Annotated in this window: 63 protein-coding genes (2 of these 63 only partly in view); 26 read left to right on the top strand and 37 right to left on the bottom strand. The window is 65.1% G+C overall.

Annotated elements, in window-relative coordinates:
- From FZI91_RS19465 to sthA, 4 genes are all read right to left on the bottom strand, one after another.
- Positions 1 to 49: the beginning of a PhzF family phenazine biosynthesis protein gene (locus tag FZI91_RS19465; protein ID WP_155940699.1), read on the bottom strand. Its footprint begins 635 nt before the window's first position; 49 of the gene's 684 nt are visible here — the first part of the coding sequence; it begins with the start codon at positions 47 to 49; the stop codon falls past the left edge of the window.
- Between the two features lie 93 nt (positions 50 to 142).
- Positions 143 to 1,234, bottom strand: a complete 1,092-nt coding sequence (locus tag FZI91_RS19460; protein ID WP_155940698.1) for an alpha/beta fold hydrolase — start codon at positions 1,232 to 1,234, stop codon at positions 143 to 145.
- A gap of 54 nt (positions 1,235 to 1,288) precedes the next feature.
- The gene (locus tag FZI91_RS19455; RefSeq protein ID WP_155940697.1) at positions 1,289 to 2,290 is read right to left on the bottom strand and encodes a proteasome assembly chaperone family protein; all 1,002 of its coding nucleotides are present in this window, start codon (positions 2,288 to 2,290) and stop codon (positions 1,289 to 1,291) included.
- Between the two features lie 150 nt (positions 2,291 to 2,440).
- Positions 2,441 to 3,862, bottom strand: a complete 1,422-nt coding sequence (gene sthA / locus FZI91_RS19450) for a Si-specific NAD(P)(+) transhydrogenase (protein WP_239001742.1) — start codon at positions 3,860 to 3,862, stop codon at positions 2,441 to 2,443.
- A 124-nt stretch (positions 3,863 to 3,986) separates the two neighbouring features.
- On the opposite strand from sthA, the gene FZI91_RS19445 reads away from it, so the two are divergent.
- Positions 3,987 to 4,718, top strand: coding sequence for a hypothetical protein (locus FZI91_RS19445; RefSeq protein WP_162526013.1), 732 nt, complete (start codon positions 3,987 to 3,989; stop codon positions 4,716 to 4,718).
- A 120-nt stretch (positions 4,719 to 4,838) separates the two neighbouring features.
- A complete protein-coding gene (locus FZI91_RS19440) occupies positions 4,839 to 5,888 on the top strand; it encodes a DUF4192 domain-containing protein (protein ID WP_155940695.1) in 1,050 nt (349 codons plus the stop codon).
- Positions 5,889 to 5,901: 13 nt separating this feature from the next.
- On the opposite strand, the gene FZI91_RS19435 is transcribed toward FZI91_RS19440, so the two are convergent.
- The 3 genes from FZI91_RS19435 to FZI91_RS19425 form a co-directional block, all read right to left on the bottom strand.
- Positions 5,902 to 6,588, bottom strand: a complete 687-nt coding sequence (locus tag FZI91_RS19435) for a metal-dependent transcriptional regulator (RefSeq protein WP_162525999.1) — start codon at positions 6,586 to 6,588, stop codon at positions 5,902 to 5,904.
- Between the two features lie 133 nt (positions 6,589 to 6,721).
- A complete protein-coding gene (locus FZI91_RS19430) occupies positions 6,722 to 7,693 on the bottom strand; it encodes a sigma-70 family RNA polymerase sigma factor (RefSeq protein ID WP_155940694.1) in 972 nt (323 codons plus the stop codon).
- A gap of 147 nt (positions 7,694 to 7,840) precedes the next feature.
- Positions 7,841 to 8,266 (bottom strand): DUF3099 domain-containing protein, encoded by a 426-nt coding sequence (locus FZI91_RS19425; protein ID WP_155940692.1) that lies wholly within the window; start codon positions 8,264 to 8,266, stop codon positions 7,841 to 7,843.
- A 25-nt stretch (positions 8,267 to 8,291) separates the two neighbouring features.
- Here FZI91_RS19425 and FZI91_RS19420 point away from each other — a divergent pair, with 25 nt between their 5' ends.
- Positions 8,292 to 8,525, top strand: a complete 234-nt coding sequence (locus tag FZI91_RS19420; protein ID WP_155940691.1) for a DUF3039 domain-containing protein — start codon at positions 8,292 to 8,294, stop codon at positions 8,523 to 8,525.
- A 33-nt stretch (positions 8,526 to 8,558) separates the two neighbouring features.
- Here the strand turns inward: FZI91_RS19420 and FZI91_RS19415 are convergent, their stop codons facing one another.
- Both FZI91_RS19415 and FZI91_RS19410 read right to left on the bottom strand, forming a co-directional pair.
- Entirely contained in the window at positions 8,559 to 9,512 is a 954-nt protein-coding gene (locus FZI91_RS19415; RefSeq protein WP_155940690.1) for a YihY/virulence factor BrkB family protein, read from the bottom strand.
- Between the two features lie 62 nt (positions 9,513 to 9,574).
- A complete protein-coding gene (locus FZI91_RS19410) occupies positions 9,575 to 9,769 on the bottom strand; it encodes a hypothetical protein (RefSeq protein WP_155940689.1) in 195 nt (64 codons plus the stop codon).
- 170 nt (positions 9,770 to 9,939) lie between these two features.
- Between FZI91_RS19410 and FZI91_RS19405 the strand changes: the two genes are divergently transcribed.
- The 3 genes from FZI91_RS19405 to FZI91_RS19395 all read left to right on the top strand — a co-directional run bounded on the left by FZI91_RS19405 (position 9,940) and on the right by FZI91_RS19395 (position 11,688).
- Entirely contained in the window at positions 9,940 to 10,308 is a 369-nt protein-coding gene (locus tag FZI91_RS19405; protein ID WP_162526014.1) for a DUF952 domain-containing protein, read from the top strand.
- A gap of 62 nt (positions 10,309 to 10,370) precedes the next feature.
- On the top strand, positions 10,371 to 11,267 hold the full coding sequence (locus FZI91_RS19400) for a DUF692 family multinuclear iron-containing protein (RefSeq protein WP_162526000.1): 897 nt from the start codon (positions 10,371 to 10,373) through the stop codon (positions 11,265 to 11,267).
- Positions 11,260 to 11,688, top strand: coding sequence for a hypothetical protein (locus tag FZI91_RS19395; protein ID WP_155940686.1), 429 nt, complete (start codon positions 11,260 to 11,262; stop codon positions 11,686 to 11,688). The genes FZI91_RS19400 and FZI91_RS19395 overlap by 8 nt, the downstream gene beginning before the upstream one ends.
- A gap of 256 nt (positions 11,689 to 11,944) precedes the next feature.
- Here the strand turns inward: FZI91_RS19395 and FZI91_RS19390 are convergent, their stop codons facing one another.
- The 3 genes from FZI91_RS19390 to FZI91_RS19380 are packed head-to-tail and all read right to left on the bottom strand — an operon-like array spanning position 11,945 to position 13,784.
- Entirely contained in the window at positions 11,945 to 12,607 is a 663-nt protein-coding gene (locus tag FZI91_RS19390) for a sterol desaturase family protein (protein WP_155940684.1), read from the bottom strand.
- Complete coding sequence (locus tag FZI91_RS19385) at positions 12,604 to 13,332, bottom strand: FadR/GntR family transcriptional regulator (RefSeq protein WP_155940682.1); 729 nt, start codon at positions 13,330 to 13,332, stop codon at positions 12,604 to 12,606. Before FZI91_RS19385 ends, FZI91_RS19390 begins: the two co-directional genes overlap by 4 nt.
- 50 nt (positions 13,333 to 13,382) lie before the next feature.
- Positions 13,383 to 13,784: a RidA family protein gene (locus tag FZI91_RS19380; RefSeq protein WP_239001743.1), complete on the bottom strand. Its 402-nt coding sequence runs from the start codon at positions 13,782 to 13,784 to the stop codon at positions 13,383 to 13,385.
- 56 nt (positions 13,785 to 13,840) lie between these two features.
- Between FZI91_RS19380 and FZI91_RS19375 the strand changes: the two genes are divergently transcribed.
- A complete protein-coding gene (locus tag FZI91_RS19375; RefSeq protein WP_162526001.1) occupies positions 13,841 to 14,671 on the top strand; it encodes an LLM class F420-dependent oxidoreductase in 831 nt (276 codons plus the stop codon).
- Here FZI91_RS19375 and FZI91_RS19370 read toward each other — a convergent pair.
- From FZI91_RS19370 to ppgK, 9 genes are all read right to left on the bottom strand, one after another.
- Positions 14,660 to 15,118, bottom strand: coding sequence for a DUF5946 family protein (locus tag FZI91_RS19370; protein ID WP_155940680.1), 459 nt, complete (start codon positions 15,116 to 15,118; stop codon positions 14,660 to 14,662). The genes FZI91_RS19375 and FZI91_RS19370 overlap by 12 nt on opposite strands.
- A 17-nt stretch (positions 15,119 to 15,135) precedes the next feature.
- Positions 15,136 to 15,804, bottom strand: coding sequence for a VOC family protein (locus FZI91_RS19365; RefSeq protein ID WP_155940679.1), 669 nt, complete (start codon positions 15,802 to 15,804; stop codon positions 15,136 to 15,138).
- A 33-nt stretch (positions 15,805 to 15,837) separates the two neighbouring features.
- Positions 15,838 to 17,214, bottom strand: a complete 1,377-nt coding sequence (locus tag FZI91_RS19360; RefSeq protein ID WP_155940678.1) for an FAD-containing oxidoreductase — start codon at positions 17,212 to 17,214, stop codon at positions 15,838 to 15,840.
- Positions 17,211 to 17,693, bottom strand: coding sequence for a DUF4126 domain-containing protein (locus tag FZI91_RS19355; RefSeq protein WP_155940677.1), 483 nt, complete (start codon positions 17,691 to 17,693; stop codon positions 17,211 to 17,213). The genes FZI91_RS19360 and FZI91_RS19355 overlap by 4 nt, the downstream gene beginning before the upstream one ends.
- Before the next feature lie 75 nt (positions 17,694 to 17,768).
- Positions 17,769 to 18,326, bottom strand: a complete 558-nt coding sequence (locus FZI91_RS19350) for a methylated-DNA--[protein]-cysteine S-methyltransferase (protein ID WP_162526002.1) — start codon at positions 18,324 to 18,326, stop codon at positions 17,769 to 17,771.
- 49 nt (positions 18,327 to 18,375) lie between these two features.
- Positions 18,376 to 18,585: a hypothetical protein gene (locus FZI91_RS19345; protein WP_155940676.1), complete on the bottom strand. Its 210-nt coding sequence runs from the start codon at positions 18,583 to 18,585 to the stop codon at positions 18,376 to 18,378.
- A 19-nt stretch (positions 18,586 to 18,604) separates the two neighbouring features.
- A complete protein-coding gene (locus tag FZI91_RS19340) occupies positions 18,605 to 19,543 on the bottom strand; it encodes a hypothetical protein (RefSeq protein WP_155940675.1) in 939 nt (312 codons plus the stop codon).
- Positions 19,544 to 19,746: 203 nt separating this feature from the next.
- The gene (locus FZI91_RS19335) at positions 19,747 to 21,144 is read right to left on the bottom strand and encodes an RNA polymerase sigma factor (RefSeq protein ID WP_162526003.1); all 1,398 of its coding nucleotides are present in this window, start codon (positions 21,142 to 21,144) and stop codon (positions 19,747 to 19,749) included.
- Positions 21,145 to 21,295: 151 nt separating this feature from the next.
- Complete coding sequence (gene ppgK, locus FZI91_RS19330) at positions 21,296 to 22,099, bottom strand: polyphosphate--glucose phosphotransferase (RefSeq protein ID WP_155940674.1); 804 nt, start codon at positions 22,097 to 22,099, stop codon at positions 21,296 to 21,298.
- Positions 22,100 to 22,234: 135 nt separating this feature from the next.
- Here ppgK and FZI91_RS19325 point away from each other — a divergent pair, with 135 nt between their 5' ends.
- Entirely contained in the window at positions 22,235 to 23,077 is an 843-nt protein-coding gene (locus FZI91_RS19325; protein WP_155940856.1) for an inositol monophosphatase family protein, read from the top strand.
- On the opposite strand, the gene cei is transcribed toward FZI91_RS19325, so the two are convergent.
- Complete coding sequence (cei, locus tag FZI91_RS19320) at positions 23,074 to 23,721, bottom strand: envelope integrity protein Cei (protein WP_162526004.1); 648 nt, start codon at positions 23,719 to 23,721, stop codon at positions 23,074 to 23,076. The two genes, FZI91_RS19325 and cei, sit on opposite strands and share 4 nt — an antisense overlap.
- A gap of 201 nt (positions 23,722 to 23,922) precedes the next feature.
- On the opposite strand from cei, the gene FZI91_RS19315 reads away from it, so the two are divergent.
- A complete protein-coding gene (locus FZI91_RS19315; protein WP_043077966.1) occupies positions 23,923 to 24,225 on the top strand; it encodes a DUF4193 domain-containing protein in 303 nt (100 codons plus the stop codon).
- 33 nt (positions 24,226 to 24,258) lie between these two features.
- Here FZI91_RS19315 and FZI91_RS19310 read toward each other — a convergent pair whose 3' ends face one another.
- Positions 24,259 to 24,771: a DUF3093 domain-containing protein gene (locus tag FZI91_RS19310; RefSeq protein ID WP_309224120.1), complete on the bottom strand. Its 513-nt coding sequence runs from the start codon at positions 24,769 to 24,771 to the stop codon at positions 24,259 to 24,261.
- Here FZI91_RS19310 and dut point away from each other — a divergent pair.
- The gene (gene dut, locus FZI91_RS19305; protein WP_166548264.1) at positions 24,764 to 25,246 is read left to right on the top strand and encodes a dUTP diphosphatase; all 483 of its coding nucleotides are present in this window, start codon (positions 24,764 to 24,766) and stop codon (positions 25,244 to 25,246) included. The two genes, FZI91_RS19310 and dut, sit on opposite strands and share 8 nt — an antisense overlap.
- A complete protein-coding gene (locus tag FZI91_RS19300) occupies positions 25,246 to 25,992 on the top strand; it encodes a DUF3710 domain-containing protein (RefSeq protein WP_155940673.1) in 747 nt (248 codons plus the stop codon). Before dut ends, FZI91_RS19300 begins: the two co-directional genes overlap by 1 nt.
- Before the next feature lie 35 nt (positions 25,993 to 26,027).
- On the opposite strand, the gene FZI91_RS19295 is transcribed toward FZI91_RS19300, so the two are convergent.
- Together FZI91_RS19295 and FZI91_RS19290 are read right to left on the bottom strand one after the other, a co-directional pair.
- Positions 26,028 to 26,432 carry a nitroreductase family deazaflavin-dependent oxidoreductase gene (locus tag FZI91_RS19295; protein WP_155940853.1) on the bottom strand — a complete coding sequence of 135 codons (405 nt, stop codon included), beginning with the start codon at positions 26,430 to 26,432 and terminating at the stop codon, positions 26,028 to 26,030.
- Between the two features lie 74 nt (positions 26,433 to 26,506).
- Positions 26,507 to 27,367 carry an NAD(P)H-binding protein gene (locus tag FZI91_RS19290; protein ID WP_155940672.1) on the bottom strand — a complete coding sequence of 287 codons (861 nt, stop codon included), beginning with the start codon at positions 27,365 to 27,367 and terminating at the stop codon, positions 26,507 to 26,509.
- 139 nt (positions 27,368 to 27,506) lie between these two features.
- Between FZI91_RS19290 and sigI the strand changes: the two genes are divergently transcribed.
- Positions 27,507 to 28,388, top strand: a complete 882-nt coding sequence (gene sigI, locus FZI91_RS19285) for an RNA polymerase sigma factor SigI (protein ID WP_155940671.1) — start codon at positions 27,507 to 27,509, stop codon at positions 28,386 to 28,388.
- 1 nt (position 28,389) lies between these two features.
- Here sigI and FZI91_RS19280 read toward each other — a convergent pair whose 3' ends face one another.
- The gene (locus tag FZI91_RS19280) at positions 28,390 to 29,052 is read right to left on the bottom strand and encodes an alpha/beta fold hydrolase (protein ID WP_155940851.1); all 663 of its coding nucleotides are present in this window, start codon (positions 29,050 to 29,052) and stop codon (positions 28,390 to 28,392) included.
- A 159-nt stretch (positions 29,053 to 29,211) separates the two neighbouring features.
- Between FZI91_RS19280 and FZI91_RS19275 the strand changes: the two genes are divergently transcribed.
- Both FZI91_RS19275 and FZI91_RS19270 read left to right on the top strand, forming a co-directional pair.
- On the top strand, positions 29,212 to 29,583 hold the full coding sequence (locus FZI91_RS19275; RefSeq protein WP_030093774.1) for an OB-fold nucleic acid binding domain-containing protein: 372 nt from the start codon (positions 29,212 to 29,214) through the stop codon (positions 29,581 to 29,583).
- A complete protein-coding gene (locus FZI91_RS19270) occupies positions 29,584 to 30,330 on the top strand; it encodes a DUF3159 domain-containing protein (protein ID WP_162526005.1) in 747 nt (248 codons plus the stop codon).
- 19 nt (positions 30,331 to 30,349) lie between these two features.
- Here the strand turns inward: FZI91_RS19270 and FZI91_RS19265 are convergent, their stop codons facing one another.
- Together FZI91_RS19265 and FZI91_RS19260 are read right to left on the bottom strand one after the other, a co-directional pair.
- Entirely contained in the window at positions 30,350 to 31,009 is a 660-nt protein-coding gene (locus FZI91_RS19265) for a TrkA family potassium uptake protein (protein WP_162526006.1), read from the bottom strand.
- 28 nt (positions 31,010 to 31,037) lie between these two features.
- A complete protein-coding gene (locus FZI91_RS19260) occupies positions 31,038 to 31,730 on the bottom strand; it encodes a TrkA family potassium uptake protein (RefSeq protein WP_309224121.1) in 693 nt (230 codons plus the stop codon).
- A 120-nt stretch (positions 31,731 to 31,850) separates the two neighbouring features.
- On the opposite strand from FZI91_RS19260, the gene FZI91_RS19255 reads away from it, so the two are divergent.
- The 4 genes from FZI91_RS19255 to dxs all read left to right on the top strand — a co-directional run bounded on the left by FZI91_RS19255 (position 31,851) and on the right by dxs (position 38,368).
- Positions 31,851 to 33,845 carry an APC family permease gene (locus tag FZI91_RS19255; protein ID WP_162526007.1) on the top strand — a complete coding sequence of 665 codons (1,995 nt, stop codon included), beginning with the start codon at positions 31,851 to 31,853 and terminating at the stop codon, positions 33,843 to 33,845.
- Positions 33,846 to 33,856: 11 nt separating this feature from the next.
- On the top strand, positions 33,857 to 35,023 hold the full coding sequence (locus FZI91_RS19250) for a class I SAM-dependent RNA methyltransferase (RefSeq protein ID WP_155940669.1): 1,167 nt from the start codon (positions 33,857 to 33,859) through the stop codon (positions 35,021 to 35,023).
- A 108-nt stretch (positions 35,024 to 35,131) separates the two neighbouring features.
- A complete protein-coding gene (gene nhaA, locus FZI91_RS19245) occupies positions 35,132 to 36,430 on the top strand; it encodes a Na+/H+ antiporter NhaA (protein WP_155940668.1) in 1,299 nt (432 codons plus the stop codon).
- A gap of 21 nt (positions 36,431 to 36,451) precedes the next feature.
- The gene (gene dxs, locus FZI91_RS19240; protein WP_155940667.1) at positions 36,452 to 38,368 is read left to right on the top strand and encodes a 1-deoxy-D-xylulose-5-phosphate synthase; all 1,917 of its coding nucleotides are present in this window, start codon (positions 36,452 to 36,454) and stop codon (positions 38,366 to 38,368) included.
- Here dxs and FZI91_RS19235 read toward each other — a convergent pair.
- From FZI91_RS19235 to FZI91_RS19225, 3 genes are read right to left on the bottom strand one after another with little or no spacing between them, the layout of a single operon-like run.
- Complete coding sequence (locus FZI91_RS19235; RefSeq protein WP_155940666.1) at positions 38,349 to 39,056, bottom strand: hypothetical protein; 708 nt, start codon at positions 39,054 to 39,056, stop codon at positions 38,349 to 38,351. The genes dxs and FZI91_RS19235 overlap by 20 nt on opposite strands.
- A gap of 9 nt (positions 39,057 to 39,065) precedes the next feature.
- Positions 39,066 to 40,277 (bottom strand): ribonuclease D, encoded by a 1,212-nt coding sequence (locus tag FZI91_RS19230; protein ID WP_155940665.1) that lies wholly within the window; start codon positions 40,275 to 40,277, stop codon positions 39,066 to 39,068.
- A 22-nt stretch (positions 40,278 to 40,299) separates the two neighbouring features.
- The gene (locus tag FZI91_RS19225) at positions 40,300 to 40,881 is read right to left on the bottom strand and encodes a DUF3000 domain-containing protein (RefSeq protein WP_162525976.1); all 582 of its coding nucleotides are present in this window, start codon (positions 40,879 to 40,881) and stop codon (positions 40,300 to 40,302) included.
- A gap of 130 nt (positions 40,882 to 41,011) precedes the next feature.
- Here FZI91_RS19225 and hemE point away from each other — a divergent pair, with 130 nt between their 5' ends.
- From hemE to hemQ, 3 genes are read left to right on the top strand one after another with little or no spacing between them, the layout of a single operon-like run.
- Positions 41,012 to 42,055, top strand: coding sequence for a uroporphyrinogen decarboxylase (gene hemE / locus FZI91_RS19220; RefSeq protein ID WP_309224114.1), 1,044 nt, complete (start codon positions 41,012 to 41,014; stop codon positions 42,053 to 42,055).
- Positions 42,052 to 43,404 carry a protoporphyrinogen oxidase gene (locus FZI91_RS19215; RefSeq protein WP_155940663.1) on the top strand — a complete coding sequence of 451 codons (1,353 nt, stop codon included), beginning with the start codon at positions 42,052 to 42,054 and terminating at the stop codon, positions 43,402 to 43,404. Before hemE ends, FZI91_RS19215 begins: the two co-directional genes overlap by 4 nt.
- Positions 43,397 to 44,092, top strand: coding sequence for a hydrogen peroxide-dependent heme synthase (gene hemQ / locus FZI91_RS19210; RefSeq protein ID WP_155940662.1), 696 nt, complete (start codon positions 43,397 to 43,399; stop codon positions 44,090 to 44,092). The genes FZI91_RS19215 and hemQ overlap by 8 nt, the downstream gene beginning before the upstream one ends.
- Positions 44,093 to 44,149: 57 nt before the next feature.
- On the opposite strand, the gene msrB is transcribed toward hemQ, so the two are convergent.
- From msrB to FZI91_RS19190, 4 genes are read right to left on the bottom strand one after another with little or no spacing between them, the layout of a single operon-like run.
- Positions 44,150 to 44,545 (bottom strand): peptide-methionine (R)-S-oxide reductase MsrB, encoded by a 396-nt coding sequence (msrB, locus tag FZI91_RS19205; RefSeq protein WP_309224113.1) that lies wholly within the window; start codon positions 44,543 to 44,545, stop codon positions 44,150 to 44,152.
- Positions 44,502 to 45,902, bottom strand: a complete 1,401-nt coding sequence (locus FZI91_RS19200) for a glycosyltransferase family 87 protein (protein WP_162525974.1) — start codon at positions 45,900 to 45,902, stop codon at positions 44,502 to 44,504. The genes msrB and FZI91_RS19200 overlap by 44 nt, the downstream gene beginning before the upstream one ends.
- Positions 45,903 to 45,948: 46 nt before the next feature.
- Entirely contained in the window at positions 45,949 to 47,490 is a 1,542-nt protein-coding gene (locus FZI91_RS19195; protein WP_155940660.1) for an alpha/beta hydrolase, read from the bottom strand.
- Positions 47,491 to 47,518: 28 nt separating this feature from the next.
- Positions 47,519 to 48,301, bottom strand: a complete 783-nt coding sequence (locus FZI91_RS19190; protein ID WP_162525973.1) for a pyrimidine reductase family protein — start codon at positions 48,299 to 48,301, stop codon at positions 47,519 to 47,521.
- 33 nt (positions 48,302 to 48,334) lie between these two features.
- On the opposite strand from FZI91_RS19190, the gene zapE reads away from it, so the two are divergent.
- Positions 48,335 to 49,417, top strand: coding sequence for a cell division protein ZapE (gene zapE / locus FZI91_RS19185; protein ID WP_375234357.1), 1,083 nt, complete (start codon positions 48,335 to 48,337; stop codon positions 49,415 to 49,417).
- Here the strand turns inward: zapE and FZI91_RS19180 are convergent.
- The gene (locus FZI91_RS19180) at positions 49,392 to 49,940 is read right to left on the bottom strand and encodes a GNAT family N-acetyltransferase (RefSeq protein WP_155940659.1); all 549 of its coding nucleotides are present in this window, start codon (positions 49,938 to 49,940) and stop codon (positions 49,392 to 49,394) included. The two genes, zapE and FZI91_RS19180, sit on opposite strands and share 26 nt — an antisense overlap.
- Before the next feature lie 65 nt (positions 49,941 to 50,005).
- Between FZI91_RS19180 and FZI91_RS19175 the strand changes: the two genes are divergently transcribed.
- Positions 50,006 to 50,761, top strand: a complete 756-nt coding sequence (locus FZI91_RS19175; protein WP_155940658.1) for an FkbM family methyltransferase — start codon at positions 50,006 to 50,008, stop codon at positions 50,759 to 50,761.
- A 22-nt stretch (positions 50,762 to 50,783) separates the two neighbouring features.
- Here FZI91_RS19175 and FZI91_RS19170 read toward each other — a convergent pair whose 3' ends face one another.
- Positions 50,784 to 51,299: a DUF1942 domain-containing protein gene (locus tag FZI91_RS19170; protein WP_155940657.1), complete on the bottom strand. Its 516-nt coding sequence runs from the start codon at positions 51,297 to 51,299 to the stop codon at positions 50,784 to 50,786.
- A 116-nt stretch (positions 51,300 to 51,415) separates the two neighbouring features.
- Between FZI91_RS19170 and FZI91_RS19165 the strand changes: the two genes are divergently transcribed.
- The 3 genes in view from FZI91_RS19165 to FZI91_RS19155 are tightly spaced (at most 58 nt apart) and all read left to right on the top strand, a layout consistent with a single transcriptional unit that may run on beyond the window.
- Positions 51,416 to 52,435, top strand: coding sequence for an SDR family NAD(P)-dependent oxidoreductase (locus FZI91_RS19165; RefSeq protein ID WP_155940656.1), 1,020 nt, complete (start codon positions 51,416 to 51,418; stop codon positions 52,433 to 52,435).
- Positions 52,420 to 52,854: an SRPBCC family protein gene (locus tag FZI91_RS19160; RefSeq protein WP_155940655.1), complete on the top strand. Its 435-nt coding sequence runs from the start codon at positions 52,420 to 52,422 to the stop codon at positions 52,852 to 52,854. Before FZI91_RS19165 ends, FZI91_RS19160 begins: the two co-directional genes overlap by 16 nt.
- Positions 52,855 to 52,912: 58 nt before the next feature.
- Positions 52,913 to 53,996, top strand: partial view of an amidohydrolase family protein gene (locus FZI91_RS19155; RefSeq protein WP_155940654.1) — the 5' portion only. Its footprint extends 659 nt past the window's final position; the window shows 1,084 of its 1,743 coding nt (coding positions 1-1,084); it begins with the start codon at positions 52,913 to 52,915; the stop codon falls past the right edge of the window.

The raw sequence follows: 53,996 nt of genomic DNA, 5'->3' as shown, positions 1-53,996 counted from the left end.
CGCCTGTCTCGTCGGTGAATACGCGAACAACCGCGACATCAACGCTCATCCTGTGACTCTACGTCGGCAGCGCGCTTCGCATTTGGGTACCTATGAACTGCGAAACTCCGATAACGCTTCGCCGCTGGCATCACTTGAGCGGCTAGGTGGCGCTGCGTTCGTCTGTGCCCATGGCGTCGAGCACCGCCATGCGCGTGCTGGCGGCTCCGCTGATCGCCCGCTCGGTGACTCCGATACGCAACATTCGACGCAGTTCGGCTTCGTCGTACTCGGCGGGCTCGGTGGAGTCGATGAACTGGCGCACGATCCTGATGAATCGCTCGGGGTCATCGTGAAACGGGAAATGGCCGGATTTCTCGAAGATCTCCAGGGACGAGCCGGGCATGGCTGAGTGGGCAAGGTGTCCGTGGCTGACCGGGATGACCAAATCGTCGCTGCCCCAAACTAGCTGCACGGGAACCGATTCGGTCAAATAACATCGATCCAGCATGGTCACCACCTGGCCGCGCCAATCCACCACCGCACGCAGTGTTCGGGTGAATGCGGCCGAGGCCCGGGGTTCTGGCAGGTCGGCCAGCACCCGCAGTACGTCGGGGATATCCCGGGCCATTCCCGCCCGTCCCAGCGTTGCGCGCGCGACCGCGCCGCCGAGGCGGACCAGCGGCATCGCCATGGGCAACCTCAAAAGCCCCAGTGCGTCACCGATGAAAGGCAATGATGCACACCGCAATACGATATTGACATCCTTGGTGACCCCGCCCGGTGAGACGAGGATGAGCCGCTCGACCAGATGGGGAAACTGGTAGGTGAACTGCATCGCGACTCCACCGCCGAGCGAATGTCCGACCACCGTGACCTTCTCGATGTCGAGTACGGCCAGCAGGTCTCGCATGCCGTTGGCGTATGCCGACACCGAATAGTCGGCACGCGGCTTGTCCGACTGGCCGTGGCCCAGCAGGTCCGGGGCGACCACGGTGAAGTGCTCAGCAAGCTGCGCGTGCACGCTGTCCCAGGTCGCCGAGTTATCGCCAATCCCATGGATGAGCAACACCACAGGTCCCGAACCCGCGATCCGAAAGGCACGGCGGTAACCGTGGATGGTGCGGAACGCCAGCCGTGGCCGCGCGGACGCGTCAGGGGCGGATGCCGTGCTCCGGCCGCTTTCGACGTCCTCGCCATCGTTCACATGCTCGGTATCCGGCACCGGACGCAAGAGCCGCGGTGGTGGATTCATGTGAAGTATTTTCACCCGTCGCCGCAAATTTGGCGCGGCGAGCGCATAAACCGGCTAGAGAATCGGGCCGTCCGGGAGCGGACTCGTCGGCGCGGAGGGCGGATCGTCACCGAACTTGGCCTGCTCGGCTAGGAATCTCTCGAATTCTCCGGCCAATTCGTCGCCGCTGGGAAGGTCCTCTTCTCGCGCCAGCAAGGACCGGTTCTCCTGGGCTGCAACGAAGGCGTCGTACTGCCGTTCCAGGGCCTGGACCACCTGGGCCACCTCGTCGCTACCGTCCACCTGCTCGTTGATCTGGTTGCGCACCTTGGCGGCCGCCTCGGTGAGCTCTTGCAATGGCAGATCCAGGTCACCGGCTCGGGCCACTTCCTCCAGCAGGCGTTGGGAGGCCTCGGGGTAGTCGGTTTGCGCCAAGTAGTGCGGGACGTGGACGGCGAAGCCGATGACGTCGTGACCGTGCTGGGCGAGCCGGAACTCCAAGAGGTTGGATGCGCTGCCCGGCACCTGAACCTCCTCGATCCAGCCCGGATGTTCCTCGAGCGTCTTGCGATCGTTGCCGTGCGCGGTCAGCGAGATGGGCCGGGTGTGCGGAACCGCCATTGGGATTGCGCCGAGCCCAATGGTCTTGCGGACACCAAGCTGATCGGCCAGTAGCCGGATGGCGTTGACGAACCGCTCCCACTTCAGGTCCGGCTCCAGGCCGGCAAGCAGCAGAAATGGTGTGCCCTTGGTGTCCTTGAGGGCGTACAGATTGAGCTCGGGGGTGGCGTACTCGGTGAAGTGATCGCTCTTGAAGGTCATCACCGGCCGGCGCGACCGGTAGTCGAGCAGGTCATCGATGGCGAACGACGCCACCAGCTCACTCTCCAGCGTGCTGCGCAGGTGCGCTGCGGCCAGTTTCACGGCGTGACCTGAATCGGAGAAGCCCTGCAGTGCGTGCACCAACACCGGGCCGCGGCCGTCTGAAGAGGCCAGCTGCGGACCGGGGAACTCCAGTTCATACATACCGCTTTGATCCGGCCGGTACGGCTGCGGATCTCCGTCGTTGCTCGTCATCGCTTTCGCCTCCCTTCGCGCTCTCGTCCCACCAGTGTCCCTTACCGGCAGACAAACGGCGAATGTATCTACGGGGCTCAACGGCCCGGGCGGGATGCGAATTCCTGTTTCTTCTGGAATACGTGCGCCATTCGCCGAGCGCGAAATCCTTCAGGCCTTGAACCGGTTGAGTGCGCGAATCTTGTTCATCACGTCGAGCGCGGCCACCTTGTATGCCTCCGAGAACGTCGGATAGTTGAAGACGGCGTCGACGAGGTATTCCACAGTTCCCCCGCAGCCCATCACCGCCTGCCCGATATGGACCAGATCGGTGGCATCGGAGCCGAAGATGTGCACCCCGAGCAGCTTCAGGTCCTCCGTGGACACCAGCAGCTTGAGCATCCCGTAGGAATCGCCGGCGATCTGCCCGCGCGCCAGCTCGCGGTAACGCGAGACGCCCACCTCGTAGGGAATCGCATTCTTGGTGAGTTCAACCTCGGTGGCGCCCACGTAGGACACCTCGGGGATCGAGTAGATACCGATCGGCTGCAGATCGGTCATGCCCTTGGAAGGCTCGCCGAATGCGTGGTACGCGGCCAGACGGCCCTGGTCCATTGAGGTGGCCGCCAGCGCCGGGAACCCGATCACATCGCCCACCGCGTAGATGTGGTCGACCTTGGTCTGAAAGTTCGCGTCGACCCAGATCCGGCCGCGATTATCGGCCTCCAGACCCGCGTTGGGGAGTTCGAGCTGATCTGTCTGGCCCTGCCGCCCCGCCGAGTACATGACGGTGTCGGCAGGGATCTGCTTTCCGCTGGCCAAGGTGGTCATGGTTCCGGAGTCGTTGACGGCGACCGTGGTCACCTCCTCGCCGAAGCGGAACGTAACCGCCAGATCGCGCAGGTGAAAGCGAAGGGCCTCAACGACTTCCGGGTCGCAGAAATCGAGCATGGTGTCCCGCCGCTCCACTACGGTCACCTTGGTGCCCAGCGCGGCGAACATGGAGGCGTACTCGATCCCGATGACGCCCGCCCCCACCACGACCATCGTCCCGGGGATGAAACGCAGATTCAGGATGCCGTCCGAATCCAGGACGCGCTTCTCGTCGAATGCGATGCCGGCGGGCCGGGCGGGATTGGTTCCGGTGGCGATGACGACGTACTCGGCATGCAGCGTTGTCCGCTCGCCGCGGGACGGCTCCTCCACTACGACGGTGTGCTCATCGACGAAGCGGCCGATGCCGTTGACCAGGTCGATCCGGTTGCGCAGCAGCTGGGCGCGCACCACCTCGATCTCCTTGCGGATGACGTGTTGAGTGCGGGCCAACAGATCATCCGGGGTGATGTTGGCCTTGACTCGGTAGCTCGCGCCGTACAGCTCGCGCTGGTTCATGCCGGTCAGGTACATCACGGCTTCGCGCAGCGTCTTCGACGGGATGGTTCCGGTGTTGGTGCAGACGCCGCCGAGCATGTTGTCGCGTTCGACCACCGCCACCGTCTTACCTAGTTTTGCCGCGGCGATGGCGGCCTTCTGGCCACCGGGGCCGGAGCCGATGACGACGAGATCGTAGGCGGGAGTATCTGCAACTGGCATGGGTGTACTCATACGCCGATTCGCGGAATCATGCATGCCGTCCGCGCCACGGCGGCATGAACAGTTGTCCCCGGGTGATTCTCGCGCGCGCCTCCTCGGGCTCGCGGTATGCCGATGGCAGCATGTGACCGTGACGGCATCGCGGCTGGTAGCGACGATAGTTGTGGCTGGTTGCTGCGCTGGGATGGCGCCCGCGTGCACGCGGGCGGTGGACGGATCGGCCACTGCGGGATCCAGTGGTGCGTCCGTACCGGTGACTACTTCGACGACATTGCGGGCGCCGACGGGACCGGTGGGCCCACTGCTGTTGTCGCCGACGGAATTTCCGCCCCAATACTCAGCCACCACGTTGAGCCCGGATGCTGCCCGAATGGCCCTGCGGGATATCCGGGGTGTGCCCGAGGCTGCGACGGTGACCCCCGCCGCGTGTGCGCCGGCACCGCTTCCGGCGACGCTGCAGGACGTGGCGGTGGCGGTCGGCGCCAACGAATCCGATGAATCGACCATCACGGTAGCGGTACTGCGAGTACCGCAGCCGCTCGCCGCGTACAAGACGCAGGTGGAGCGTTGTGCCTCATTCACCTTCACGGGCGCAGATCAGATTCAGGGCGCTGTGACGGCGTCGCAGGCGGTGGCACCGCCCATCAATGCCGACGATTCGGTGGCGGTCAATCAGACGGTTTCCCCGGCGGGTGCAGGTAGCGGCACACAGACCACCCTCTCGCTTATCGCGCAGATCGGTGATATCCGAATCCTGGCCACATACATGACTTTTCAGGGCACCGAGCCCGACGCGGTGCTCCTCGATCAAGCCTTCACGGCCGCCGTACTGAAGGTGCACGACAGCTTCCGCTGAATCGCGGTCGGATCGTGCGCGCCATCCACAATTCGCGCAGTATCCACAGACCGTCGGCGGGATCGCAAAGCGTGAGGTCGCCGACGGGAACATGACGGTCGTCGATGTCAACGTGCGGACATGACATCGCTGATACCCGGGACTCCCGGTTGCCCCGACTTTCGCTTGAACCGGCCTTCCGCCCTCATCGCCGCCCTGCCGGCGATGCTGGGCTTCGTCCCAGAAGACTCCCTCGTGGTGGTCACGCTCGCCGATGGCCTTGTCGAGTCGATCATGCGCAGGGACCTGTTCGACCTGCATGGTCCTGAAGATCAAGCCTTCGCGGTGCTGGCGGAGGTGGTCAGCTCGGGTCCGGCCGATGGGGTCATCGCGGTGGTCATCAGCGCCGATCTCGATGAATTGGATGCCGGCGACATCATCCGCCGGCTGTCCAAACACATGGAACACCATCGCATTTCGTTGATCGCCGGTCACACGGTGGACCGGATCTCCCCGGATGGGTGGTGGCGCTGCTACGACGGGTGCGGTGCCGGTGGGCCCGTCGACGATCCGTCATGCTCACCGCTGACCGCTGCCGCAGTACTGGCGGGCAGAACCGTGCATCGACGCCGAGAGGACCTCGTGGCGATGATCGCGCCCATTGACCCGCGTCGTACCGCTGTCCTTGCTGCCTCACTGCGACGACCGCTCCCGGAGCAGGGTGCCGATGCCGTGCAGGACCGGCGCGCGGTGAATCGGGTGATGCGGGCCGCCTGCCGGACGGCGGAAGGCCGCCCGATGTCCAACCGTGAGCTCCTTGCTATCGCACGCTCGCTAGGTGTCCTGCGCGTGCGAGACACGGTGTGCGCGCTGGCAGTCGGTGTGCTTGCGGTCGATGTGGAACGGCTCTGGCTGGAACTGAGCCGGCTGCTGCCGGTGCCGTGGCGCGCGGAAGCGTTGGTACTACTGGGCTTCAGCGCCTACGTGCGTGGCGATGGTCCGCTGGCGGGCGTTGTCTTGGACGCAGCCCTCGCAGCTCAGCCGGATCATCGCCTGGGGCAGTTGCTGATGTCGGCGCTGTACGCGGCTATGCGTCCCGACGAGATTCGCGCCCTGGCCGACACTGGTTTTCGGCTTGCGCAGGAATTGAGAATTAGCCTGCCCCCCAGGGAGAAACAGGAGAACCAGTGATTCGACGGACTGGTCAGACCTTCTCGACCATCACGGCGTGGGCCATCTCATGTGGCAGCTCGACACTCTCGTGACCGGGAATGACGATGATGACGCCGTCGGGGGAGGACTCCACTGTGACGCGGGCGTTCGGCACGATGCCGGCGTCCTTGAGGCGCGTCAGCAGATCGGTATCGGCCTGTACGTGCTCGGCTAGGCGGCGCACCACCACGGCAACCTGTGCGCCTGCGGCAATTTCGGTGAGTCGCACCGCGCTGGCATTGTCAGACCGGTCGTTGGGAACACCCAGCTCGGACAGGCCTGGGATGGGGTTACCGAACGGTGAGGTGGTCGGGTTGTTGAGCACCGTGAGCAGTCGCCGCTCAACGTCCTCGCTCATCACATGCTCCCAGCGGCATGCCTCGGCATGCACGTCTTCCCAAGGCAGTCCGATGACATCGACCAGTAGGCACTCGGCGAGCCGGTGCTTGCGCATGACCGAGACCGCGAGTGCGCGGCCCTTATCGGTGAGTTCGAGATGGCGGTCGCCGGCGACGTTCAGCAGGCCGTCTCGCTCCATGCGCGCCACCGTCTGGCTGACTGTCGGACCGCTCTGCTCCAGCCGCTCGGCGATGCGGGCACGCAGCGGAACGACGCCCTCTTCTTCAAGGTCGTAGATCGTGCGCAGATACATCTCTGTCGTATCGACAAGATCGTTCACTACTCGCCCCTTACGGTCGTGCTCAGTCTACCGATCCACAACGCAATTCGGGGCGCTGCGCTTCCTGACACAGCGCCCCGAGGGCAGGGTAGTGGGTGGATGAGTCGCTTGCGCGACGACCGGCCGGTCTTGGCTAGCTTGCGTACGAACGCAACCGCTCGGCGCGGTCGCCGTGGCGCAGCTTGTTCATGACCTCACGCTCGATCTGGCGCACGCGTTCGCGGGACAGACCGAACAGCTTGCCGATCTGATCTAGCGTGCGTGCCTGGCCGTCATCGAGTCCGTACCGGAGTCGAATGACCTGCTGCTCGCGCTCGTCGAGAGTGGACAGCACGCTGCGCACATCGGAGTGCAGCAGTTCGGCAATGACCGCGTTCTCAGCCGACATGGCCTCGGTGTCTTCGATGAAGTCGCCGAGTGGCGCTTCTTCGTCGGTCCCGACCGGCATGTCCAGGCTCACCGGATCCCGGCTGTGGTCCAGCAGATCCCCGATCTTCTCCACCGGAATGCCGGACTCCTCGGACAGTTCCTCATCGGTGGCCTCGCGACCGAGGCGCTGGTGCAGCTCGCGCTTGATGCGTGCCAGCTTGTTGACCTGCTCCACCAGGTGGACGGGCAGGCGGATGGTGCGGCTCTGGTCGGCCATGCCGCGGGTGATGGCCTGACGGATCCACCAGGTGGCGTAGGTCGAGAACTTGAACCCCTTGGCGTAGTCGAACTTCTCCATCGCCCGGATCAAGCCCAGGTTGCCTTCCTGGATGAGGTCGAGCAGCGGCATGCCGCGGCCGGTGTAGCGCTTGGCGAGTGACACAACCAGACGCAGGTTCGCCTCCAGGAGGTGACTGCGCGCGGCGCTGCCCTCGCGCACGATGACCGCCAGGTCCCGCTTGCGTGCCTCGCCGAGGCGCTTCTTGGTGTCCAGAAGGTGCTGGGCGTAGAGCCCCGCCTCGATCCGTTTGGCCAGCTCGACTTCGTCCTCCGCCGTGAGCAGCGCGGTCTTGCCGATGCCGTTCAAATACACCCGCACGAGATCGGCGGCCGGACTTTGTGCGTCCAGATCCGCGGACTCCATGGTGCGGGCCGGACGGGTGGTGGCGTTTGCCATCGCTGCCTCCTAGTTGATCCGTAAGTCTCTTGTGTTGCAACGCCTGGTCGGCTCAGAAAGTTCCTGAGGTTCCCAAATGGTGCTGTCACTGACCTGCGGATTCGCCGTCGGCGGCTGAGAATGTCCTGAGAATTGACATAGCTGTCCCTAAGACGGGTCGGCGGAGCCCTCCGGGTCGATCTGCGGTTGCGGCGGGGGAGCCGGATCAATCGCTCTGCGCTCCGCGGTGGGGAACAACCCATGGTGCTGCGTCTGCGGGCCGTAGCGGCGCGGTTCTTCGGCTTTCCGGGCGGGACGGTCATTGGCGATGAGCACCGCCATCCAGGGCAGCGGTATTGAGGCCGCCAGGATCGCCAGTGAGATCCACCCGTTGTGCCACGCGCTGTAGGCCCAGGCGGCGCCCAGCAGAGCCGGGATTCGGAACGCCATGAGCGTCACATAGCGGCGTACCCGGGCGCGATGCTGGTCCTCGACCGAGACCGCGGCCGCTGTGATGAGTACGGGATGGCCGTCGTCATCGAACGACAGCTCTCGGCGCTCTGTTCTTCGCCCGAGCGGCTCATCACCTCTCATACGTCCAGAATGTCACAATGTAGAGATGGACACGCAGACGATCGAGCGTCCGGACACCACCGTCGACGAGAGCACAGACAGCGATACCCCCAAGGTCTTTCACTATGTGAAGAAGGACAAGATCGTGGAGAGCGCGGTCATGGGAAACCATGTGGTCGCGTTGTGCGGTGAGGTCTTCCCTGTCACCCGGTCGGCGAAGCCCGGTTCACCGGTGTGCCCCGACTGCAAGCGCATCTACGAAATGATGCGCACCGATTAATCAGGGCCGTCGGCCCAGGCGAACGAGCGCTGACTAACAGCCTTCGGGGGAGTCCTCCGGCGACGCATTCGCGGAGCCGTTGGTTGGGCTCAGCCATTCGCGCAGCTGCCGGGCGTGGGTCGCGCCGGCCGGCCAGCGTTCCTCAATCGCGGCATTGAGTTCCGCGCCGAGCACGATCGCGAATCCGAGCATGAACGCGAACAGCAGAAATGCGATCGGGGTGGCCAGCGCGCCGTAGGTGTATCCCGTTCGGGTGATCCAGTTCAGATAAAATCGCAGGCCGAGGCTGGCGATCACGAAGAACGTCACCGCCAGCAGCGCGCCGATCAAGAGTCGGTGCGACGGAAGTGGCCTGGGTAGGGATACCCGATACAGCAGTGCCACCAGGGCCACCAGCGCGATGCCCAGGAGTGGGAAGTAGCCGTATCTCAGCAGCCCATTCCATGAGTCTGGGACCACCCCGGCGATCCGCTTGGGTCCGAGCGCGATGACGGGCAACGTCACCACAGCCATGGCCAATGCGGCGACGTACAACCCGAGTGCAAAGAACCGTTGACGAACGGGATGACGCAGCGGAGTCTGATCGTGCGCCTCAACGACGGAGTCCACGAAGCTCGATATCGCCGACGATCCGGCCCACAGCGAGATGACGAACCCGATCGACACCACCTCGCCGCGCCCGTCGCGCATGATGTCGATGATGGTCGGCTCGATGATCTCGGCGACGACGCTCTTGCTGAACACGCTATTGGCCACCCGCAGGAGCCGCTCTTGGATCTCCGGCAGCGTGTCCGGACCGAACAGCGGCCCCACGAACGTCAGGCTTCCCAGGATGCCGAGTAGCAGTGGCGGGAGCGATAGCACCTGCCAAAAGGCAGCCTGGGCAGACTGCGCGAAAATCGAGTCGTCCCAACTCTTTACGGCCGTCCGGCGGATCACGTGTAGGACGTCTCGACCCGTCGAGACATGGTGTGGCTTCTCACTCATGGCCACACCAGCATTCCTGATGGGATGGTCGCTGGTGATTACCGGGGGTGAAACCTCGACGACTAGGCCTCTACGGAGCCGCTGATGTACAGCACCGCCGATAGGGCACTCAGCTTCTCGGAGTGCTCATTGGCGTGATGCTGGCAAAAGAGCAGCTCGGCTCCGGAAGGGAGCGTGGCGCGGACCCGGGCAGCCGCTCCGCAACGATCGCAGCGGTCAGCCTTCGTCAGTTCTGGAGTGGTCAGAGTTGCAGTCATGGCTCCTCCGTATCTTTCCTGAGCTTTGCGATCGTGTGAACCGCTCGGCGCCTATGTATGTACTTTGTCAGACGTTTGGGGGGTTTCGGTTGTTCCCCATGTGTCTCCGGTGTGTCGCGGCTCACGTTCGATGTGTTACCGGCCTCAGGCAGGCTGGTGTGATGCATTCGATGTCACCGAGCGAACCCGAACTCGTTCACATCTGTTCCGTCGACGACTGGGCATTGGCCCGTGAACGGGGAGAGCATCGGCCCACGTCACTGGCTGAAATAGGATTCGTTCACTTGTCCGCGACACACCAAGTTCACCTTCCGGCCAATCGCTTGTATCGCGGGAGGTGTGATCTGGTCGTACTATCACTCGCCTCGAATCTGCTTGAGTCTCCGGTACGTTGGGAACCAGGTGTGCCCAGCGATCCTGAATCGATGCTGTTTCCTCACCTGTACGGCCCGTTGCCGATCGCCGCAGTTACTGCTGTGGCTAATTTCCGGCCTGGATCGGACGGCTTTTTCAAGTCGTTGGCACCTAGCACTTCCTAAGCTATCAACGTGGTAGCTAGACTGGCCTATGTCGTCGGTCTTGAGATAAGGGGGTAAACGCGGTGGCCTCTTCAAATCACCCGCTTACGACCGTGCTGGCCGATGAGCCCGCGGTCGGTGCCTCGTGGCGTCCCGAGCTTGCTGGCATGTTCAATCAAGGCGCCATTACGGACGACGTCCTTAGCATCTCGTTTACCGAGATCGTCGCCGAGAATTTCATCCCCGGACAGCTACCTGCTGAGCTGATGCGTCTTCGTGAGGCCGGCACAGTTGTCGTGCCTCATGGCGTGTCGTTGGGGCTCGCCGGCGCCGATATGCCAGACGCCAAGCGCGTCAAGCACCTGGCCGCTCTCGCCGCCGAGCTGAACGCCCCACTGGTCAGCGAGCATGTGGCCTTTGTGCGGGCAGGCTACGAGGGCGGCGCGCACGCCAACATGCTGGAGGCTGGCCACTTGGTGGCTCCGCCGCGCACCACATTGGCGCTGGACGTGCTGGTCGACAATGTGTCCCGGGTTCAAGATGACCTCGGAGTGCCGCTGGCACTGGAAAATGTGGCCACCACGTTGCAGTGGCCCGAGAACGAGCTCAGCGAGCCCGATTACCTGCGTGAACTTTCCCGGCGCACTGGCTGCTGGCTGGTGCTCGATGTCGCCAACCTGTACGCGACCGCGGTGGCCGCGGGTGTTGAGCCCGCCGCGATGTTGCGCCGATTCCCTGTCGAGCGCGTCGCGTATGTGCACATCGCGGGTGGCCGGTTCGAAGGGGACCTGTACTGGGATACCCATTCCGACACCATCATCGATCCGGTCGCAGATCTGCTCACCGAGCTTGTGGTGCTCACCTCGGGCCGCAGCCTGGGTGTGCTCATCGAACGCGACGGGTCGATCGACGAAGCGAGCGTCAGCGCCGACCTGTCGGTGGTCCGGCAGGCGATCAAGGCAGGTGTCGTTCATGCTTGACAACCGCGAGGTGTTGCGACGCCGTCAATTTTCGGTGTTGTCGGATCTGCTTGCCGGGAATGCCCCGTCGGGGTTCGACGAGCACACCGCGTTGGCCGCGGGTGCGCAGCTGCGCGTCAAGCGTCGTTTCGATACCGCCAAGGCTGTGCCGTGGCTTGCGGAAATGCCCGACTGGGAGCATGAATTCGAGCTGTACACACGGATGCACTCCATGCAGTGCTGCGTGCTTTGCGATGCCAAGGATTTCCGCCAGTACACCTACGAGTTGCCGCATTTGCGCGACTGGATGATGGATCGGGAGGTCACTGAGGGGCTTCGTCATTTCGCCCTGGTGCGCCGCGGTGGTCGTCGAGAAATTCAGATCGCGTTCGGAAAGAAATTGCGCTACTTCGCCTTACGTCCGGAGCGGGCCGAGGCGTGATGACCGCCATCATCGTCCTTGGGGCGGTGATACTTCTGCTGGTCGTGGTGGGAGCGTTGGTCGTTTCGTCCAATTCGGGGAGCCGTCCACGCAACAGCGGTGATTCGTCTTCGAGTAGCGGATACACCGGATACTCCGGTAGCAGCTGTGGGGGTAGCAGCAACGACTCCGGAAGCGGCTCAAGTGGTTGCGGCAGCGGATCGAGCGGTTGCGGTGGGGGTAGTAGTTGTGGCGGCGGGAGCTGCGGCGGCGGAAGCTAGCCAGTTATGCTGGGCGCGTGCAGATTTCGTACTGTTGGTGACGACTGCACCTGCTGAGGATCCGGATAGGTTCCCAATAGGCGGTCGGCCGTTCCCGAGCTGGTGACGGTGAACCAATAGTTCTCATTCTTGAAGTGGTGATACCGGTGGTTTCGCCATACTGCGCGATAGATGGCGTGACGCGGTTTGTAGTCGGTGTGGATGAGGTAGTGCGTCCATTCGTAGAACACCAGGAACAGCCCCACGGTAAGCGCGAAGGTGAGCCCAAGCCCGGTGCGCGGGAAGGCGAATAGTGCGATCGCGGTCAACCCGGCAATCACCACGACCAGGCTCGGCCACGGGATGAACACCAGCGGGATGTCCCGCGGATCCTGGTGATGGAGGCGATGGTCACGGGCAAGCCGGGAGTCCACCTTTACCGGCCCGACCGAACGCGGGCGCCAATGCAGGATGGCGACATGAATCAGCCACTCGGCGACGGGTGAAATGGCCACCAGTGCAATGGGTGTGATGGTATCGGCGATCGTCCAGCCGCCCGCTTCGATTCGAGCTCCCAGTAGGATTCCGCACCACGCGATCAGCATCCAGGGGCTGGGGTGCTTGACGAACTCGACAAGGGCGTTACGCAGGGTCATCGACTTGCGGACGGTGCGGGTCATTTCTGGTTCTCCATTTCGTGCAGGAGTGTGTCAAAGGCTTTGGTGCCCAAGGCAAGCATTGCCGCGGCGGACTCCTGTGCGGCATCGGGAGCCTCTTCGGCGATGGCGTCGGCGAGCTCCCGGTAGTGGCCGATATCGCTGACCTCGGCGGCCATGACATTCACGAGCACGTCGAGAGCCCGCACGTATGAGTCGCGCATGGTGTTGAACACCAGCCGGAAGGCAATCGAATCGGCGGTGTCGATGACCAGCTCCCAGAAGGCGAGGGCCTGCCACATTCGTTGCAGCGGATCGGTTTCCGATTCCAAATCGGCCGTCATGGCGTGCAAACGGTCGGCGACACCGGGGTTTTGGCTTGCCCGCTGTGCGGCCAACCGTGCCACCTGAGGGCCGATGATCGCGCGCGCTTCGATGATGCTGGCCAGCGTGCGGCGATCTACATCTCCGCCATATGCAAGCAATAACGGCAGCACATCGAAGCCGGCCTCGCTGCGGTAATCCCGGACGACCGTCGACCCGCCTTGCCTGATGTGAATCAGCCCCGCGCGCTCCAGGCGGCCCAATGCTTCACGGACCGCGGTGCGCGATACCCCTAAGGCTTCGGCAAGGGCGCGTTCGCTGGGCAGGGTCTCGCCCGGGGTGCGGTCACCGGTAAAGACCTGCCCCGCGAGCTGGCTGAATATCTCGTCGGGTATCGACTGACGGGCGATCGGCTGCAGTGCCATGCCCGCCACCGTAACACCACGATTGGTAAGAGGTCTAGTGGTCTGACCAATTATCCGACGATTGCGTCGGCCTCGATCTCCACCAGCAGCGCGGGGTCAATCAGCGCCGACACCTCGACCATGGTGGCGGCCGGCCGAATATCACCGAAAAACTCGCCATGGGCCAAACCAGCCTCACGCCACCGCTCGATGTCGGTGACGAAGATGCGCGTGCGCACCACGTCGGCTAACGACGCCCCCGTCTGGGTGAGCGCCGACTCGATACGGCGAAGGGCTTCGCGGGTCTGTTCGGCGAGGTCGTCGCCACCAACGGGAGGTAGTCCCTGGCGCGCGGCAGTGGTTCCGGCCACCGCGATATGGCTGCCAGTCCGCACCGCCCTCGAGTACCCGACCGCAGCCTCCCACTCGCCACCCGAACCGATCGTCATGCGTGTGCCTGTGGGTCTAGTCATGGCCGCAGCGTAGGCACTGGGGAATACCGGCGGCAATCAATTAATTGGACTGCGATGTGACCCGACCCATCCGCATTGGCATTCAGCTTCGTCCGGCCCAGACCCAGAGCTACCGGCAATGGCGGGACGCTGTCCTTCGGGCGGAGGACAAGGGGGTGGACGTTGTCTTCGGCTACGACCATTTCCATTGGCCGGCAGGCAGCTTGAGCAACGACGGCGTGGTGCTCGATCCGGTGCAACCCGATGTCAACAACTTCGAGGGGTGGACTGCCCTGGGATCGTGGGCCGAGATCACGTCGCGTGTGGAGATTGGGCTCCTGGTCACCGGGGTCGGATATCGCAACCCCGACCTGCTTGCCGATATGGCACGCACTGTCGACCACATCAGCGATGGGCGACTGATTCTCGGCGTTGGAGCCGGTTGGTACGAAAGGGACTACGCCACCTACGGATACGACTTCGGTACGGTCGGGTCGCGATTCGACCTGTTCGAGCAGAGCCTGGAGCGCGTCGAGAAGCGGTTGGGTCAATTGGTGCCACCGCCGGTGCGGCAGATTCCGATCCTCATCGGCGGGGCAGGGGAGAAGCGCACCATCCCGCTGGTGGCGCGCTACGCGCACATCTGGCATGCCTTCGCCGATATCGACACCTACCGGCGAAAGAACAACCTTCTGATCGCCGCCGCGGACCGAATTGGCAGAGACCACAGCGAGATCGAACGCTCGACCAGTTGGGGTCTCGATCCGAAGAAGGGCCTCACGACAGCCGAGGCTGATGCCTACGCGGACGCGGGAGTCACCCTGTTCACCATCGGGATCAACCCTGACCCCGACTATGACCTGTCGGTCCTGGACGCGCCACTGGCCTGGCGGGATTCACGCTCCTAGCGCAGCGTTGAGCGTCTCGCGGGTGGCATCGGCCCAATCACGCACCGCGACCATATATTCGGTAGGCGGGCGCGCCACCACATCGGCGGCCGTGATCATCCATCTGCGCGGCCAGCGCGAATCGACGTGACTGATGTCCGTGGGCGCAGGATTGGTGACCTTGAGGCCGCGAACGTTGCGCCGAACGTCTTCACGTAACTCGGCAATGGGGACCTCGGCGGTGAGCATGCGGGCGAGCTGAACGCGCAACTCCGCGACGGCCGGCGCGGTCAACCGTGAGGGATGCTGCAGCTGGTAGGTCGCGATCGCGTAGAAATGCGCGCGCCTGCCGTCCGTGCTGTCCTGGAGCGCCTGGGCTTCGACCTCCAGTAGCTGATGCACGCGGTCCCAGCAACGCCCGGAATCCGGAAGGGTGGCACCGCATTCCGGGCAGCAGCCATCAGTCATGCTGGACAACGTACGCCTCACGCGGCGGGTTGAATGCGGTAATACTCGCCGATCTCCAGCACGGCGGGGACATCCGCCGTGACGACGGTGGGTGCCGCAGGTGGGGGCACTCGGTGTTCGGGACGCCAGGTGACATCAGACGGCACCAGAATGAACAGGCCGTCATGGTCGCCTACCGGGCCAAAGCCCGCGCCGGGCGTACCGAAGGGGAGCAGGCCCAGTGTGTCGTGGATGAGCGCCTGGGTCTCCAGCACATCGGATACTCCGAAGCCGACCTCGCTGAGGCAGCGGATATCGCCGACGCCGAACGGGTGGTCGATACGGTTGTCCAGGATGTTGCGCTCGATGAGCTCCAGCACCGCGTCGTCGGGCCCGGTGAAGTAGATGCTGCGCGCCTGCCAGTTGGGTGCACAACCGAACTCGTCATGCCATTGACCGTCGGTCTGCAGAGTCACCCGCGTCGATAGCCACTCCTTGGCCGCGGCCAAGCTTCCCGCGGGAATGGTGAAGGCGATGTGATGAGCACCGTGATACGTAGGACCGGGAATCATCGTCAGCGTGCTTTCCCCAATGCGGACCCTGGCCTGGTCGCCGTCGAATTGTACTGGCAGTTCTAGGGTTTCGGCGTAGAAGCGGGCAGCGGCGGGCACGTCGGTGGCGGTGATCTGCACATCGTGAATCTTCATGCCCCGACATTAGGGCCTCAAGCGTCCTTGAGATCAAGCCAGCGGCTGGAGATCACCTAAGACTGTCGGCAGAAATTCGGCAACGGTGGGATGGATATGTACAGTGCGCTGTAGTTGTCGCGCCGGGACGCCATACTGCATGGTGTCGAGCAGGCAGTGCACCACCTCGTCGCCGCCGACCCCCAGGATCGTCGCGCCCAAAATGAGGTCGGTGTCGGCATCCACCAAAACTTGCATGTAACCGTCGGTTTCGCCCTTTTCGAGAGCGCGGCCCACCTGACTCATAGGCTTGCGTCCAACGAGCACGGCGCGACCGGAGGTGCGCGCCTGCGTCTCCGTCATCCCGACGCGGCCCAGCGGCGGGTCCGTGTACAGGGCATAGCAGGGCAGCCGATCGCTCACCCGTCGCGGATCGTCATCGAGCAGGTTCGCAGCGACGATCTCGAAGTCGTTGTATGAAGTGTGGGTGAATGCGCCGCGGCCGTTGCAGTCGCCCAGCGCCCAGATGCCCGGCACATTGGTGCGTAGCTGATCGTCGACCGTGATGTATCCGCGGTCATCGGTGACCACTCCCGCGTGGTCCAGGCCGAGGTCGTCGCTGTTGGGGCGGCGCCCCACCGCGACGAGTACATGGGATCCCGCCACTTCGGGCGCACCCCGGGTGCAGTCAACACCGACGGCCACTCCGTCGCCCCGACGAGACAGGCTGATGCATGAGGCGTTGAGGCGGAAGGAGATTCCCTCACGTTCCAGAACCTCCTGGATGACCGCCGACGCGTCAGGATCCTCACGTTCCACGAGCCGCGGTCCCCGGTGCACCACGGTGACCTCGCTGCCGAACCGGCGGTAGATCTGCGCGAATTCCAACCCCACATAGCTGCCGCCGATGACGACGAGATGCTCCGGGATCCCGTCGTATTCGATGAGCGAGCTGTTGGTCAGGACCGGAACGTCGTCGACGCCCGGCCAATCCGGGACCACTGCCCGCCCACCGACATTGAGGAAAATCCTTTCAGCCGAGATGGTCTCGTCGCCCACGGCGAGCTCGGTCGGAGAGACGAAGCTGGCGTGTTCGTGGTAGATCGCGCAGCCGAGATCCTTGAGCCACTTCTCGCCACCGTTACGCGACGGCAGGATCACCGAATCCTTGCGCTCCCTTACACGATTCATGTCCATCCGCACCGAACCGTCGACGACAACGCCCCAGCGTGCGGCATCGCGGGCCATGTGCGCGGCGTATGCGCTGGCGACCAGCGCCTTGGTGGGGCGGCAGCCGGTGTTGACGCACGTCCCGCCGAACAGGTGTCGCTCGACGATCGCCACTGTCATCCCGGAGTCGCGTAGGCGGGCGGCCAGCGACGGACCGGCCTGCCCGGCGCCGACGACGACGGCATCGAAGTGGGTGGTCATGCCGCGAGAGCGAAGGTGATGGCGAGCGCCGTGGCGACAGTTATCGCATCCTCTGTCAGCGCCGCGGGCAGATCCTTGCCGAAGGCGTCGGCCAGCTTGCCGCGGGCCCATGCCCCGCCGAGCGTCCCGATCACCGCGCCGACGGCACCAAGCAGCAGCCCGATGGCGAGCGCGGGGGAGCTGCCGCCCGCCAGGGTGCCGAAAACGGCCCCGTAGAACCCGCCGAGCACAACTCTCGCCGCGAAGGCCGGCGGCGCCTTACGGCTTGGCGTCCTGGGCAGCTTGTCGTTCACAATCTCGCCGACCGCCAGCACCGTGGCGACGATGGCAACGATCAGACTGGCCAGGAACGATGCCCAGGTACCTTCCACGGCAAGGCATTTGAAGAATGCGGCCCAGCTCAAGACGGCTAGGGGAGTCACGGCGCGTAGGCCCGCGACGATTCCGATGAGAAGGGCAGCTACGTACAAACCGGTCATGGGTTCTCCCGATATTTACGCCGACGACGTTGGTACAGCTGGGCTAGAGCGTAGACCCGCGGTGTGGCTTTCGCGTCAGAACAGCGTGGGGTCGTCGAATCCGGGGGCATGCTCGAGCCTGAGCAGTTCCCGCTTGGTCACGACGCCTCCGTACGCGGAGAAGCCGTGCAGGCTGTGGTCGGCGGCCAGCACCCGGTGGCAGGGGACGAGCAAGGGAATCGGATTGCGCCCCAACGACTGTCCGACGGCCTGGGCCGCACCAGGTGCGCCGACTGTTGACGCCACGTCGCCGTAGCTGCGGGTCCTGCCGGGGCCGATGGCCCTGGTTACCGCGTACACGTCTCGATCGAAATCGGTGATGTCATCCAGATCCAGGCGAACCCACTGCAGATCGTCATCCTCACCCGCAAGCACACGCCGAATACCGTCGATCGTCTCGGCCACGAAGGGAGGCGGCGGGAGTTCGCTTCCGGCGGGGCGCCGGATCCGGGCAAGAGTGGCCGCATCGTCGTGCTCGGGGAGCTGCAAGGCGACGATGCCCTCAGAGCTCCACGCGATGGCGCAGGTGCCGATCGCAGTGTCGAAGAAGCAGTGGCCGACGGTGCTCACGCTGCCCAGTATGGCCGGACCCACCGACAGGTTGTTGTCGCCGGTGGGTCCGCGCCGTGGGGTGTCGTGACCGTCATTCCAGCGCGCGCCTCAGTTCCGCGATCGCGGCGGCCTTCTCCTCGGCAGTGAGATCTGGATCGCTCGTGACGATCTCGATCTTGTGCTCGATGAATGCGCGGTCATCCGCACCCTCCCGGTGCCGGCGGCTGAGTTCTTCGAACTCCTGCCGCCGGTCGGCGATCGGGCCGGTACCGGGAGGGGGAGGCGATCCGTCATTGCTCATGAACGCTGCTCCTGTTCGGTCAACTCTTGACCACGAACGAGTAGTTCGGGTCCAGGAACAGTGGCGAGAACCCATGTCCATCATTGCGTATGGTCGAGTCGGCCGCACGCAGCAGCGCCCATTGGCCCCAGTTGCCCGCGGCATCGCGGCTGACCAGCATCGTGTTGAGGAATCCGAGCCAGCGGGTGTTCGTGTAGCTGTTCTGGAATGTCTCGACGATTGGTCCCCAGCTGCCTACCCAGCCCGAAGTCTGTTCTGCGGTGGTGGATTGGTAGTCGAAGCGGTACACGAGATCCCAACGGTTGGCGGCGCGGTTGTGCAGCAGTACCTCGTTGCGCCACCGATTCGGTGCGATTTCGAACGACTGATTCCACACCAGCAGCGTCTGCAGGCCCCAGCCGTGGGACGAGGTGCTACGCAGATACGACGTCAGATTCGCGAACGGGATGTCGGTCTGCCAGTGATCCGAGCGCGCCCAGTCGAACACCTTGAATCGGGCGATGTCCTGCGCGTGGTACGACACAAACGCCTCGACACCCTTCTGGGCTCGGTTGGTGGCGGTCAGGTACAGGTAGTCGGCCACGTTCCCGCCCGGCTGATGCGGGCAGACGATCTCGTAGTAGAACGAGGTACCGCGCGCGAAGCGAGTGCGAAAGCTGTTCGTATAGAACATGCCGTAGCCGACACCGCCAGGTGGAGGGGTTATCGCGGCGGCGAGTTCGGCGATGTCCGCCACTCCCGCGGCCTCGGCTAGTGTCTCCTCGCCCTCGCGGCGGATGGCCGTCGAGAGCTTCGGATGTGATTGCAGCACGGCCAGTTTCGATGCGAGGAAGGCCCGCTCGGCGTACGGGTCCTTGGTGGTCTCGGCGGTCAGCTTGCGGAACTTGCTGCGCCGATCGGCGACCTCACCGTCCAGGGGCGGCGGCGCGGTCACTTCCGTGTCGAGTGTTGCGGTCATGGTGTGTCCTTCGGTTCCAGCCCGATGACTGTCACCGGGGTGGAACCATGCTGTGGCAGCGGACAACCGCTCAACATGCGTAGCGGGCTACTCCATTCCGGATACCGGGATGCACTCGCCCTAATACGCCGAGCGTGAAGCCACTGCGGAAAATCGGTGGGGAATCCCGCAATGGCTTCACGCTCGGCGCGAAAAGGGAAAAACTAGTCCAGGTAGTCGCGCAGCACCTGCGAACGGCTGGGGTGCCGCAGCTTGCTCATGGTCTTGGATTCGATCTGCCGGATGCGCTCACGGGTCACCCCGTACACCTGGCCGATCTCGTCGAGCGTGCGCGGCTGGCCGTCGGTAAGGCCGAACCGCAGCCGCACCACGCCGGCTTCGCGCTCGGAGAGCGTCTCCAGCACCGACTGCAGCTGATCTTGTAACAGCGTGAAGGAGACGGCGTCAACGGCCACTACAGCTTCGGAGTCTTCGATGAAATCGCCGAGCTGCGAATCGCCTTCGTCACCGATGGTCTGATCCAGCGAGATGGGTTCACGCGCGTACTGCTGGATCTCCAGCACCTTCTCCGGCGTGATGTCCATTTCCTTGGCCAGCTCTTCGGGCGTGGGTTCGCGGCCCAGGTCCTGAAGCAGCTCGCGCTGGATGCGCCCGAGCTTGTTGATGACCTCGACCATGTGCACCGGGATACGGATGGTGCGGGCCTGGTCGGCCATCGCGCGGGTGATGGCCTGACGGATCCACCAGGTGGCGTAGGTCGAGAACTTGTAGCCCTTGGTGTAGTCGAACTTCTCAACCGCGCGGATCAGACCGAGGTTGCCTTCCTGAATGAGGTCCAGGAATGCCATGCCGCGGCCGGTGTAGCGCTTGGCCAGCGACACCACCAGACGCAGGTTCGCCTCCAGCAGGTGGTTCTTGGCGCGGTCTCCGTCACGGCAGATCCACGACATGTCGCGACGCTGGGCGGCGGGAAGCTTCTCGCCCTTCTCGGTCAGCTCGGTCACGATCTGGGTCGCGTACAGACCGGCCTCGATCCGCTTGGCCAGCTCAACTTCCTCTTCGGCGTTGAGGAGGGCGACCTTGCCGATCTGTTTGAGATACGCACGCACCGAGTCGGCGGAGGCGGTGAGCTCGGCATCCTTACGGGCCTGGCGCAGCGCCTCGGACTCCTCTTCGTCCCAGACGAAATCCCCTGATGCCTTGTCCTTATCGGACGGCTCTTCGCTCTCGGCTTCCGCTTCGGGCTCGGCGGCAACATCGGCGAGATCGGCCTCGATCTCGGCGTCGTCAGCGAGGTCTTCGCCGGGTTCGACCTCCGCGTCCTCGGCGCTGCCCTGCGGTTCCAGTTCGGGATCGACTGCCTTGGCTGCGGCCTTCTTGGCGGGGGCCTTTTTAGCGGGGGCCGCCTTCTTGGCGGGTGCCTTCTTGGCGGGCGCTGCCTTAGTGGCGGTGGCCTTTTTTGCGGGCGCTGCCTTGGCGGCGGCTGCCTTTGCCGGTGCCTTCTTGGCCGGTGCCTTCGCGGGCGCCGCGTTGGGGGTGGTGGTGTTCGACGGTGCTGCGGCGGTGGCCTGTTTTACCGGAGATGCTTTCGTGGCTACCACGTACGCCCTTCCTGACTACTTCGTCGACGCGCATGGGCATGCAAAATCGAGAATCTTGGCTGTCTTTTGGTGTTCGCCGCTAGCTCGGGGGCTCCTGTGTGCGGCTGCTGAATGCCATTGTAACGATAAGAGTGGGGTACCTGTGAAAAAGCTAAGGCGAGACGCCAGCGTGTGCGGCCATTGCGGCACCGACGATCCCCGCGGTGTTCTGCAGCGCAGCGGCCACCACGGGTGTGCGGTTGGTCAATAGCGGCACCCATTTTTCTGCCTTGCGGCTGATGCCGCCGCCCACGATGAACAGGTCGGGCGACAGCGCGTTCTCGACCGCCTCCAAGACCTTGGTGACCTCGGGTGCCCACTGCTTGTAGCTCCAGTCGTTCTTTTCCTTCACCGACGACGCCGCGCGGTGCTCGGCCTCCATGCCGCCAACCTCGATGTGCCCGAATTCGGTGTTGGGCAGCAAGATTCCGTCATGTAGGACGGCAGATCCGATGCCGGTTCCGAACGTCAGTAGGACGACCACGCCCGACTGGTCCTTGCCCGCGCCGTACCGGTCTTCGGCCAGCCCGGCGGCGTCGGCGTCGTTGAGTACGGTGACGGTTTGGCCGTCCAATTCCGCGCTGATGATGTCGTGGACGTTGACGCCCAACCATGATTTGTCGACGTTTGCGGCGGTGCGTGCCTCGCCGTGCACGATGACGCCCGGATATGTCACGCCGACGGGTCCCGTCCACGAGAAATCGCGCACGACTGTGGCGATGGTCTCGGCGACGGACTTCGGCGTGGCGGGCTGCGGAGTCGGGTATTTGACCCGTTCGCCGACTAGCTCGCCGGTCGTCAGGTCCACGATCGCGCCCTTGATGCCGCTGCCGCCGACGTCGATGCCGAACGCGCGCTGTTCTGCGTTACCCGCTCCCGTTGCAGGTGCGGACGTTCCGGATTCGGTGGCGGTCATCGACGCTCCTGGGTCCTGGGTCTAGATGGCTGGCGAACACGCTGAATGCGAGTGACACCCTAATGCCCCGCGGAAGGATGCGCGGGACCGTCGTGGTTGTGCTGCGATAGACGCGTGGGTATCGATCCGGGAGTGCTGCGGTCGGTGGCGGTGCGGCTGGCTTTCGAGGCCGCTGAATTCGTGCGGCATCGCCGAAACACCGTCGATTGGACGGCCTCCGTGCGCACCAAGAGCACCGACACCGATCCGGTGACGCTCGTCGACACCGAATGTGAACGGCTGTTGCGGCGCCGGATCGCGTCCTTGCGACCCGATGACGCGGTCCTGGGCGAGGAGGACGGGCAAAGCGGCGGCTCATCCGTTCACGGTCTTCGCGCAAGCGGCTCATCCCAAGTCCGCTGGGTCCTCGATCCGATCGACGGGACGGTCAACTTCGTCTACGGCATTCCGGCGTACGCGGTCTCGGTGGCGGCGCAGGTCGACGGGGTGTCGGTGGCGGCCGCAGTGGCCGATGTCGCCGCGCAGCGTGTCTTCTCAGCGGCCTCCGGCAGCGGCGCGACCGTCCGCGAGGCCAATGGCCTGGAGCGACCGCTGGCGTGCACTCAGGTCCGCGAAACACGGCTCGCGTTGGTGGCCACGGGTTTCGCGTACTCGGCGGCGCGGCGGGAACGTCAGGCGCAGTTGTTGGCGCGGCTGTTGCCCCGGGTGCGAGACGTGCGTCGGATCGGCTCGGCGGCGCTGGATTTGTGCGCGGTGGCCGAGGGGCGGGTCGATGCCCAGTACGAGCATGGGCTGGGGCCCTGGGACTGGGCCGCCGGAGCGCTCATCGCGAGCGAGGCCGGCGCGGTGCTGGTGCTGCCGGACGCCGACGCGCCCAGCGCGGACGGTGTGCTGACCGCGGCGATGGCTCCCGGAATTGGGCAGGAGTTCGCGCAGCTTCTCGCCGACGTTGATGCCTGCTCGCCAATTCCCGGCTAGCAGGTGCTCTGCCGCGCCCGGGAGATGAGATCGGAATTGGCCTGGTTACCGGGTTTGAGACTGCTCAGCGCCGAGGTGACGGCATTACCCGAGGCGAGCTCGGTGAACTCGCTGCCGAGCGCCAGGTCCACGGAATCGTCGGATCGCTTGTCCTCGACGAACTCGACACACGGCGCCACCAGCGAAAGCGTCACGGCATTGGCGTACCCGGATTCCCCGAACCGGATCTGGCCGACGCAGTTCAGCCGGGATCCGCTGGGGTAGGAGGGGTCGTTATCGGCGGTCGGCGAGGGGAATCCCAGGTCGCGCAGCGAGGTGGACACATCTCCGGCCTGACCGGCCTGGCCGTTGGCGTTGAGGACGCGCACCTTCACGTCGTTGAGAGTCGCGGGGCTGGTGCTCGCCAGTGACGAGCGGGTTACCGGCCTGCCGATGCCGGCGGCTCCCGGCTCGGTCTGCTGGGCGGGTGGGTTACATGCCGTCGCCTCCTTGACCGGCGCTTCCCGGGTGAGCGCGGAGGCCCAGACGAACACGGTGACGGTAAGAAGCACTAAACCGGCGATCAGAGCTGGCAAATAGTTCCGGCGGCGGAACGGACGCCCATAGCTGTCTACGGAGGAGCCCTCGGTGATGTCTGCGACCACGGATGGCACTCTAGGCCAGCGGACTTCCGTGCGACAGACAGCGAAATAGACTGGCCGTCCACTACCGTGTGATGTAAATCACACAAGGAACACGTCCGATACGGGCACTAATAGTTTGTGATGTCCGTTTCAGCCTGGTACAAAGCCTTGCTGCGCCTATATGCAAGCGTGATTACGAGATGTTGATAAGGGGATGAACCCATGGCTACCGACTACGACGCTCCGAGGCGAACCGACGCCGACGATGTGTCAGAGGACTCGCTAGAGGAGCTCAAGGCTCGTCGAAACGAAGCACAGTCGGCGGTGGTCGATGTCGATGAGGCGGAAACCGCCGAATCGTTCGAGCTACCGGGCGCCGACCTGTCCGGCGAAGAACTATCGGTTCGGGTTATCCCGAAGCAGGCCGATGAGTTCACGTGTTCGAGCTGCTTCCTGGTGCATCACCGCAGCCGACTGGCCAGTGAGAAGAACGGCCAGTTGATCTGCACCGACTGCGCGGCCTGACGGCTGCGGAGCTAGGACGCGACTAGCTCGCGACTAGCTCCGCAGGGCAGCCACCACCCGATCTGGGTGACGGCTGCTCACCAGCCAGTACGGTGTCGGATCATCCGGGTCGTCGAGTACCACCAGGACCATCGGGCCGATCCACGCCCGATGCACGACGAAGGCTGCCGGGTCGAGCTGGCGGCCCAACGCTGCGCTTTTCGCGCTAGCGGGGATTGCCGCGGACTTGGTGATCACGCTGACCGGCAGATGCGCCGAACCCGCCCGTAGCTCGGCGACGCCGTCCGGTCCGGTCGTCACTTCCACGCGGATCCTGCTGAACCACAACAAGACCCCCGCGACAATCGCGAACAGGATCGGATACGGCACCCACATGGGCAGTTGCCGCATGCCCTGATTGATCTCCAGCCCGAGCAGCGTTGCCGCGCCGAAGCCGGGCAGCGCCCACCACCACGGAACCCACAGCCGCTCGGCGTAGCGGATATCGGAAGCGTCGCTGGGGGAGTCCGTCACGCGGCCAAGGGTAGTCTGGGCGATCGTGCCCACACCTACGACTTCGACTTCGACGCTGGCGGTCGTTCGCCTCGATCGCGAACTGCCCTTGCCTTCCCGCGCGCATGCCGACGACGCGGGAGTCGATCTCTACAGCGCCGAGGACGTCGTGCTCGAACCCGGCCGTCGGGCGCTGGTGGGTACCGGAATCGCCGTGGCGATCCCGTCGGGAATGGTTGGATTGGTGCACCCGCGTTCGGGTTTAGCTGCGCGCGTGGGTCTTTCAATCGTCAACAGCCCCGGCACGATCGATGCCGGATATCGTGGCGAAGTGAAGCTCAGCCTGATTAACCTGGACCCTGAGGCCCCGATCGTCATTGCCCGTGGCGACCGGATCGCTCAGTTGTTGGTGCAGCGGGTCGAGTTGCCTGAGTTGGTTGAAGTGGATTCTTTTGACGAGGCCGGTCTGGCCGTGACTACCCGGGGTACGGGCGGGCACGGTTCCAGCGGCGGACATGCGAGTTTGTGATGGCATTGCACCGCAGTGGCGGTCTCAACGATCTGGACGACGCCGACGCTTCCGCTTCGGACGCGGGGTCGGCCGAAGCGTTTGACGGCCCATACGAAATCGAAGACTTTGACAGTCCCGAGGACGCCGCAACGGGACGACTGAACCTAGGGTCGGTGCTGATCCCGGTGCCCGAAGCGGGGCAGATTCAGGTCGAGTTGACCGCCGCCGGTACACCCGGCGCTGTCTTCGTGCTGACTCCCAACGGACGTTATTCGGTGGCCGCGTACGCCGCCCCGAAGTCCGCCGGTTTGTGGCGCGAGATCGCCGGCGAACTGGCCGAGTCGCTGCGCAAGGAATCGGCCGAGGTGTCCATCGCCGACGGTCCGTGGGGCCGGGAGGTTGTCGGCGTCGCCGAAGGCGGCTCCGTGCGCTTCATCGGTGTGGACGGCTATCGCTGGATGATCCGCTGCGTGTTGCAAGGCCCCGCCGAGACGTTTGATGCCCTGGCCGAGGAGGCGCGCGACACGGTGGCCGACACCGTCGTTCGGCGCGACGACAGTCCGTACCCGGTGCGCACTCCGCTGCCGGTGGAATTGCCTGAACCGATGCTGGAGCAGCTGCAGGCGGCCCAGGCGCAAGCGATGGCTGAGGCCGAGGCCGCCCAGCAGGAGCTGCCTCCGCAGGACGACTCGGAGCCGACGGCCCGTCGTAGTGTGTCCGGCTCGGCCATGCAGCAGCTGCGGTCCACCATCACCGGAGGCTAGGTCCGGCGGGCGGGAGCGACAGCGACTTTGGGGATCTAATCCGGATCGAACCGGAACACCGCCAGCGTTCCGGCCAGGGCCTCAAACTCGTCCGGGGTCCCGTGACGAACCAGTCCGGCGCTTTTCGCGAACCGCACACCGACCGGCACTTTCATCGCAAACTCCCGCAGCGCGCGTCGCGCCGTCTCGGGTGGCACGGCGACGATCCTGACGTGTTGGACACGGTTGCGTCGGCTGAGCGTCCCAGAACCTGCCGCAGCGGCATTGCGTGGCCAATCAGAGCCCGGATAGCCACCGACGGCGTAGAGCTGACCGTCCATGTCGAACGGCGTGATCGGCGTGGGACGGGGTTGCCCCGTCTTGCGGCCGGGAACGGTGAGCACCATCGCCGGGCCGGTGGGGATGCCGAGACGATGGAGGGCCCGGACCATCTTGTTCATCGGTTTGAGCCATTGCGGAGGGCGCTGGGAGGATCCGCTTACCGGACGTCCATCAGACATGTTGGTCATGGCGATCATCCCTGCTGTGAGGCGAACTCGGTGCGTGCGAATTCGGCGCGGAATCGGTTGGCCCAGGATGCGAATGTCTCTGCGGGACGCCCGAGGATCCGGTCGACTTCGTGGGTGACGACCGCGGGCGCCGTGAGCGTGGCGGCCTGCATCGCCAGGTACGCGTCGGCGAATCCGTCAGGAAATCCCAGGCCGGTGAAGCGCTGACGCACGAAATCGTCGGGTACCTGCAGGTACTCAAGCGGTCGGTGCAAAACCTTCCCGAGCACCGCGAGGAGGCCGGCGTTGGTGAATGCCTGCGGACCGGTCAACGGCACGCGTTGACCGACGAGGTCGTCCGTCAACAGTGCGTGTGCCGCGACCTCGGAGATGTCCCGATCGGCGATCGGCGCGGCCGAGGCGAATGCATACGGTCCACGGACGACATCGCCGATGGTGAGCTGGGTCGACCACATCCCGAGGAAATTGGAGGCGAAGACGGTAGGGCGCAGGCTTACCCACTCCACTCCGGACTCGACTGCGTACTGTTCGACCTCCTTGTTGCGATCTCCGCGGAATCGGGAAGGTTGCCGGGAGAAGTCGTCCTCGCAGTTGATCGCCGAGAGCGCGACGAGACGCGTAACACCCTCGTGTACAGCCTGTTTCGCGAAGTCGGCGAGATCGTCGCCCAACGCCCGTGAATTCAGGAAGACGGCCGTGGCACCGCGCAGGCCCGCTCGGGCAGATTCGACGGTTTCCACACGCGGTGGCAGGCCTGCATGGATGGGCTGCCGGGTGACCGCGCGCACGTTGGCGCCGGCGTTGGTGAGTAGATGGACGAGCGGGCGCCCCACATTGCCCGTTGCGCCGGTGATGAGAATTGTCATGTCGGGTGCTCCATTTCGGGAGGTTGGGGATGGCGTTCCATATCGGCCACATGAATACGACGGGACGCGGCCAGGGAAAGTTACGAGAGTTGATCGGCTGGATTGGTAACTTTTCGGGGCGCAGAATCGTCGTAGTGACATGAGTGGTTCCTCACCTACCCACGACGCGCTGGTATCGGCAGCCTGGCGCGACCATTACCCGTACCTGGTGAACTTGGCGTATCAGATGCTCGGCGATGTCGGGGACGCCGAGGATGCCGCCCAGGAGGCCTTTGTGCGGCTGGCGCGCGCTGACGAGTCGGAGATCGACGAGCCGCGTGCCTGGTTGTCGGTGGTCACCGGCCGGTTGTGCCTCGATCAGCTGCGTTCGGCGCGGATGCGTCGTGAACAGGCGGGGGACGCATTGATGGTGGAATCAAGTGCACCGCTGCATGTTTCGGCGAATACGGATCCCGCCGACAAGGTCACGTTGGACGATGAGGTGAGCGGCGCCCTCTTGGAGGTGTTGCGCACGCTCAGCCCCGGCGAGCGGGTGGCCTTCGTCCTGCATGACGTGTTCGGCGTTCCGTTCGAGGAGATCGCGTCCGCTGTGGGCCGCCCGGTGGGCACCTGCCGGCAGCTCGCCCGGCGCGCGCGGACCCGATTCCAGCAGTCCACGTCGCGAACCAGTGAGGTGACCGGTGTCGAGCACCAGCAGCTGATCGGGCAGTTCGTCACCGCGTGCGCCAACGGGGATCTGACAGGGCTGATGGCGGTGCTCGATCCCAGTGTGTGGGGAGTCGGCACGATCATCGGAGATCCCGCACCACCGCCGCAGGTCAACCGCGGACGCACCGACGTCGCCACCAACCTGCTGGTGTATCTCGGCCACGGCGCCACCTTGGTGGGTGGACCGTTTGGGCAGCCGGTGCTGTTGGCGTTCGCGCAGCGCAGGCTGTTCGCGGTGCTCACCCTGACGGTGCACGACGGCCGGGTGCGCAAGATCGAGGCCACCGCAGACCCGGCGGCGCGCGGACTATGACTCAGATGGCGCGTAGGGCGCCGACACACGCCGCACCCAGGCGCGACGGGTCAGCGCCCAGCTGATCGAGCGTGAACGTCCGCAGCGCTGCACGCGGCGCCCACGACGCCCAGTCCTGGCCCACCGCCAGCGGATGTATCGGGTCGTCGGTGGCCGCAGCCACCGCCAACGGCACGGTTAACCCGCGTAGATCCTCCGCGGTGGGATTCACAAACGTCGACACCTCCGCCATCGCGTTGGGCAGACCCGGCCACTGCACGGCCCACGAGCGCGTGAGTTCGGCCGCAAGCCAGTCGGGGCTACCGGCCTGCATCGCGGCCGTTACCGCAGCCAATCCGTCGGTTCGCAGCGATTCGGCGGTGACCCGGGCCGACACCGAGGCCGGTGAGTTCTCCGGCGCACCCGTCCACGCGGGCATCGCCGCGAGCACGGCGACCGTCGCATGGGGGCTCTGCAATGCCCACTCCAACGCAACAGCGGCACCGATGGACACCCCGCCGACGATGATCGGGCCATCCTTGGCCGCCCGATCGAGCGCCCGCCGATAGCCATTGACCAGGTCATGAGGTTCTGGGCGCACCGCAATCAGGGTGACTCCCGCGTCGATCAAGGCAGGGCCGAAGGCCCTTTTGATGAAGTCGTCGTCGGAGCCGGTACCGGGCATGAGAACTGCCTTGTGGCCATGAACGCTGAAGGTCACACCCCTGATACTGCCCGGTGGGCCGGACACCCCGAGAGCCGCCTGGCATCGCGGGACGCAAAGGTCTACCGTGGCGGATGCACAGCTCAATCGATTGCGCATGCTGAAAGGCCAGGAGTGAAAGTGGCTACCACCGGCGGTTATCTGCGTCGACTAACCCGTCGACTGACAGAGGACCTGGAGCAAGTGGATGCCGAGAAGATTGGTGACGACGCCGCCGCCACTGGTGCTCAGCGCGTCATCGATTGTCAACGTGGTCAAGAAGTCACCATGTGCGGCACCTTGCGGACCGTCGAGACCAACTCCAAGGGTTGTGTCGCCGGGGTCAAGGCCGAGCTGTTCGACGGTACCGACACCGTGACTCTCGTCTGGCTGGGCCAGCGTCGCATCCCCGGCATCGAATCGGGGCGCACCCTGCTGGTGCGCGGGCGCCTCGGCAAGCTCGAGAATGGCGGCAAGGTCATCCATAACCCGTACTACGAAATTCAGCGCTAGGTGCCAGACACTCCATCGCACGAGCCATATGACGGCTCGGCTGACGTCGCTGCGCACGAGGGCCCGCACCTGAGGATCAGCGTGCCCGGGACTAAACCCGAAGAGCCGGGAAGCTCCCCGATGCACGAGATGTGGCATCAGGCCGGGGGATGGCAGGGCATCGTCTACTCCTCGATCCCGGTGATCGTCTTCGTGGTCGCGGTCAGCGTGTCCTCCCTGATGCCGGCGATTGTTGCTGCCCTGAGTGCCGCGACCCTGATTCTGATCTGGCGCCTGATTCGGCGGGAATCGCTGCAACCGGCCATTTCCGGATTCATCAGCGTCGGCATCAGCGCCCTGATCGCCTATCTGCTCGGAGAAGCCAAGGGCTACTTCCTCATTGGGATCTGGGCCAACTTCTTCTGGGGTCTGGTGTTCCTGGCGTCGGTCATCGTCCGTCGCCCGATCGTCGGCTACGCCTACAGCTGGGCCACCGCTGGTGACATGTCGTGGCGCGACAATCGGCGCATTCTGACGGCGTTCGATATCGCCACGGTGTCATGGATTGTGTTGTTCGCCACCAGATTTGTTGTGCAGGAGTGGCTGTACCTCGCGGGCAACACGGCCTGGCTGGGTGGCGCGAAGATCGCGATGGGCTGGCCGCTGACGGCCGTCGGGGCGTTGGTCACCCTGCTGGTGATCCGCTACGTGCGACGCCACACCGAAGAAGCGGCCGAGGTGCCCACCGAGCCAGAGACGACCGCGTAGCCTCTCTGACTCGGCGCGATTACTCCGGCAGTACTGCCCGGTGCAGCTCATCCTCGATGTCCGCGGTGGCGACCAGAATCAGCTCGTCGCCGCCCTCAAGCGGCTCATCGGGCTGAGCCGAGATCACCCGCGACCCACGCAGAATCGCCACCAGCACCGCATCGCGCGGGAGTTCCAGCTTGCGCACCGGCTTACCGCCCCACGGCGTGTCGTCGGGAAGCGTGATCTCCACCAGATTGGCCTGCCCACGACGGAACTCCATGAGCCGCACCACGTCGCCCACGGCCACAGCCTCCTCAACGAGGGACGCCAGCATCCGCGGTGTCGACACCGCCACATCGACACCCCAGGCATCGTCGAACAGCCACTCGTTGCGGGGATCGTTCACGCGGGCCACCACACGCGCGACCGCGAACTCGGTCTTGGCCAGCAGGCTCAGCACCAGATTGGCCTTGTCGTCACCGGTCGCCGCGATCACCACGTCGAAGGTGTGTAGTTCCTCGGCCTCCAGCAGGCTGATCTCGCAGGCATCGCCAAGACGCCAGTGCGCCTCGGGTACCGCTTCGGGATCGATGTGCTCGGGGTTGCGTTCCAGCAGGGTGACCTCGTGGCGGCTCTCGATGAGCTCGCGCGCGATCGACCGGCCGACGGCGCCGGCGCCACCGATGGCAACTTTCACTAAACCTGCTCCTCTTCGCGCAAGCGGCTCATCGGTGCGCCCCCGACGGCTCGTCGTCGGCGTCTTCGCCGGGCGGTTGTGCGGCGATCGCCATCGCTTCGGCGGCGCGGCCCGACACTGCGGATACGTACACCTCGTCGCTGTCCTGGATCACCGTTTTGGCGTCGGGAAGGACGCCGGTGCCGAACCGGATGATGAAGGCGGCCCGTGCGCCGGTGGCAGTCTCCAATGCGGTGACGCGCTTGCCGATCCATTCCTCGTGCAGGGTCAGCTCGGTGACGACGACCGAGCCGGACGGGTCACGCCACTTGGTGGTGTCGCTTTCCCTGGTGAGGGCATGCAGCAGCCGATCGGTCGCCCAGGGCACGGTGGCGACGGTCGGTATACCCAGCCGCTCGTAGACGGCGGCGCGTTTCGCGTCATAAATACGTGCCACTACGCGCTCGACACCGAAGGTCTCGCGGGCCGCCCGGGCCGAGATGATGTTCGAGTTGTCGCCGGAGGAGACCGCGGCGAACGCCTGCGCCCTCTCGATACCCGCACGTAGCAGGACATCGCGATCAAAACCCATGCCGACGATGCGTTCGCCAGTGAATTCGGGGCCGAGTCGGTTGAACGCCGATGCTTCCTTGTCGATGATCGCCACTTCGTGGCCGATCCTGGCTAGGCCGCCGGCCAGCGCAGCGCCCACGCGTCCACAGCCCATCACCACTACTCGCACCAGTCGACCTTTCCGGATAAGGCTTCGTCGCAATAGTTAGACACCGCGTCACGGCACTATCCGCAGCGATGTCAAGTGAGACCGTACCGCGATTGCTCGCGTGGCCTAAGGTTGGCGTTCGTGTCTACGCTTTCCAAGCTGTCGACGGCGGCTCGGCGCCTGGTAATCGGCCGACCGTTTCGCAGTGACAGCCTTGGCCATACCCTGCTGCCGAAGCGGATCGCGCTACCGGTTTTCGCCTCCGACGCGCTGTCTTCCGTGGCGTACGCGCCCGAGGAAATCTTCCTGGTGCTCTCGGTCGCGGGAATGTCCGCCTATGCCCTCACGCCGTGGATCGGGCTTGCCGTCGCCGCCGTGATGATGGTGGTGGTCGCGAGCTACCGGCAGAACGTGCATGCCTACCCCTCCGGCGGAGGTGACTACGAGGTGGTGACCACCAACCTCGGGCATACCGCGGGTCTGACGGTCGGTAGCGCGCTGCTGGTGGACTACGTGCTGACCGTTGCTGTTTCGATGTCCTCGGCCATGTCGAACATTGGGTCGGCCGTCCCGTATGTGGCGCAGCACAAGGTCGTCTTCGCCGTCGCCGCGATCGTGATCCTGATGTCGATGAACCTGCGCGGTGTCCGCGAGTCGGGGAACGCGTTCGCGATTCCCACCTACGCCTTCATGATCGGGATGTACCTGATGCTGGGCTGGGGGCTGTTCCAGATCTACGTTCTCGGCACACCGCTGAGGGCGGAATCGGCAGCCTTCGAGATGCACGGTGAGGGTCACGACCTCATGGGCTTCGCGTTGGTTTTCCTGGTGGCCCGGTCATTCTCCTCGGGATGTGCCGCCCTGACGGGTGTGGAAGCAATCAGCAATGGCGTGCCGGCATTCCGGAAACCTAAGTCGCGTAACGCCGCAACGACGCTGCTGCTACTCGGTGGCATCGCGATCACCCTCTTCATGGGCATCATCTTGTTGGCCGAACGCACCGGAGCCAAGATCGCGGAGGATCCCGCCCAGCAGCTGGTAGGTGCGCCTGCCGACTACCACCAGAAGACGCTGGTCGCCCAGCTGGCCGAGGCTGTGTTCGGGGACTTCCGGATCGGGTTCCTGTTCATCACTGTGGTGACCGCCCTCATCCTGGTGCTGGCCGCCAACACCGCGTTCAACGGTTTCCCGGTGCTCGGATCGATTCTGGCGCAAGACCGTTACCTGCCGCGGCAGCTGCACACCCGCGGCGACCGGCTGGCGTTCTCCAACGGCATCATCTTCCTGTCGGCCGTCGCGATCCTGTTTGTGGTGGCATTCAAGGCCGAGGTGACCGCGCTCATTCAGCTGTACATCGTCGGTGTCTTCGTGTCCTTCACGCTCAGTCAGATCGGCATGGTGCGGCACTGGACTCGGCTGCTCAAGACTGAGACCGATCCGGCGATGCGCGGCAAGATGATTCGCTCGCGCATCATCAACACCATCGGTTTCATCATGACCGGCACGGTGCTGCTAGTGGTGCTGGTCACCAAATTCCTCGCCGGCGCGTGGATTGCGATCCTGGCGATGGGGGTGTTGTTCGTGCTCATGAAGATGATTCACAAGCACTACAACACGGTGGCTCGTGAGCTGGACAACCACGAGGGAGAAGTGGTCCTGCCCAGCCGCACTCACGCGGTGGTCCTGGTTTCCAAGGTGCATCAGCCCACGCTGCGCGCGCTCGCGTACGCCCGCGTGACCCGGCCCGATGTCTTGGAAGCGGTGACTGTCAGCGTGGACGATCGGGATACGCGAGAGCTTGTTCGGGAATGGGAGACAAGCGATATCAGCACCCCGCTCAAGGTGATCGCTTCGCCGTACCGCGAAATCACCCGGCCAATACTCGATTACGTCAAGCGCATCAGCAAGGAAGCGCCGCGCACGGTCGTGAGCATCTTCATCCCCGAGTACGTAGTGGGGCATTGGTGGGAACAGGTGCTGCACAACCAGAGCGCGCTGCGCCTCAAGGGGCGTCTGCTGTTCGTCCCTAACGTCATGGTCACATCGGTTCCGTGGCAGCTTGATTCGTCCGAACGTCGCCGGGAGCTCGATGAGCAGTTTGCGCCCGGCGATTCACGGCGCGGTTTCGATTCGTGATGGCCCGCTAGATGACTATCGGCGACATCTTGGAGGTCGAGACCGGCGGCCCGGCGAACGGCGGCAGTGTGGTGGCCCGGCAGGACGGACGGGTCATCTTTGTCAGATACGCGCTGCCGGGGGAGCGGGTGCGGGTACAGATCACCGACGACCGGCAAGCCAGTTTCTGGCACGGCGCCGCCGTCGAGATCCTCGACCCGTCACCGCATCGCATCGAACCGCTGTGTCCTATCGCGCACGGTAGGGGCGAATCCGGGTGTTGTGACTTGTCATTCGCGGATCCCGCATATCTGCGGGAGCTCAAGGGCGATGTGATCAGTCAGCAATTGGCACGGCTCGGCAAGTACGACTGGCAGGGCGTGGCCGAGCCGGTGGGCAGCGGCGACTCCACCGGTTGGCGGACCCGGGTGCGTCTGGACGTGAATGCTTTGGGGCAGCCGGGCTTTCATCGCTATCACAGCGACGAACTGGTGACCGATCTGCGGTGTGCTCAAGTGGTGCCGGGCCTGCTGGACGGGCTGGATGAGCCAAGTCTCGGTTCCGAGGGGCCGCTGCACGCTGTGATGGATGATCAGGGTCGCCGACATGTGCTGCGCGGACGCGCGATCGCCGAAGGCGAGGATGTAGCGGTGCAGAAGGTGGGGGATCGGCACTGGTTGGTGCCAGTGACGGCCTTCTGGCAGGCGCACCGCGACGCGGCGAGTATGTACAGCCGGCTCGTCGCAGACTGGGCCGAGCTGGAACCGGGGATGACGGCGTGGGACCTGTACGGCGGCGTCGGCGTTTTCGCAGCGGCATTGGGAGAAGCGGTGGGGCGCACGGGGCGTGTCGTGAGTGTGGACACCTCACGTCCGGCCTACCGCTGTGCCAAGGGCGCGTTGGGGGATCTGCGCCAGGTGAGCATGATCTGCGGGTCAGTGCGCCATGCCGTGCGGGATCTAGGCGAGGCCGATGTGGCGGTGCTGGACCCGCCTCGGGCGGGTGCTGGCCGCGAGGTCATCGGACGAATCGCCGAGGCGAAGGTGCCCAGGGTTATTCATATCGGCTGTGAGGCAGCGGCATTCGCACGCGATGTGGGTCTGTATCTGGAACGCGGATACCAGGTGCGCCAGCTGCGGGTGTTCGATGCGTTCCCGCTGACCCACCACATCGAAAGCTTCGCGCTGCTCACCCGATGAGAGAGCGCTGAGCGTCAGGATCTTATAAAGTAACCAGCAGGTGTGCCGGGAAGTCTGGTCGGCGGTGCTATAGCCCTGCCAGAAAACACGAGGACGGACACCAGCAGCATGCGACTCAGCCAACGTGTATTCACCCGCGGATCGTGGGCGGAATCATCACGCGTCGCCGAGATCCTGCGCCAGGAAACCGTCGGCGGCGTGTTGTTGGTCGTGGCGGCCTTGGCGGCGTTGCTCTGGGCCAACTCGCCCTGGAGCTCCTGGTACTACCGGCTGGCGAGCATCACCGTCGGGCCGGAGCAGTTACATCTGAACCTCACGCTGGCGGGATGGGCCACCGACGGTCTGCTCGCGATCTTCTTTTTCGTCGTCGGTGTCGAACTCAAACGCGAATTCGTGGCAGGAGACCTGCGGGATCCTGGTCGGGCGGCGCTGCCGATCGTCGCAGCTCTGGGCGGCATGCTCGTCCCGGCTGCCATCTACCTCGCCGTGAACGTGTCCGGCGGGGCCGAGGCGATGCGCGGCTGGGCGATTCCCACGGCCACCGATATCGCCTTCGCGCTGGCTGTGCTCGCGGTGATTTCCACACATCTGCCCTCGGCGCTGCGCACGTTCCTGCTCACCCTGGCGGTGGTGGACGACTTGCTGGCCGTCATCGTGATCGCCGTCTTCTACACCGATGAACTGCATTGGGGGCCGCTGGGATTGGCGCTCATCCCGCTCGGTCTGTTCGCACTGGCGGTGCAGCGCCGCCGCCGGGAATGGTGGCTGTTGGTGCCGTTGGCGGTGGTCGCCTGGGCGCTGGTACACGCCTCGGGGATACATGCAACGGTGGCGGGAGTGCTGCTTGGCTTTGCCGTCCCCGTTTTGAGGCGGGACGGCCGTACCGACGTGCACGGCATGGCCGAGCGGTTCGAGCATCGGCTGCGTCCGCTGTCGGCGGGGGTTGCGGTACCGGTGTTCGCATTCTTCGCGGCGGGGGTGACCCTGGGCGGCTTCTCCGGGCTCGGGCAGGCGCTGCTGGACCCGGTGGCGCTCGGCGTGATCCTTGGTCTGCTGGTGGGCAAGCCGATCGGGATCTTTCTCACCACGTATCTGCTGGCGAGGTTCACCCGGGCCAATCTCGACGACGACCTGAGCTGGCTCGATATCGCCGGGGTGGCGCTGCTGGCCGGGATCGGCTTCACGGTGTCACTGCTGATCGGAGAGCTGGCGTTCGGTACCGGCACAGCCGCCGAGCACGTCAAGGTCGGAGTGCTCGCCGGATCGCTGACGTCGGCGGCCGTGGCCGCGGTGGTGCTGCGGCTGCGGAACCGCACATATCAGCGGATCGAGGCCAAAGAGGCACTCGATGCCGACCACGACGGCGTGCCCGATGTTTTTGGCTCCGCTCCCAGCGACCAGATCTGAATCGCTGCGTAGACTGACCAGATGCTTGACGACATCAGGGGGCCGGGTGACCTGCAGGGTCTCTCGAAGCGAGAGATGGACTTGCTCGCTGACGAGATCCGCGAGTTCCTGATACATAAGGTCGCCGCGACCGGCGGCCATCTCGGGCCCAACCTGGGTGTCGTCGAGCTGACTCTTGCCCTGCATCGGGTGTTCGAGTCTCCGTATGACCCTATCGTCTTCGACACCGGCCATCAGGCCTACGTGCACAAGATGCTCACCGGACGGTGCGCAGACTTCGACACGCTGCGCCAGAAGGACGGGCTGTCGGGGTACCCGTCGCGCGCCGAGAGCGAACACGACTGGGTGGAATCCAGCCACGCGTCAACGGCGCTGTCCTATGCCGACGGACTGGCCAAGGCCTTCGAACTGACCGGGCAGCGGCGCCGGCACGTCGTCGCGGTGGTCGGCGACGGCGCGCTCACCGGCGGCATGTGCTGGGAGGCGCTGAACAACATCGCCGCCGGAGAGCACCGGCGGGTCATCATCGTGGTCAACGACAACGGGCGCAGCTACGCGCCGACGATCGGCGGGCTGGCCTCGCATCTGGCGGGACTGCGTCTCACGCCGTCGTACGAAAAGGTGCTTGACGAGAGTAAGAAGCTGCTGCGCGGGATGCCGGTGGTGGGGCCGCTGGCGTACGCGTTGATGCATAGCCTCAAGGTGGGCGTCAAGGATGCGGTCTCGCCTCAGGTGATGTTCACCGATCTCGGACTGAAATATGTTGGCCCCGTTGATGGTCACGACGAACAGGCAGTGGAGGACGCGCTGCGCCGGGCCCGTGGTTACGGCGGCCCGGTCATCGTGCACGTGATCACCCGCAAGGGTATGGGGTACGGCCCGGCCGAGGACGACGAGGCCGAGCAGATGCATTCCACGGGCATCATCGACCCGAAAACCGGCCGCTCCATCAGTGTTTCGGCTCCGGGCTGGACATCGGTGTTCTCCGACTCGCTCATCGACGTGGCCAGCGAGCACCGCAACATCGTGGCGATCACCGCCGCCATGCCCGGGCCGACCGGACTGAGCAAGTTTGGCGAGCGTTTCCCCGAGCGGCTGTTCGATGTCGGTATCGCCGAGCAGCATGCGGTCACCTCGGCGGCTGGGCTCGCGATGGGCGGCCTGCACCCGGTGGTCGCGATCTACTCCACGTTCCTCAACCGCGCGTTCGATCAGGTCATGATGGACGTTGCGCTGCACCAGCTTCCGGTGACATTCGTGCTGGACCGGGCCGGGATCACCGGTAACGACGGCGCCAGCCACAACGGCATGTGGGACCTGTCGATCCTCAACGTGGTGCCCGGGATGCGCGTCGCCGCGCCGCGTGATGCCTCGCGGCTGCGCGAAGAGCTGACCGAGGCGCTGGCGATCGAAGACGGACCGACTGCGCTGCGTTTCCCGAAAGGCGAAGTCGGCGAGGATATCCCGGCGATCGAGCGACGCGACGGCGTTGACGTGCTGGCCCGCCCGGCCGGCGGTATGCACGCCGACGTGCTGCTGGTGGCCATCGGTCCGTTCGCGTCAACGGCATTGGCGACGGCCGAGCGGCTCGGTAAGCAGGGGATCGGCGTGACGGTCGTCGACCCGCGCTGGGTGCTGCCGGTGCCTGAGTATGTGGTGGAGCTGACGCGCCGGCATCGGCTGGTGGTGACCCTTGAGGACAGCGGAGTGCACGGCGGTGTTGGCAGCGCCGTGACAGCGGCCATGCAAGACGCCGACGTGGATGTACCGAGTCGCGATATCGGTGTGCCGCAGCAGTTCCTGGACCATGCTTCGCGTGGGCAGATCCTCGAAGAGCTCGGACTGACCGATCAGCACATCGCCCGCAAGATCACCGGTTGGGTGGCGGCCATGAGCCGTGAGAGCAGCGAAAGTCCGGTTACCGAGCAGGTGGACTAGGGGCTGGGGTCGGAGGCCAGCGTTCCGATCTCCCGGTTTCTCTGATGATCTCCTGCACCTCGGGTTTGTAGTATTTCTCTTCGAGGTACATCTGGTACCTGAGAATCTCGTTCCCGTCCTTGCGTGTGCCTTGAACCTCGGTGACAAGCCCGGATCGGCCGACGCCCATCCCAATCACAGAGCGAAATCTGTCTGAGTAGGGCGATTTGGGCCAGTTCACGCTTTCGCCCCACGCCTCGACGTCTTCGGGCCTATACCCCCAGCGCTGGATTCCTGCGCGCAGTTCTGCATGTGAGTCGGTCATGGAGTTGGGTGCGCTGAACCAGACGATCATGTCGACGTTATGGGTTAGATCGCTGGTGTCGAAGGTGATGTTTTCGGTGACCACGTTCTCTTCGGCGTTGGGCCCCAGGAAGGTGAAGGTCATCTCGCCGCCTCCCGGGTGGCCAATCATCGGCGGATACGGCAAGTTCTCTAGTCCAACAGCCGCTTTGGTGAGTATGCCAGTGCGAACATCGAATCTGCCGCGTTTGGTCCGCTTGATCCGGTCGATGCCGGCCTCGGTGAGGAGTGAGAATCCTTGGTCATTGACCGTCGGACCGGTGATCTCCTTGCCTCGATGAATCCACATGCATCCGCTTGCAGCCATGGCAATGAGGAGGGCGAGCGCCAGGGCCTTGATCCTCATACGTTCGACCTAGCTGGTCGGCGCCGCCAGTGCTTCCCTGAGGACCGGCACCGCCAGCTCGCGCTGCCATGGACGCGCGCCGTGGCCCGCGAGTAGCTCCTCGACGTCCCCGATTCCGTCCCAGTCCCAGCAGATCCGTCGCACGATCTCGGGGGTGACGATGTTCTCCACGGGCACCGAGATCTGCTCGGAAAGCGCCGTCAAGCCCGTCCGCGCTGTTTCAAGGCGCGCATAGGCTTCGGGCTTGCGGCGCGACCACCGCGATACCGGTGGAGGCCCGGTAGTGGGTTCATTGACCGGTGGCGGGGTATCGCCGTTGCGTGCCTTCGCCAGCGCCGCGAGCCATCTGTCGGCCTGCTGCTTCTGCCGGGGACCACCGAACACCGGCAGCGCGATCAGTTCGGCACGTGTCTTCGGGTCGGCCATTGCCGCTTCGACGATCGCGGCATCCGGCAAGGTGCGTCCGGGTGCGACATCTCGTGTGCGCGCCAATTCATCACGGCTGAGCCATAATTCGCGTACCGCAGCCAGTTGGCCGGGCTTGCGCACCTTGTGGATTCCGGACGTGCGCCGCCAGTTGTCCCGTCGGGTCGCCGCGATCGGGGTGTGCGCAAGAAACTCGAATTCTTGCCGTGCCCAATCGGTCTTCTCTTGCTCCGCAAGCACTTCGGCGATTCTCTCGCGCAGCTCGATGAGCACCTCGACATCCAGTGCTGCGTAATTGAGCCATTCATCCGGCAGCGGACGCTTGGACCAGTCGGCGGCGCCATGTCCCTTGGCCAGACCCAGACCCAGCAGCCGGTGCACCATCGCGGCCAGGTTCACCTTCTCGAAACCGGCCAGGCGCCCGGCCAATTCGGTGTCATACACCGAGGGCGGTGTCATGTCGAGTTCTGCTAGGCACGGCAGATCCTGGTCTGCGGCGTGCAGGATCCATTCGTCGCTGCCCAGCACCTCTACGATCGGTCCGAGGGCATTCGGAACATTCGTCGGGTCCAGCAGCACCGTCCCGGAGCCGCGCCGGCGAATCTGGATCAGATAGGCGCGGTTGGAGTAGCGGAATCCGGAGGCGCGTTCCGCGTCGACGGCGAAGGCGCCGGTTCCGGAGGCTAAACGCTCTGCGGCCAAACGGATTTCGTTGGTTGACGCGGTGATCGGCGGCACTCCCTCGGCGGGATGCAGCAGGGGAGTCGGTTCGGGGAGTTCGGAGTCGGTTTCCATATCTGAGTCAGCGGCGCAGGCGCTAGGCGCGGTGGCGCGACCCTAGATCTGTCACACCCACCGGCGGCAGCCCCGCCGCATGCTCAAGCACCTCGCAGAACGCCTCGACGTGGGTGTTGATGTCGGTGCCGGTGGCCGTCCAGGATGCCCTCAGTTCCAACTGGTGGGCGCGTCCCGGGCCGGCGATATCGCCGTAGCGGACGGAGGTGGTTGCGGTCACGGTTCCGCCCAGTGCCGTCACAGCCGCGGTACGGGTGTTCAGGGCGTCCACCAGCCAGCTCCACGCAACTTCCGGTAGCAACGGATCGACGGCTTCGGAAGCATCGAGGTCGGCCTGGATGTAGGCGACCAGCCTCATGGTGCCGTTCCAGGCCTCGTCACCGTCGGGGTCGTGCAGCAGGATTAGCCTGCCGAATGCGTCACCCTCGGATTGTTCGGGCACGTTATCGACGTCGCGGTGCTTGACCTCCGCGCCGATTGCGTAGCTGAACGGGGCCAGCCGCTGCGGAGGACGAATGGTGCCCAGCTCGATTTCCGGGCGCGCGGTCACGGAGTTCATCGCGTCGACCGCCGCGCGGAACGGGGCTGGTTCGGCAGACGTCACAGCTATGGACGGTATCGCGCCGGACTGACATGCTCCCGCAGGCGCGCCGTGTGGGGTCGCCATGGCAGCATGGGCAGCGATGACCGGATTGAACGAAGACAGCGCAACGGGGTCGCGAACCCCGTCGGAAATGCGGCGCGAGCTGCCATTTTCTCCCTATTTAGCGTCCGCCGAGGGCAGGGTGCCCAGCCACCCTCCGGTGTGGTTTATGCGACAGGCCGGGCGTTCGCTGCCCGAGTACCGGGCCGTGCGCTCCGATCACGCGATGTTGGACGCGTGTTTTCGTCCGGAACTGGTTTGCGAGATCACCCTGCAGCCGATCCGTCGGCACCAGGTGGACGCCGCCATCTTGTTCTCCGACATCGTGGTCCCGCTCAAGGCCGCCGGGATTGACCTGGACATCGTTCCCGACGTCGGACCGGTGATCGCCAACCCGGTGCGCAGTGTCGCCGATGTGGCGGCGCTGCCGCGCTTGGAACCCGGACAGGTTGATGCCGTCAGCGACGCGGTGCGGCTCCTGGTTACCGAACTGGGAACCACCCCACTGATCGGATTCGCCGGCGCCCCGTTCACGCTGGCCTCCTATCTCGTAGAGGGCGGCCCGAGTCGGCACCATCAGCGCACCAAGGCGCTGCTGCTGGGTGATCCGCAGACCTGGCATGCCTTGATGACCGCGCTGACCGATATCACCATCGCCTTCTTGCGCGCACAGCTCGATGCCGGCGTGGACGCCCTGCAACTGTTCGATTCGTGGGCGGGCACGCTATCTCTGGCTGACTATCGCTCGGCTGTATTACCGCACAGCACAAGGATTTTCGAGGAGTTCGCGGGCGAAGGAGTGCCGATGACGCACTTCGGAGTGGGCACCGCCGAGCTGCTGGGTGCAATGGGGGAGGCCGGCGCGACAGTCGTCGGCGTCGATTGGCGCACCCCGCTGGATGTTGCCGCGAGCCGCGTCGGATCCGGAAAAGCGTTGCAGGGCAACATCGATCCGGCTGTGCTGTTGTCGGGATGGCCCGTGGTGGAGCGTGAGGTCCGGCGGATCGTGGCGCAGGGGCGTCAGGCTGTGGCCGGTGGAGCGGCCGGGCACATCTTCAACCTGGGTCATGGAGTCTTGCCGGAAACCGACCCGGCCGTCCTTACCGATGTGGTGGCGCTGGTACATTCGCTATGATCTCGATCGCCGTTGTCGGAGCAGGCATTTCGGGCCTGACGGCGGCGTACCGGATGCGTCGGGAACTGGGCGGGGATGCCCGCATCACCGTGTACGATCCCGCCGAGGAGTTGGGCGGGGTGCTGCGCACCGTCACCCTCGGCGAACATCGAATCGACATCGGCGCGGAGGCCTTCATTACCCGCCGTCCCGAAGTCTTGGACCTGCTGGACGAATTGGGGCTGGCCGACCGCAGGCTCGAGACCACTGGGGTGCGCCCATTGGTCTACGCCGAAGGCCGTCTGCACCCCCTTCCCACGGGGACGGTCAACGGCATCCCGGCCTCGGCGTCCTCGGTGGTCGGGCTCGTCGACGACGACACCGTCGCGCGCATCGACGGTGAGCCGCAGCGCGATATGCATTGGGCCATCGGCGCCGAACCCACTGTCGCGGACCTGGTATCGCCGCGGTTCGGGCCGCAGGTCGTCGCGCGTCTGGTCGATCCGCTGCTCGGCGGCGTCTACGCGGGATCGGCGGCCACGACAGGGCTGCGCACGGCGGCACCCGGCATCGCCAAAGCGCTCGACGAGGGGGCGGGCAGCCTACTGGCCGCGGCGCGTCAGGCGCTGCCGCCGATCTCGGCCGCTGGCATCTTCGGCGCCATCGACGGCGGCTACGGCGTGCTGCTGGAGGAACTGTGGCGCCGCGCCCACGCCGAACACCGGCAGTTCGCGGTCACCGGAATCGAGCGCGCCGGCGACGGCTGGACGGTCATCGGTGACGGACTGGCGGATGCCGTCGATGCTGTCGTTGTGGCGGTGCCCGCGCCCCGCGCGGCGGCCATTCTCGATGCGGTGGCGCCGGAATCGGCGGCGGCGGCGCGGACCATTCCGGTGGCCTCCTCGGTGGTGGTGGCCCTCACGCTCCCCGGCGACGCCCCCATCCCCGCCAACTCCGGTGTGCTCGTCGCATCGGGAGAAGCGTTGCACACCAAGGCCATAACGTTCTCGACCAGCAAGTGGGGGCAGCGCGGACGGAACACCCACGTGGTGCGGCTGTCCTACGGTCGATTCGGGGACACCGTGGCGCGCGCCACCAGCGATGAGCAGTTGCGACACTGGGCCGTCGCCGACTTGGAGACGGTGCTGGGTGCTCCCGTCGCCCCCATCAATTGGGCGCTGGCTCGCTGGATCGATGCCATGCCGCAGTACGGTCCCGGCCACGCCGATGTTGCGGACGCCATCCGCGGCGGGTTGCCGTCGGGAGTCGCGGTGGCGGGTTCGTACCTGGACGGCATCGGGGTGCCGGCCTGCGTGGCTGCCGCCTCTCAAGCGGCTCAAGCCACCGTGGCACGATGGGGGCATGGCTAGCCTCGATTTCGACACCCTCAACTCCACCGTCCGCTACCTGATGTTCTCGGTGTTCCAGGTGCGTGACGGAGGATTGGGCGAGGACAGGGACGCCGCCGCCGATGAGGTGGCCACCCTGATCAAGCGGCACGAGGACGATGGGGTGGTGGTGCGCGGCATCTACGACGTGGCCGGCCTGCGCGCCGATGCCGACTTCATGATCTGGTCGCATGCCGAATCCATCGAGAAGCTGCAGGCGCTGTACAGCGACTTCCGGCGCACCACCGCGCTGGGCCGGGCCAGCACCCCGGTGTGGAGCAACGCGGCGCTGCACCGGCCCGCGGAGTTCAACAAGAGCCACATTCCGGCGTTCCTGGCCGGCGAGGATCCGGGCGCCTACATCTGCGTGTATCCCTTTGTGCGATCCTACGATTGGTACCTGCTGCCCGATGAGGAGCGGCGCAAGATGCTTGCCGATCACGGCATCGCCGCGCGTGCCTACAAGGACGTGCGCGCCAACACCGTGCCCGCCTTCGCGCTTGGCGACTACGAGTGGCTGCTGGCGTTCGAGGCGCCCGAGCTGCACCGCATCGTCGATCTGATGCGCGACCTGCGCGCCACCGAGGCGCGGCTGCACGTGCGCGAGGAGGTCCCCTTCTTCACCGGCCCACGGGTGTCGGTTGAGGAGCTCGTCGCGCGGCTGCCGTAGCCCATCTCACCGAGACCGAGGTTATGGCGAATTTGTGCGAGACGAAACCGCCACAACCTAGGTTTCGGCGGGTTGCAGCCGCAGCGAGATCGAGTTAATGCAGTAGCGCTGATCCGTCGGCGTCGGATATCCCTCGCCCTCGAACACATGCCCCAGGTGGCTGTGGCAGTTCGCGCACACCACCTCGATGCGACGCATGCCCATCGAGTCGTCAGTCTTGAGGATCACCGCGTCCGAATCGGCTGGGTCGAAGAACGACGGCCAGCCGCAATGGGATTCGAACTTCTCGGTGCTGCGAAACAGCTCAGCACCGCACGCCCGGCAGGCGTACACACCCTCGGTCTTGGTGTCTGTGTACTCGCCGACGAATGGGCGTTCGGTGCCTGCGCGGCGCAGCACCGAAAACTCCTCAGGAGTCAGTCGCTCCCGCCACTGCTCGTCGCTCAGGTTCACCTTTGGATCGCTCGGTGTCGTCATCGTCTGCTGTCTCCTCGCTGTGCAGCCCCGCCTGCTGGTCTTCGTGCAAGCGGCTCATCCATTCGGGATCAAGCCCTTGATCCAGTGTGCCAGCGGCCTTGGCGTCCCGGTACCGAAGCACCAGCACTATCATCACGACGATCAGCAGCAGGCACCAGCCGTAGGTGATCTTCAGATACTCCAGGGCGCGGCCCGTTGTCGGCCAATGACCCAGCAGCCAGCGATCCATGGAGAAGAAGCCGTAGATGGCCAGCCAGGCCGGCCAGTTCCGCAGCACCGAGTTGGGCAGCACGATCGTCATGACGAACGGGAACAGCGCCATCGAGTAGTAGCCCTGGCCCAGCCCCGACAACAGGAACGATGCGGTCAGCACCACACCGCCGGTGGTCAGCGCCCAGAACCTGGGATCGCGCTGGCGGTAGTACTTGTAGAGGAGCCACACGCTCACCACCGCGATCACCAGGAACAGGCCGCGTAGACCCCAGATCAGCGGTGTTGGCAAGCCGTAGTACAGGCCATTGCCCTGGATCGCCGAGTTGAAGTAATCACGGGGCGCCAGCATGTATTTGACGGTGTGGTGCAGGAAATTACCCGGGTCGATCACCCGCACCCGGAACGGCCCGATCTTGCTCGGACCGAAGACGGCCACGGCGTTGAAGAGCAGCGGGATCCCGAGCGCGGTCACGAACACCCGCCCCTGCCGGTTGAGCAGCGGCAGCAACAGCAACGGCAGCAGCAGCGGTTTGATTACCAGCGTCAGGCCGATCGCCACACCCGCCCACCACTGCGAACTCGTGCGCCCGTCCAACAGCCAGCGGAAGAACAGCACCTCCAGCAGCAGCACCACGCCGTTGATGTTGGTGAAAACCAGTGTGTTGGTCACGCTTTCGGTGCAGAACATGGCCAGCAGCAGTGCCGGAGCGGCGACGGAAGCCAGCGTGAAGTTGAACAGCCGCAGCAGGAAGTAGGCCGCGACCACGATCGCGACGGCGTTGATGGTGATGAACCAGTACCGCGAGGCATCCACCGGCATGTACCCAAACGGTGAGAGCAGCAGGGTGCCGCCCGGCGGGTAGAGGTAATGCGGGTCGACGTAACTGAAGTTCTCCGCATACACCGGCTGCTGCCGCTTGAACGCGATGACGGCCCGGTAGACGGGCCCGAAGTCGTCGGTGATGTAGCCGTTGGTGCCCAACACATAACTGCGGTGAATCACGGCCATGATGGCGACCGGCCACAGCACCGAACGCAGGATCGTCGCGACCGAAGGAGAAGCTGTTTTCGGAGCTAAGGAGTTCTTGAATCCCGAGATCAACGCATCGACTGACACCACGCAGGCACCGTACCCTGAGTGCTGCGCAGCGCCGCCGTAAGTACGGCTAGGCCGGGCAGAACGTGTCGGAGTCGGGGAGCTTCCCGTCGTTCAGATATCCGAGGGCCGGCGGCTGCGCGCACGGGGTGTAGATGATGGCGCCGTGGCCGATGCCCTGCCACATGACGCGCTTGCTCGCCGCCTTGGCATTGATGATGACCGCAGCCGTCGCCGAGACGCCCTCGCTGCCGGAGATCGGATCGTGCTGCCCACCGAGGATGAGCACGTTGATCTTCAAGTCCTGCGGCGGATTAGCCTTGGATCCGCTGGGCCACTGCAGGCAATTCACCAGTTCCAGGGCGGCGGAGCGCCCGAAAAGCGGATATTGCTTGCCCCAGGCCACCACCAGCTCGCGCACCCGGTCCGGGGTAGGGCGAGCCAACGCGTCACTGCAGGAGTTGACGAACTGCCCGTCGGTATCGCGCAAGTTGTTGGCGCGTTCTACCAACGGATTCAGTGCCTCGCGGTCGCCGCCGCGCGTCGCGTTGAGGACGTTCGCGAGATTCTGGACGACGGCGTTGCTGTCGCCCACCGGATAGGCCAGCGCGGTGATGATCGCCTTGTCGACCGTCGCACGTGACCACGGCAGCCCACCATTCTGGGCGCGGTTCAGCAGGTCGCCGACGGCGCCGGTCGGGTCGGGTCCCAGCGGGCAGTTGTTGGCCAGGCATTGCGCGGCGAACGCATCGAATGCGGACTGCTCGCCCTTGAGGCGTTGTTCGGCTGCCGCCTCGGCGGCAATATCGGCGGCCACCGGCGAATCGAGCATCAGCCGGGCCACCTTATTCGGATGAGATCCGGTGTAGGCCAGCGCAACCCGGGCGCCGCTGCCGACGCCCAGCAGCGCCAAGGCGGGCACGTCCCATTGCGCGCGCAGCGCCTCCAAATCCTCGGCGGCATGCGCATCGTTGTAGGCGGAGTCGCCGGGGGAGATGGTGTCGGTGCAGTTGGTGGTGGCCGTCTCGACGATCTTGCTCAGACTCGCCACCGGATCATCGCCGCCGCGGTTCTGCGCCTGATCGCGTATGTCTCGCAGATCCCAGGTGTCGCGGCATTTGATGGCGTCGGAACGTCCGATGCCGCGGCGGTCGACCGCCACGACCGGGCGCTGCTTGAGGACCTGTGCCCCCGGACCGTTGAGCCACGTCGCTAGCTGTACCGAGGACGGGATATCCGAGCCGGTGGTGAAGACCAGTGGGCCGGCATCGCCCGGAGTCTGCGACGTTTTGGCGCGCACGGCACCGAGTGTCACGCTGCCCGGGGCGCCGTTGATCGGGTCCAGCGGGGCTTTGTACTCGGCGCATTCGAGCGTGAACGTCGGCGAGGTGGTGATGTTGGCGCTGGCGAGCACCTCACGGGTGCACTCCTGCCAGGACAGATCGACCTTGGGTTTGTCGATGGACGGGGGACCACTGGCCGGTGGCGCCGTCGCGGGACCCACATTTCCGCGCCCCTCGTCCATCGCGAAATTCGGTCCCGCTGAAGGGCCCGGGGCGCACCCGGCCAGGAGCATGGCAACCGTCATCGCCCCCGCCAGCCGTGCACCCATGCCGACCACAGTATCGGGTGGATCTGTCCTAAGTTCGGATGTGCCGCGCGAACAGGTATCCGTCCGCGTCGCCGAGCAACGACGCCCGCCGCCACGACGTGGAAGCCTCGGCGGGACCGACGGTGATTCGCGATCCGGCGCCGGTCACCGTCACCGGCGCGGTTGTCAGGCACAGCTCGTCGACGAGCCCCGCGCCGAGCAGCGTCCCCAGCAGCGACGGCCCGCCCTCACACAGGACCCTGGACAGTCCGCGTCCATGGAGTGCCTGCAGCGCCGCATGCAAATCCACGGTCGCGGAGTCGTCGGTGACGATCACCTGCGCTCCGGGTATTTGGCGGGTGACGGCGGCGGCCCCGGACGTTGAGGTCACCACGATGGGGGCAACCTCCGATTCGTTGAACAGCGGAAGGCTCGGGTCTACCGACCCCGAGGCCGTGACCACGGCAATCACCGGCACTTCGGCCTGGCCACGCACCTGACGACGTTGTCGAAGGCCGACCGGCAGATGCGCGCCGTGGTAGCGCTCGGCCCGCACGGTCCCGGCCCCGACGAGAATCACATCGGCATTGGCGCGCATCGCGGAGAACACGGCCCGGTCACCGTCGCCGCCGAGCCCGCCGGACAATCCGGTGACCGTCGCTGCGCCGTCGAGGCTGCCAATCATGTTGGCGCGCACATAAAGTCCGTCGCCGGTGGGGTAGTCGTACAGGTCAACCAGCTGGCCGGAATCCACCGACGCGCCCGACGTCAGCTGTGTGAGCTGCATCCCATACGGGCCCTGAATTGCCTGTTCACCGTCATTGTCGGCCACAAGTAGATCTCAACACGCCGCTACGCTGCCCGTGTGACTGATCCGCAATCCGGTGCCGCATCGAGTCCTTCCCCGGTGCTCCGTTCGCCCGGGCCCCTCGAGCACCTTGCCGACCGGCACCCCACCGTCTCCAATGAGCGGTTGATCGCCCAGTTGGTGCCGCCCCCCACCTTCACCGCGGTGAGCTTCGACTCGTACCGGCCGGATCCGAACGAACCGTCGCAGGCCGAGGCTGTGGAAGCCTGCCGCGCGTTCGCTCAGGACGCGGTGACCCGCCGAGCGGGCAAGAAGAAGCTGTTCGGCAAGCGCGAGGTGCTGCCCGGGGTGGGCATCTACCTCGACGGCGGGTTCGGCGTCGGCAAAACCCACCTGCTGGCCTCGATCTACCATGCGGTCTCCGGTACTCCGTCTTCCAAGCAGGCGTTCGCGAGCTTCGGTGAGCTGACGCAGGTGGCAGGGGTCTTCGGTTTTCTGGAGTGCATCGAGCTGCTGTCGGATTACACGGTGGTGTGCATCGATGAGTTCGAACTGGACGATCCGGGCAACACGACGCTGGTGTCGCGTCTGCTTTCGGAGCTGGTGGCGCGCGGGGTGTCCATTGCGGCGACCTCTAACACGCTGCCCGAGCAGCTCGGCGAGGGACGCTTCGCGGCTCAGGACTTCATGCGTGAGATCGCTGCACTGTCGGCCATCTTCAGGACGGTGCGCGTGGAGGGTCCCGATTATCGGCACCGCGATCTGCCTCCGGCTCCGGATCCGCACACCGACGACGAGCTGCGCGAGCTGGCGGCATCCATCGGCGGCGCCACCTTCGACGAATTCGATGATCTGTGCCGCCACCTGGCGAGCATGCATCCATCGCGGTACCTGAGCTTGATTGAAGGGGTGACAGCGGTGTTCGTCGCGGGCGTGCAGCAGGTGCACGACCAGGCGGTGGCGCTGCGGATCGTCGCGCTGACCGACCGCCTCTACGACGCGGGCATCCCGGTGGTGGCATCGGGGGAGAAGCTGAACACGATCTTCGACGACGAGATGGTGGCCGGCGGATTCCGCAAAAAGTATCTGCGCGCCACGTCGCGGCTGCTGGCGCTCAGCGCGGCGTCGCTGCCTGCGTGACCGGGCTTTGCATGACGTAGTCGTGCTCTAGTCGCTCGCCCACCTGGAAGGTCTTGACGCCGCTGCGGGTGAAGCCATGTTTGGCGTAAAAGCGTTGTGCGCGTTCATTTTCCTGGTTGACGCCGAGCCACACCCCGATCGCGCCGCGCGCGGCGGCCTCGGTGAGTGCCGCGGTCATCAACGCGCCCGCCACCCCCGCCCGGTGAAATTCGGGCAGCACGTACATCTTGGAGAGCTGCATCGCGGGCCGCAGCGTGACGGCGCGCTGTACCTCGGGATCCTCGACTACGCCGTCGACGAGCATCGCGTAGCCCACGATGGCGGTACCGTTCTCGCGTGCCACCAGTACTCGGTGGTCGCGGATGTATTCGTCGAACTTGCTTGTGCTGAGGTTGGTCGCGATGAAAGCCGCGATGTTCTCCGGTGTCGACGACGGGGGACACGCGAGTGGGAAGGTGCGCGCGGCGACGGTTGTGAGGTCGGCACTGTCGGCGGCCGTCGCGCCGCTGACCTGAATCGGCATGATCGGCACGCTACCTATACTTGGCCCGGTTCCGGACCGACAGACCCAACCCCGAGGAGCACCACATGACGCGGCGCGTGACGGCCTTTGGCGAAATTCGTGACGCGGTGGTGGGTCAGGGCCTGCGCACACTCGCTCGCACCACCCCCTGGGTGGAAACGGAGCTGGTAGGTATCGCACAGGTGGTCAAGCCGGGGGACGTCTGTCTCGACGTGGGTGCGGCGGCCGGCTTCTACACCGCGGAGCTGGCACGTCTGGTGGGCGCCGACGGCCTGGTGTACAGCCTGGAGCCGCTGCGGTTCGCGCACGCCACCTCGTCGGCAGCCCTCGGTCTGCGCAGCGCCCAGAACGTGCGCCGACATGCGGTTGCGCTCGGTACCAACGCCGGCGAGCAGGTGATGAGTGTTCCGCTGCGCAATGGCAAGCCGATCACCGGGCGGTCCTTCGTAGACGCCGGTGCTGACGGGCTGGGCTCGAATGCAGAGTTCGATGAGCACATCCGGGTGGTCGTGGACACCGAGACCTTCGACGCGTTCTGCGAACGCCTGAACATCACCCGGATCGACTTCGTGAAAATCGATGTCGAGGGTGCCGAACTCGATGTTCTGGTCAGCGGCGAGAAGACGATCGAGCGGACCCGCCCGGCAATGATGCTGGAGGTCGAGGACCGGCACATGGAACGTTTCGGGCGTACCGCCGAGGACATCGTGGCGTGGTTCACCGCACGTGACTACCGGATGTCGGTGTGGAGCGCCGATACCTGGCGGCCCGTCGACAAGGTGACCGACGCCTTCCGGAATTACCTGTTCCAGCCGCGCTGACTTCGCGTGCTCGCGAGCTGAGCTAGAGGTCCCACTGGGCCAGATGGACCTGGGTCTGTGTCGAGCGCAACACGATATGGCGCACCGGCCCGCGGTACACGTCCCAGTACACCGCGCCGTTCACCGTCGACCCCTGCGGCGCATTGCGCAGCGCGTAGTTGAGATCGTCCGGCTCATCGGTGCGCTGCGGCTCGTAGGCATCCCCGGTTTCTGGTGAAATGCCGCCCAGCTTGAGGGCCATCAACAGTGCGTATGCGTTGGGCACCTTGGTCGGCCGGATGGTGACGTAGGCCTTCCAGATGACGCCGCGCGGGGGAGCCATCCCGGCGGGGACGCCGGTGGGTTCGATGTTGTGCACGGTGACGTCGGCGCCGATGGTGCCGTAGTCGAAGTGCAACGTGTCGCCGATGTGCCCGATGGGCGCCTGCTGGTCGGCCAGTGCGGCCGGCATCGACGCGAACATGGAACTGGCTACCGCCGCGAGGGCGATGAGGACCTGGGTGATCGGGCGTACGCGCACCCAGCGATCTTGGCACATCCCTCATGGTGGACGTTGCCACATGTGACTCTTGGGTATTCGCCTAGTTCATCCCCGTGCCGGACATACCATGTCCTGGTCGGGTCGGGCTTCAAAACTGAAGGGAGCGTGCGGTTTTGCGGGTACTTGTGACAGGCGGCACCGGATTCGTCGGTGGATGGACCGCAAAGGCGATCGCCGATGCCGGCCATGACGTGCGCTTCCTGGTACGCAAGGAAGCTCGACTGCACACCACCGTCGCAACGCTCGGTGTTGACGTGTCCGACCATGTCGTCGGCGATATCACCCATCGAGAATCGGTGGAGGCCGCACTCGACGGGTGTGAGGCGGTGGTCCACTGTGCGGCCATGGTCAGCACGGACCCCCGAGAAGCCGACCGGATGATGGCCATCAACCTTGAGGGTGCCCACAACGTCCTCGGGACAGCGGTTGACCGCGGCCTCGGTCCGATCGTGCATGTCTCCAGCATCACCGCGTTGTTTCGGCCGGGCTTGGAAACCTTCGACGCCGACCTGCCCGCGGCCGGCGGCACCGATGGATACGGCCAGTCCAAGGCGCGAGTCGAGCTCTACGTGCGGGAACTGCAGGAGTCCGGTGCACCGGTGAATATCACCTACCCGGGCATGGTGCTGGGGCCGCCGGTCGGGGATCAATTCGGCGAGGCCGCCGAGGGTGTGCGCTGGGTGCTGCAGATGAGATCGGTCCCGGGCCGTAGCGCGGCGTGGCTGGTGGTGGATGTCCGCGACCTTGCCGCGTTGCACGCCGCATTGGTGGAGCCCGGCCACGGTCCGCGCAGCTACACCGCGGGCGGTCATCGGCTGGAGGTCGACGATCTGGTCGATGTGTTGACCGAGGCGGCCGGAAGTACCGTGCTCGCCGTTCCGGTGCCCGATTCGGCGCTGCGCGCGGCGGGGACGGTGATGGACCAGCTCGGCCGCTACGTGCCACTGAGCACGCCGATTACCGAGGCGGGCATGCAGTACTACACCCAGATGCCGGCCTCTGACGACTCGCCGAGCGAGCGTGAACTCGGCGTCACCTACCGTGATCCGCGCGAAACTCTGGCAGACACCATCACTGCGCTGCGCGGTGAGTCCCGATCATCGAAACTGTTTGGTCTATGGCCCTTCTCCTGATAGAACGCACCAGTGATCTGCCCGCTGAAGTCGCCTTCGCGCGGATCACGGATTGGCCACGCCACAGTGAGCACATCCCGTTGACGACGGTGTACCTCACCAGCGAGGGCCCTGCGGGAGTGGGTACCGCCTTTGTGGGGCGAACAGGGTTGGGGCCCATAGGGTTCAGCGATCCGATGACGGTCACCGCATGGACGCCGCCGCAGGGCGGCCGTCCGGGGAGATGTCGCCTGGAGAAGACCGGGTCGTTGGTCCTGGGCTGGGCGGAGATCGACGTCTACTCCGAAGGTGCCGGCTCCCGGGTCGTGTGGCGTGAGGACGCCCACGTCCGCGGAACGCCCAGATTTCTTAGCCGATTAGAGAAGGCGGCCGGGGAGTGGATGTTCGGCCGCGCGATTGATCGGATGCTGGCCGACTAGCTGTGCCGGATGCAACACCTGTGAAGACGCAGATGAGGCCGAGGGATACGCTCAATGTATGGCGACATTTGACCTGCTGGTGCGCGGTGGCCTGGTGTTCGACGGGATGGGCGCGCCGGGAAAAGCCCAGGACATCGGGGTGCGCGGCGGCAAGGTCGTGGCCATGGCGCACGACTTGTCGGGGGCCGACGCCGACGAGGTCATCGACGCCGCCGGCAAATGGGTCATCCCCGGCATGATCGACGTGCACACTCACTACGACGCCGAGGTGCTCGTGAGCCCGGGCCTGGGTGAATCGGTGCGCCACGGTGTCACTTCCGTCATTTATGGCAACTGCTCGATGTCCGCGGTGTACGCCGACCCGGAGGATGTTGCCGACCTTTTCGCTCGGGTGGAGGCACTGCCCTGGGATGCGGTCCACTCGGCTCTCAAGGAGCACAAGAACTGGGAAGGGCCGAGCGGATACCGCAAGCTCATCGAATCGCTTCCGTTGGGCGCCAACGTCGCAACGCTGATCGGACATTCCGATATCCGCGCGGCGGTCATGGGTCTGGCGCGCGCCACCGATAACGGCGAGCGGCCCACGTCCGAGGAACTGGCCCGCATGCGCACCATGGTGGCCGACGCGCTCGACGCCGGATTCGCGGGGTTGTCGACCGACCGGCTGCGTTTCTCCAAGCTGGAAGGCACCCGGTTCGCCGGCCGGCAGTTGCCATCCACCTATGCGACCTGGCGCGAATACGGCGTCCTCTATGACGTGGTGCGCAAACGCGGCGCCATCGTGCAGTCGAATCTGGATGTGGAGAAGCGGCCCGAGACCGTTATGCACTTCCTGCTCAGCGGCGGTCGCCCGTGGCGGCGCTCGCTCAAGACCACCCTGTTGGCCGCTTTCGATCTGAAGAGCAACCGGTCGGTGATCAAACTTCTGAAGGCGGCGACGGGTGCCCTCAATCCGCTGCTGCGCTCCCAGGTGAACTTTCAGCTGCTGGCCGTGCCATTCCATTTGTATTCAGATGGTATGGATTTGGTGATTTTCGAGGAGTTCGCGTCCGGCACGGCAGCGCTGGATATCCGTGATCAGCTCCAGCGGGTCGACCTGATCAAGGATGAGGGTTACCGGCGACGCTTCCGCAAGGAGATGG

Origin of the sequence: Mycobacteroides sp. CBMA 271 (assembly GCF_009729205.1) — a bacterium.
GTDB lineage: Bacteria > Actinomycetota > Actinomycetes > Mycobacteriales > Mycobacteriaceae > Mycobacterium.
Note: the sequence above shows the minus strand (reverse complement) of the source record. Positions and strands in the feature narration are given on the sequence as shown.

What these genes read in the sequence shown, in the direction of transcription:
- FZI91_RS19460 (WP_155940698.1), bottom strand. Translation starts at nt 1,234, where the DNA reads ATGAATCCACCACCGCGGCTCTTGCGTCCGGTGCCGGATACCGAGCAT.
- FZI91_RS19355 (WP_155940677.1), bottom strand. Translation starts at nt 17,693, where the DNA reads ATGACCGGTTTGTACGTAGCTGCCCTTCTCATCGGAATCGTCGCGGGC.
- FZI91_RS19345 (WP_155940676.1), bottom strand. Translation starts at nt 18,585, where the DNA reads ATGAGCAATGACGGATCGCCTCCCCCTCCCGGTACCGGCCCGATCGCC.
- FZI91_RS19395 (WP_155940686.1), top strand. Translation starts at nt 11,260, where the DNA reads ATGCTTGACAACCGCGAGGTGTTGCGACGCCGTCAATTTTCGGTGTTG.
- FZI91_RS19390 (WP_155940684.1), bottom strand. Translation starts at nt 12,607, where the DNA reads ATGACCCGCACCGTCCGCAAGTCGATGACCCTGCGTAACGCCCTTGTC.
- sthA (WP_239001742.1), bottom strand. Translation starts at nt 3,862, where the DNA reads ATGCCAGTTGCAGATACTCCCGCCTACGATCTCGTCGTCATCGGCTCC.
- FZI91_RS19440 (WP_155940695.1), top strand. Translation starts at nt 4,839, where the DNA reads ATGACATCGCTGATACCCGGGACTCCCGGTTGCCCCGACTTTCGCTTG.
- FZI91_RS19430 (WP_155940694.1), bottom strand. Translation starts at nt 7,693, where the DNA reads ATGGCAAACGCCACCACCCGTCCGGCCCGCACCATGGAGTCCGCGGAT.
- FZI91_RS19280 (WP_155940851.1), bottom strand. Translation starts at nt 29,052, where the DNA reads ATGCCCGGTACCGGCTCCGACGACGACTTCATCAAAAGGGCCTTCGGC.
- FZI91_RS19405 (WP_162526014.1), top strand. Translation starts at nt 9,940, where the DNA reads ATGTCACCGAGCGAACCCGAACTCGTTCACATCTGTTCCGTCGACGAC.
- FZI91_RS19295 (WP_155940853.1), bottom strand. Translation starts at nt 26,432, where the DNA reads ATGAACAAGATGGTCCGGGCCCTCCATCGTCTCGGCATCCCCACCGGC.
- FZI91_RS19290 (WP_155940672.1), bottom strand. Translation starts at nt 27,367, where the DNA reads ATGACAATTCTCATCACCGGCGCAACGGGCAATGTGGGGCGCCCGCTC.
- hemE (WP_309224114.1), top strand. Translation starts at nt 41,012, where the DNA reads ATGCGGCGCGAGCTGCCATTTTCTCCCTATTTAGCGTCCGCCGAGGGC.
- FZI91_RS19455 (WP_155940697.1), bottom strand. Translation starts at nt 2,290, where the DNA reads ATGACGAGCAACGACGGAGATCCGCAGCCGTACCGGCCGGATCAAAGC.
- FZI91_RS19180 (WP_155940659.1), bottom strand. Translation starts at nt 49,940, where the DNA reads ATGCCGATTCAGGTCAGCGGCGCGACGGCCGCCGACAGTGCCGACCTC.
- FZI91_RS19340 (WP_155940675.1), bottom strand. Translation starts at nt 19,543, where the DNA reads ATGACCGCAACACTCGACACGGAAGTGACCGCGCCGCCGCCCCTGGAC.
- FZI91_RS19250 (WP_155940669.1), top strand. Translation starts at nt 33,857, where the DNA reads ATGACTATCGGCGACATCTTGGAGGTCGAGACCGGCGGCCCGGCGAAC.
- FZI91_RS19385 (WP_155940682.1), bottom strand. Translation starts at nt 13,332, where the DNA reads ATGGCACTGCAGCCGATCGCCCGTCAGTCGATACCCGACGAGATATTC.
- FZI91_RS19195 (WP_155940660.1), bottom strand. Translation starts at nt 47,490, where the DNA reads ATGGGTGCACGGCTGGCGGGGGCGATGACGGTTGCCATGCTCCTGGCC.
- FZI91_RS19365 (WP_155940679.1), bottom strand. Translation starts at nt 15,804, where the DNA reads ATGAAGATTCACGATGTGCAGATCACCGCCACCGACGTGCCCGCCGCT.
- FZI91_RS19235 (WP_155940666.1), bottom strand. Translation starts at nt 39,056, where the DNA reads ATGAGGATCAAGGCCCTGGCGCTCGCCCTCCTCATTGCCATGGCTGCA.
- FZI91_RS19380 (WP_239001743.1), bottom strand. Translation starts at nt 13,784, where the DNA reads ATGACTAGACCCACAGGCACACGCATGACGATCGGTTCGGGTGGCGAG.
- FZI91_RS19300 (WP_155940673.1), top strand. Translation starts at nt 25,246, where the DNA reads ATGGCATTGCACCGCAGTGGCGGTCTCAACGATCTGGACGACGCCGAC.
- nhaA (WP_155940668.1), top strand. Translation starts at nt 35,132, where the DNA reads ATGCGACTCAGCCAACGTGTATTCACCCGCGGATCGTGGGCGGAATCA.
- hemQ (WP_155940662.1), top strand. Translation starts at nt 43,397, where the DNA reads ATGGCTAGCCTCGATTTCGACACCCTCAACTCCACCGTCCGCTACCTG.
- FZI91_RS19410 (WP_155940689.1), bottom strand. Translation starts at nt 9,769, where the DNA reads ATGACTGCAACTCTGACCACTCCAGAACTGACGAAGGCTGACCGCTGC.
- FZI91_RS19230 (WP_155940665.1), bottom strand. Translation starts at nt 40,277, where the DNA reads ATGGAAACCGACTCCGAACTCCCCGAACCGACTCCCCTGCTGCATCCC.
- FZI91_RS19175 (WP_155940658.1), top strand. Translation starts at nt 50,006, where the DNA reads ATGACGCGGCGCGTGACGGCCTTTGGCGAAATTCGTGACGCGGTGGTG.
- FZI91_RS19415 (WP_155940690.1), bottom strand. Translation starts at nt 9,512, where the DNA reads ATGAGTGAGAAGCCACACCATGTCTCGACGGGTCGAGACGTCCTACAC.
- FZI91_RS19420 (WP_155940691.1), top strand. Translation starts at nt 8,292, where the DNA reads ATGGACACGCAGACGATCGAGCGTCCGGACACCACCGTCGACGAGAGC.
- FZI91_RS19370 (WP_155940680.1), bottom strand. Translation starts at nt 15,118, where the DNA reads ATGACTGATGGCTGCTGCCCGGAATGCGGTGCCACCCTTCCGGATTCC.
- FZI91_RS19425 (WP_155940692.1), bottom strand. Translation starts at nt 8,266, where the DNA reads ATGAGAGGTGATGAGCCGCTCGGGCGAAGAACAGAGCGCCGAGAGCTG.
- FZI91_RS19360 (WP_155940678.1), bottom strand. Translation starts at nt 17,214, where the DNA reads ATGACCACCCACTTCGATGCCGTCGTCGTCGGCGCCGGGCAGGCCGGT.
- ppgK (WP_155940674.1), bottom strand. Translation starts at nt 22,099, where the DNA reads ATGACCGCCACCGAATCCGGAACGTCCGCACCTGCAACGGGAGCGGGT.
- sigI (WP_155940671.1), top strand. Translation starts at nt 27,507, where the DNA reads ATGAGTGGTTCCTCACCTACCCACGACGCGCTGGTATCGGCAGCCTGG.
- FZI91_RS19215 (WP_155940663.1), top strand. Translation starts at nt 42,052, where the DNA reads ATGATCTCGATCGCCGTTGTCGGAGCAGGCATTTCGGGCCTGACGGCG.
- FZI91_RS19170 (WP_155940657.1), bottom strand. Translation starts at nt 51,299, where the DNA reads ATGTGCCAAGATCGCTGGGTGCGCGTACGCCCGATCACCCAGGTCCTC.
- FZI91_RS19315 (WP_043077966.1), top strand. Translation starts at nt 23,923, where the DNA reads ATGGCTACCGACTACGACGCTCCGAGGCGAACCGACGCCGACGATGTG.
- FZI91_RS19160 (WP_155940655.1), top strand. Translation starts at nt 52,420, where the DNA reads ATGGCCCTTCTCCTGATAGAACGCACCAGTGATCTGCCCGCTGAAGTC.
- dxs (WP_155940667.1), top strand. Translation starts at nt 36,452, where the DNA reads ATGCTTGACGACATCAGGGGGCCGGGTGACCTGCAGGGTCTCTCGAAG.